We start from the raw sequence: 56,601 nt of genomic DNA, 5'->3' as shown, positions 1-56,601 counted from the left end.
GCGGTACTGCGGCGCGTGCGGCGCCCGGGCCGTGGCCGGTGGCGGCGGGCACATGCGGACCTGTAGCGGTGGGGAGTGCGGGCGGCTGTGGTTCCCCCGGATCGAGCCGGCCGTGATCGTGCTGGTCGAGGCGCCCGGCCGGACCGGGCGGTGCCTGCTGGCCCGGCACGCGGGCGCGGCCGAGGGCAGCTATTCGACGCTGGCCGGCTTTGTCGAGGTCGGCGAGAGCCTGGAGGACGCGGTCCGCCGGGAGCTGGCCGAGGAGGCGGGCGTCACCGTCACCGACGTGGTCTACCAGGGGTCGCAGGCGTGGCCGTTTCCCGCCGGGCTGATGGCGGGTTTCCGGGCTGTCGCCGTGTCCGAGGAGGTCCGGGTCGACGGGGTGGAGTTGCTGGCGGCGCGCTGGTTCAGCCGGGCGGAGCTGCGGGCGCGGGTCGCGGCAGGGCGGCCGCTGGGCCGGGTGGACTCGATCGATCACCGGCTACTGGGCGACTGGCTCGCGGAGGGCTGAACACCATCACCAGCGCGGTTCCCGCGGCGGTGGCGAGCGCGCACCACATGATGCCCTGGAACGTGCGGGGCGCGACGGTGGTGGTGAGCACGGCCAGGACGGCCGCGGCGACCCAGAGCGGCGCGGACGGCCAGCGCGCGCCCGCCGCGATCTTCGCGTTGACGGCCGCGAAGATCAGTGCGTAGAGCGCGCCGGTGGCGGCGAAGAACGGGGCGTACCTCCCCAGGGACGTGTAGTCCTCGCCGCCCACCAGCCGGAACGCGAACCCGCCGGCCAGGGCCGAGGCGGCGACGAGCACGACGCCGCAGCCGGCGACGATGGCGAGCACGACGGTACGGACCCGGTTGTCTCCCACGGCGAGCCGGGGCAGCGCCAGCACCACGATCACCTGGGGGGCCCAGAGCGCGCCCTTGGTGAGCACGGTTCCGACCGCGTACGCCCCGGAGTCGGCGGGCGAGAGCAGCTGGCGGGCGAAGATCAGGTCGGCGTACGACACCGCGAGCATCGCCAGCGCGGCGGTGCCGGCGCTCGCCACCTGCCGGATCCGCATGGTGGCGGCGACGTCGTTCCCGGCGGGCCGGTCGGGGCGGGCGATCCAGGCCAGCGCCGGCAGCACGAGCCAGGCGGTGAGCATGCCGGCGAGCAGGGTGACCACGACGTCGGCGCCGAGGACCAGCGCGACGATCATGCCGCCGTACCGCCCGAGCGCCACCACCCCCATCGCCCAGGCGAGACGGACGAAGCGTTGCTCACCCTGCAGTTCGCCGAGCCACCGGGCGGCCAGGACGACAGCGACAGTGGTGCCGGCGACCAGCGCCACGACGGTCGACGACAGCCGCAGACCGGTGATCATCAGCGGCGCGGCCACGACGACGGCGCCGCCGGCGACCGCCGTGGTGACGAGGCTGACCCGGTGCGTCGGCGCGCCGGGGTGGCGGGCCCGGTGCACAGCGACCGCCATCTGCAGCCCCACGCCGGCGACGCCGGCGATCGCGACGAGGGCCAGCGTCGTGGCGAGGACGCTCAGCTCCTCGACCGGCAGGTACCGGGCACCGAGCATGGGCAGCAGGTAGGCGAGCCCGTTCGTCGCCATCGCGGCGACCGCGACGGCCGCGCCGGCGGTTCCCAGGCGGCTCGCGCCGGGCCCTGCCGTGGTCTCTGTCATCGCGCCTCATGTCGGTGTCGCCGGTGGAACGGGTTCGCCTCGAACCTCGCGTCGTCGTCGCGGCTGGCTCGTCGACGTCGTGAGGCAAGCTACCGTCCGTACTCGCCCTGTGCCTAGAGTGCTGTCCGGAGCCCCGGGTGCGACGTCGGGCCCGCTTCCGTCCAGGTTCATGGGGGTCCGTGTGCGTCGAGCGTCACCGAGCTTCGGTCCGGCGCCGTCGCGGGCCGCCGTCGCGCTGCGCCGCTGGTGGCCGGAGACGGCGCTCGGTGTCGGCGTGGTCGTCGCGATCCTCGGCCCGGTGCTGCGCCGTGGCTTCGTCCTCCGGTACGACCTGGTGTTCGTGCCGGACCCGCCGTTCGGCGCGGTGGTCTGGGGCAGCGGCTCCGAACTGCCGCGTGCGGTACCGAGCGAGCTGCTCGCGGTCGGGCTGTCGCAGGTCGTCCCGGCAGACGTGGCCCAGAAGGTGCTCCTGGCCGGCTGTCTCGTCCTGGCCGCGGTGGGCGCCGCGCGGCTGGCGCCCGTCGGTCATCCGCTGGCGCGGGTCGCCGCCGGGCTCGCGTACGTCTGGAACCCCTGGGTGTACGGGCGGCTGCACCTCGGGCAGTGGGCGGTGGTGGCGGGGTTCGCGGCGTTGCCCTGGGCGTTCGCCTGGGTGCTGGGGGTGCTCCGGCCGCCGCCCGAGGGCACCGGCCCGGGGCGGCGTTCCGCAGTGGCCGGAGGGGCCGCGGTGGTGCTGGGCGGCCCGGCGATGGTGCTGGCGGCGGTGTTCGCCTGTGCCCCGGCGCTGGCTCTGGCGCGCCGGTGGCGGGCGTTTGTGGCGGGGGCGGCGACGTTGGCCGGCCTGACCGCTCCGTGGTGGCTCGCGCTGCTGAGCCGGGGCGGCGCCGTCGACGTCGACGAGCGGGGGGTGGCCGCGTTCGCGGTCCGCGCGGACACGCCACTCGGCGTGCTCGGCAGCGTCGCGACTCTCGGCGGCGTGTGGAGCCGGAACGCCGTGCCGGTCGGCCGGGACCAGTGGGCGGTCGCCCTGATCGCGCTGGCGCTGGCCGGCGCGGCGCTGTGGGGGTACGTGCTTACCCGTCGCCGCTGGCCGTCGGCGGCCTGGTGGGGTCTGCTCGCCGGCGCGGTCCTGGGCACTGTGGTCGCGGTGGCGCCGGCGTGGCCGCTGGGCGCGCAGTGGATGGTCGCGCTGGTCGAGCACGTTCCGCTGGCCGGCGCGGTCCGGGACGGCACCCGGCTGCTCGCTCCGCTGGCACTGGTGCAGGCGGTGGGTCTCGGGATGCTCGTGGAGTCGCTCGTGACGACCGGCGCCCGGGCGCTGGCCCCGCTGCTGGTGGTCGCTCCGGTGCTGCTCATGCCCGGTCTGGCGTGGGGTCTCGGTGGTCAGTTCGACACGGTGCGGTACCCGGCGGAGTGGGCGGCGGTGCGCGCCGAGGTGAACCGGGATCCGGCCGGGGGCAGCCTGGTGTCGCTGCCCTGGTCCTCGTTCCGGGCCTATCCGTGGGCGGGGAACGTGCCGGTGCTCGATCCGGCCTCGCGGGCGTTCCGCCGGCCGGTGGTCGGGGACCAGGACGTGCTTGTCGGCCAGGACCGGATCCGTGGGGAGAGCCGGGAGGCGGACCGGGTGGCGGCGGCGTTGGCGGCGCCGGGTGATCCGGGACCGGCGCTGCGCCGGCTCGGGGTGCGGTATGTGCTCGTGCAGACGGACCAACCGGACGCCGCACAGGTGGAGGGCCGGTTCGTGAGCGCCGAGCTGGTCCGGCGGGACGGGGCATTGACGCTGTTGCGTCTGCCGGATTCCGATTTCTCCGGCTCGTCCGGTCGCATCGGCATAATGCCGGTCCTGGGGTATTCGGTACTGGGGGCCACCCTGATGATCGCCCTTTCGCACCGGGTCAAGCGGCAGTGACGCATGTTACTCTTCGGTACCTTTTTCCGAAGGGATCATCGATGAAGGCATCCTTCAATCCCCTCCTCACCGCGGTAGTCGCCGCGGCGGTGGGTGCCGTGCTGGGAATCCTGGCCGTCTCGATCGGGGCGTCCACCCTCGGCAACAGCAACAGCAAGCCAGCGAGCGTGGAGCAGCCCATCATCGTGTACGGCGAGCGCTGACGGTGCGGCATGGAGGTCCCCCCTCCTGACGTCTCGTCAGAACTGGTCGTACTCGACGTCGTGGTGCCCGCGTACAACGAGGCGCTCCGGCTGCCCGACACCCTGGTCCTGCTCCGGGCGGCGCTGGCCGAACTCGGAGTGCCCTGCCGGGTCACCGTGGTGGACAACGCCAGCGACGACGGGACGAGTGCCGTGGTGGTGAACGCGCCGCCCGGCCCGGTTCCGGTCCGCCTGCTCTGGTGCGGCGAACCGGGCAAGGGCTTCGCGGTGCGTCGGGGTGTGCTGGCCAGCGACGCCCGTTACGTAGGCTTCTGTGACGCCGATCTGGCCACCGCGCCGGCCGCTCTCGCCCAGGTGCTCAATCTCCTGTACGACGGCGCGGACGCGGTGGTCGGGTCGCGGGCCCACCCCGAGTCGGTCGTCGAGGAGCGGCACAGCGTGCTGCGACGCTGGGGCGCGGTGGCGTTCCGGGGCGCGGTCCGGCAGGTGGTGCGCGGCGTCAGCGAGACGCAGTGCGGGTTCAAGTTCTTCCGCAACGACGTCGCCCGGCGGGTCTTCGCGCCCCTGCGGTGCGGTGGATTCGCGTTCGACGTCGAGGTGCTGGGCCGCGCCGAGCGGGCGGGCGCCCGCCTGGTGGAGATTCCGGTCAGCTGGGTGGACGTACCCGGCTCCCGCTTCTCACCGGTCCGGCACGGCTGGCAGAGCTTCGTGGACGTCGCGAAGATCAACTGGTGGCTCCGTGGCGCCGACGTCGCCCCGGTGATGCCACTCGTCACGCTTCCGGTCACGCCGGACGTCACCGGCGGCACGGCCGCCGTTGGAATGCGGCCGTGAGTGTCGGAACACCCTCTACCGACGCGGCACCCACCACCGACGCCACCGTGGTGGGCCGCCGGGTCGTGGTGCTCAACTGGAAGGACCCCTGGCATCCTGACGCCGGGGGCGCCGAGGTGTACGCCTGGCAGGTCGCCCGCGACCTGGTGACCGCCGGCGCGGAGGTCACCTTCGTCACCGCGCGCCCGAACGGGCAGCCCGGCGACGAGGTCCGCGAGGGCATCCGGATCGTCCGTACCGGCGGCCGGTGGACCATCTACCCCCGGGTGCTGGGCTGGCTGGCGCGCCACCGCCGGCAGTTCGACGCGGTGGTGGACTGCCAGAACGGCATCCCGTTCTTCAGTCCGGCGGTCCTGCCGGCGGCCGTGCCGGTGATCTGCGTGATCCACCACGTGCACGACCGGCAGTTCCGGTTGTACTTCGGCCCGGTCGTGGGTCGCTTCGGCGCCTGGCTGGAGGGACCGGTCGCCCGGCGCGTCTACCGCCGCGCGGTGACGCTCGCGGTCTCCCCCTCGACGGCGGTGGCGATCCGGGAGCGGCTGCGCTGGACCGGCCCGGTGGTCGTGGCGCCCAACGGCGCCGACGCGTCCCGGCCGGCCGCCGCGGGCGTGACCCGCGCCGACCGGCCACGTGTCGTCTGCGTCGGCCGGGTGACCCGGCACAAGCGGGTGGACCTGGTGGTCGACGCCGTGGCCCGGCTCCGGGCGGAACGGCCCGACCTGCGTCTGGACATCGTCGGCGGTGGGCCGGACGTGGCGAGCGTCCGCCGGCTGGTCGACGAGCGTGGACTGAACGACATGGTCACCGTGCACGGCCACCTGCCCGCCGCCGAGCGGGACGCGCTGCTGGCCGCGGCCTGGCTGCACGTCTCCGCCTCGTGGGGTGAGGGCTGGGGTCTCGTGGTGGTGGAGGCGGCCGCCGCCGGGCTGCCCACTGTCGCCTTCGACGTGGACGGGCTGCGCGACGCGGTCCGGCCGGGCCGTACCGGATGGTTGGTCGACGAGGGTGAGGATCCGGCGCAGAACCTGGCCGCCGGCCTCGACCGCGCGCTGGACTCCCTGGCGACGCCCGGAGAGCCGGAACGGATGGCCGCGGAGTGCCGGCGGTGGAGCGACTCGTTCCGCTGGACCGACACCGGCCGGCGGGTGCGTGCGGTCCTCGGGGATCTGCTGACGCCGCGCCCGCTGCCCTGGGCCGCCGGGAACACGTCGGTGGTGGTCCGGACCGACCAGCCGGAACGCCTTCTGGCCCGGGTGGCACCGCTCCTGCCGCGTACCCGGCACGTCGCGATCGACGGGCAGAACCTGCTGCTCCTGGTGCCGGCCGCCGAGCCGGCCGCCGTCCGGCAGGCGCTGCTGCAGGCGGGGGCCGCAGCCGACGACATCGACGAGCGGAACGCCGGAGCGGACGAACTGCTCACCGGCGTTCCGGTACGGCAGTGCTGACCGCCTGGTCGACCGCTCGCCGTACCCCCGGAATTCCGAGCGCCACGGTGTCCCTGGCGGTGTGGCGCCTGCGCGAGCTACTGGTCTGTCTCGCGCTGATCGGTCTCTGCGTCACCCAGGAGCCCGGGCTCATCGTGCCCGAGACGAAGCTGGACATGGCCCTGGACCCGGGCGGTTTCCTCGCCCGCGCGGCTCACCTGTGGACCGGGGGCTGGCAGTTCGGCACGCTCCAGAACCAGGCCGTCGGCTACTTCTTCCCGATGGGCCCGTTCTTCCTGCTCGGTGAGGCGGTGGGCCTGCCGGCCTGGCTGGTCCAGCGGCTCTGGATGGCGACCCTGCTCTGCGTCGCCCTCACCGGCGTGGTGCGCCTGGCGCGCGCCCTCGACCTCGGCGGTCCGGGATCGCGTCTGGTGGCCGGCGCGATCTTCGCGCTGTCCCCCCGGGCGCTGTCCCTGGTCGGCACGGTCTCGCTGGAACTGCTGCCGTACTGCGTCGCCCCCTGGGTCCTGCTGCCACTGGTCAAGGGGGCCGCGGGCGGTTCGTTGCGGCGGGCCGCGGCGCTCAGCGGGCTCGCTGTGGTCTGCATGGGCGGCGCGAACGGCGCGGCCGTCGCGTGCGCCGTGCTGCCCGCGTTCCTGTACGTGGTGACCCGTGCGCCCGGTCGGCGGCGGATCCGCCTGCTGGCGTGGTGGACGGTGGCGATGGTGGCGGCCACCTTCTGGTGGCTGGTGCCGCTGCTGTTGCTGCAGCGCTACGGGTTCCCGTTCCTCCCGTACACCGAGAGCGCGGCGGTCACGACCAGCGTGACGTCGCTCCCGTCGGCGGTACGCGGCAGCACCCACTGGGTGGGTTACCTGGCCGTCGACGGCGTGCCGTGGTGGCGCGCGGGATGGGCGCTGGTCACCACCCCGTGGATGATCGTGCTCACCGCCCTGATCGCCTGCGTCGGCCTGGCCGGGCTCGCCCGTCGGGACCTGCCGGAGCGGCGGTTCCTGCTCGTCGGCGCGCTGGTCGGCCTGCTGGCCCTGACCGCGGGGAACCTGTCGACCGGGGGCGCCGCGTTCGCGTCGCCGATGCGTGAACTGCTCGACGGTCCGCTCGCCGCCCTCCGCAACCTGCACAAGTTCGACGTCGTGATCCGCCTGCCGCTGGCGCTGGCCGCCGCGCACATGCTGGACACGGTCGGCCGGATCGCGCTCATCCGCCGCTTCACGCGCCCCACGAACATGGCGCCCCGGCGGGTGGCGCTGGGCGCGACCGCCGTCGCGCTCGTGGCGGTGACCAGCGGCGCCGGGATGGCGGGACTCGCTCCGGGCGGCGGCTTCCACGCGCTGCCCGAGCACTGGCGGCAGGCGACCGGGTGGCTCGACCGGCACGCCGGGCCGGGCACCACCCTGCTGGTTCCCGGCTCCAACTTCGCCGAGTACAACTGGGGACGTCCGCTGGACGAGCCGGTGCAGCCGCTGCTGGACTCGCCGTGGGCGGTGCGGGCGCTGGTGCCGGGCGGATCGGCTGGTAACTCGCGGCTGCTCTCCGCCATCGACGAGCGGCTCGCCTCGGGCACCGCCTCGCCCGGACTGGCCGACGTGCTCAGCCGGCTCGGCGTGCGCTACCTGCTCGTCCGCAACGACCTCCGCCAGCCGGTCGGCGGCATCGCCTGGCCGGTCCTGGTGCACCGCACGCTTGACAGCGCACCGGGCCTGTTCCGGGTCGCCGCGTTCGGCCCGGCGTCCGGGGTGAAGCCCGACCTGAACGGGGCGTGGGACTACGGCCTGCACGAGCCGTACCCGGCGGTGGAGATCTACGAGGTGGACCGGCCGACGCCCCGGGCCACGCTGACCGACGCCGCGCTGCCGCTCAACCTGGTCGGCGCGCCGGAGACGTTGCTGGACCTCAGCGACGCCGGTGTGCTGGGCAACCGGCCGGTGATCCTCGACGGCGATCCCCCGCTGGTCAGCGACGGCGGCACCGTGCTCGCCGACAGCCTCCGGGACCGGGAGGTCGACTTCGGTCTGGTCCGGGGCAACACCTCGCGGACCCTGACCGAGCAGGACCCGACCCAGTTGGAGCGCCTGGAGCACGACATCCTCGACCCGGCGTGGCGGTCGTCGATCACCTCCTCGGCGTACGCCGGGGTGGCCGACGTCCGGGCGTCGTCCAGCGCGGCGGACGTCACCGGTCCGGCCGGGCTGCGCGACCCGTCGGCCACACCCTTCGCCGCCGTCGACGGCGACATCGGCACCGCGTGGTTGTCCGACGGCGCGCGCAAACCAGTGGGCCAGTGGGTCGAGCTGCGCTTCGCCGACCCGATCGAGGCCGACTCGGTGGAGGTGCAGGTGATGGGCGACGAGGTGATCGGCGCGCCGGTCACCTCGGTACGGGTCAGCACCGAGGGCGGTTCCCAGGTGCACCCGGTGACCGGCGCGGGCCGGTCGACGGCGCGGTTGCCGCTGCCCGCCGGCCGGAGCAGTTGGCTGCGGGTGACAGTCGAGAGTGTCGCGGACGCCGACGTTCCGGGCCGCCGGGCGGGTATCCGGGAGCTGAGTGTCGCCGGGGTGACGCCCGAGCGCTACCTGCGACTGCCGGAGGTGCCCGCCGACGCCGTCGCGCCCGAGGTGGTCGCGCTGGCCCGCAAGGCCACCGATCGATCCGCCTGCGCGGTCGCCGGTGACCACTACCTGTGCGCTCCCGACCTGATCCGGCAGGGCGAGGAGACCGGGCTGGTGCCCCGGCGCTTCGACCTGCCGGCCGCGATCCCCACCCAGCTGACCGGCCTGGCCCGGGCCACGCCCGCCACCGCGCTCGCGGCGTACGACGAGATGACGGGCGGCGAGACGTTCACGACGTCGAGTTCGTGGTTCGCCGACCCGGTCGCCTCGTCGAGGTCGCTGGGGGACGGGGACGACGGCACGGCCTGGTGGGCGGATCCGAGCGATCCGCAACCGACAGTGAAGATGCGCTGGGCCACCGCGCGCAAGGTGAGCTGGGTGCGGCTGCGGTTCGCGGAGAGCCTCGTCGCGGCGCCGCCCAGGACGGTCCGGATCACCGGTGACGACGGCATCCGGGAGGTGACTGTCGACCTGGACGGTGTCGCCCGCTTCCCGGCTCTGCGTACCCGTGGGCTCACCGTTGCAGTGACCTCTACCGTGCCGAGGGTCAGCCGGTCGACGGCGCTGTTCGAGCCGCAGTCGCTGCCGGTCGGTCTCAGCGGCGTGGACGTGCAGGGCGTGCCCGAACTGAACCAGCCGCGCGGCCTCGACCGTGAGGTGACGCTCCCGTGCGGCGCGGGGCCCACCATCGTGGTCAACGGGGTGAAGGTGCCGACGACGGCCACCGGGACGCTGCGCGACCTGCGCGACCTGCGGCCCCTGCGCTACCGCGCCTGCGCTCCCGCTACGTCGTCGGGCCGGGCCGCGAAGGCGGGCGCGGAGCAGGTCACGCTGCGGGCGGGCGGCAACGAGGTCTCCGCCCCGGCGGACCGGTTCGTCGTGGACAGCGTGATCTTCAGCGGTACGCCGGCCGAACGGCCCGTCGTCGCCGCGTCGCCGCGCCGGGCGTTGAGCGTGGTCGACTGGGACGACCAGCGCCGGTCGATCGAGATCGGTGCGGGTGGCGGCAGCTACCTGATGGTTCCGGAGAACGCCAACGCCGGCTGGCGGGCGACGCTCGACGGGCAGGAGCTGATCGCGGCCCGCCTGGACGGGTGGAAGCAGGGATGGTTCGTGCCGGCCGGTCCCGCGGGCCGCGTCGAGCTGGTCTTCACGCCCGGCGAGCACTACCGGATCGTCCTGTTCGTCGCCGGGGGCCTGTTGGTGCTGCTGATGGTCGGGGCGCTGATTCCCGCGCGCCGCCATCGACCCGCGTACCCGGTGGTGCCGACGATGATGCCGACCGCGCCGCTGCTCGCGGTGGCGGTGCCGGCGCTGCTCGGGGGCCTGGTCGGGCTCGGCTGCGCCGCCGCGGTGGTGGCGCTGCACCGGCGCCGCACGCCCGGCCCGGCATGGATCTGGGTGCCGGCCGCGCTGGGGCTCACCGTCTACGGGACCGAGCGTCTGTGGCTGCCCCGGGTCGGCGCGGAACGGGTGGCGGAGCTACTGGTCCTGTTGCCGACCGGGCTGCTCCTCGTGGCGGTCGCCGCTCTCGTGTTGCGGTTCCGTCGGGTCCGCGGCCGGTACGAGGCGAGTTCCGAGGCCGGCCGGGCCGGCGCCCTGAAGCGCTGGCGCCGGCGTCGCGGCCCGGAGCGGGAGGCCGGGCTCGACGGCCACGGGCCGGCGGCGGCCACCGAGCCGCCGCAGCCGTCGCGCGGGCCGCTCGATGAGGTAGTAGCTGGCCGTCGCGACCGGGACGGTGAGGGCCAGGGTGACGGCGAGGAGAACCCAGAACGAGCTGTTCATCCGGGTGAATCCGAGCAGGCGGAAGCAGACCTCGAGCGCGAGGAGGTGCCAGAGGAAGATGCCGTAGGAGATCCGGCCGAGGAACATGACCGCCCGGTGGCTGAGGAGAGCGCGGGGCACCCCGCCGGACCCCGGCCCGACGAGGGGGGCGATCAGGCACCAGGCGACGAGCAGGAACAGCAGGTGCTCGGTGACCGACTCGACCGGCTTGGCGGGTTCGACCCCGCGCGGGCCGGCGATGGGCGTGCTCGCGATCCAGAGCAGCGCGCCGGCGATGAGCCAGGACGTTCCCGGGGCGAAGGTGAACACGCGCAGGCCGCGCGGCGTGGCGGACCACAGGTCCTCGTCGCCCCGCCCAGACCCGTCACCGGTCAGCCCGGTGAGGAACGGGGTCGAGGTCGTGCCGACGGGCCACGAGGCGAGCACGGCCAGCATGATGCCGATGCCGAACCAGTCGAGAAAGGCGGGCAGCCAGAGCACCGCGAGTCCCGGTAGAGGCGAGTCGGGACCGTGTGCGTACGCATTCCAGATGAGGCCGGCAAGGACGAGTACGGCACCGAACGCCAGTTGGCGCCGGGCTCGCCCGAGCGGGGTGCGGCCGCCCATTCGGCGGCCGAGCACCGCTATCAGTGGCAGCGCAAGGTAGAAAGTCGCCTCCGTAGCCAGGCTCCAGGTCTGCTCCATGCCGACCGGGAGTCGCAATGGCTCGTAAATCTGTGCCAGAAGAAAGGGGATCGCCCAGTCCCAGACGGACTTCAGATAGTCGATGTTGAGCCAAGTCAGTGCGACGATCGCCATTGCCCAGTACCCGGGCAGAATGCGCAGCGCGCGGTGCCAGAGGTATCGCCGAACGGATGGTCCTGACTGTCCGTTAATGGCAGCGAGCGCGAATGGCCGATAGAGGAGGAAACCGGACAACGCAAAGAAGATCGCCACCCCGACATCCAGCCTGGCCAGCACAGCTGCGAGGTGGGCGAAGGAGTTGGTCAGTCCGCTGAGAAAGGAGACATGGTGGACGACCACGCCGATCACCGCCACCGCCCGCAGCCCTTCCAATGCGGGCAACCAACCGTCCGAACGGCCGGTATTAGTTGCGGACAGGATCGCCTGTCCGTTGCTCGAGTCCGGTCTGACGGGTCGGCTCACAGTTCCCTCGACATCCATTTGATCTCGCAGCCCGGTGGCTGCTGCACCCCCGGAGTCAGTACGTCGCGAGAGGTCGCATCGGACCATATCCGAAATCGGCCTCGTCATGTACTGTCAGCCGACTAGTCGAGTCTTTACAAGGGGAGGAGTTTCATGCGACCCACGTCGGGTGCCATCTTGGTGGCGGCAGGCGCGTTCCTGATCGTCGGGGCCGTGGCGACGCCGCTGGCCGTCGCGCCCGCTCTGGTCAAGGTGCCCCTTGACCAGAGTTCGGTAACGGTTTCAGAGGCGAAGAACGCGACCGTTCTTGATTTCAGCACGCTGGCCGAGCGCAGCGGCGTCAACCTGACCGCCCACCGCGCGGTGCGCGGCGACGTCGAGGCCGGCAACGCCGACCGGACGGTCTTCAACGTCGGTGTCCGGGTGATCGACGACGCGGGCAAGGAGATCACGGTCAGCACGGACCGGGTCGCCCTCGACCGGCGTACGGCGGAGTCGGTCGCCTGCTGTGCCGAGGCGGTCAACGGCGCGCCCTTCAAGCACGAGGGGCTCACCTACACCTTCCCGTTCGGTACGGAGAAGAAGACGTACCAGTACTTCGACAACACCGCTCGGAAGGCGTACCCCGCCGAGTACGTGGGCACCGAGAAGCTGCAGGGGCTGACCGTCTACAAGTTCGAGATGACGGCCGAACCGATCAAGATCAGCGAGATCGACGTGCCGGGCAACCTGGTCGGATCGGCCCAGCCCACGGTGACGGCCGGTCGCTTCTACGCCAACACCCGCACCCTCTGGGTGGAGCCGGACAGCGGCGTCATCGTCAAGGGGCAGGAGAAGCAGCTCCAGACCCTGCGTGACGAGACCGGCGCGGACAAGATCAAGATCATCGACGCCACGCTCGTCTTCACCGAGGACACCCAGAAGCAGCAGGCCAAGGCGGCCAAGGACGCGCGTGGGCAGATCAACCTGCTGACCACCGTGCTGCCGATCGTCCTCGGCGTCGTGGGTCTGCTCCTGCTCCTGCTCGGCCTGTTCATCATCGTCCGCGCGGCTCGCCGCCGGCCCGACGCGACGCCGGTGGACGCCGGCGACGGACCGGTGGACGACGTGCCGTCGCAGCGTTCGGCGGAGCCGGTCGACGACGACCCGACCGTGCCCGCCGGCGGACGCCACGCCGCGGACCGCGCGGAGTCCTGAGCGCCAACCCTCGCACCACCACACGAGCAGGCCGGCCGACCCACCAGGGTCGGCCGGCCTGCTCGTGTGCGCGGCAGGTGGCAGGTCAGAGGCGTCGCACCGCGTACCGGGTGCAGATCCAGTCCTCGGTGTACGGCAGGTCGGGCCGCTGCCCGACGATCTCCCCGCCGTTGGCGGCCACCAGCCGGGTCATGTCGGCGTCCGGCACCGCTGTCATCTTCATCGGCGCGGGGTAGTTGAGCAGCCGGCGCTGCGCCCAGCTGATCAGGCGGAACGGCGCGAGCTTCCAGATGACGCCTTTGGCCGTACGGGCCGGCTCGGTCGGCAGGCCCACGACGGCGACCCCGCCGGGGCGCAGGACGCGCAGGAACTCGGCGAGGTAGCTGTCGATCGCCGGGCGCGGCAGGTGCTGCAACACGAGCGCGCTGTAGACCAGGTCGAAGTGCCCGTCGGGGAACTGGCTCAGGTCCGGCGCGTCGTTGAGGACGAAGCGGATGTTCCCGGCGCTGCGGTCCAGGCGCCGGGCGGTCTCCAGCATCGACGGGGCGATGTCGACGGCGACGACCTCGCCGGCGTGCGGCGCGAGCGCCTGCGACAGCCGACCGGCCCCGCATCCGAAGTCCAGCGCGCGGTCCCATCGCGTGGGCAGGCCGAGCCGGCCCAGCCATCCGGTCGTCTCCTCGACGTCGGCGCGGCCGGTGGCCAGGAACTCCTCGACGTCCCACTGCCCGCCGCGCTTACCGGGCTGGACGAGGACGGCCCACAGCGGATCTTCGGCGCCCAGCTTGGTCCAGTCGCGCCGTACGTCGTCGAGATTCACGCCGAAACCCTAGGACATCCGGGGGTGCGGCTGGATCGATCCGGTCATCTGCCGGCTCGGATGTTCGGCCGACGACACTGCCCCGAACGGCCCATCGCGCTCGACGCACTGTACATTTGTTACTTGATTGTAATCCCTCGATGTGCCGTCACTGTGGGTTGATCGGGCGCTCGATGACGGTGTCTTTGCGCACTTTGATGCCCTTTTCCTGCTCCGGAGCGTCAACGCCTGGTGATGGCGAGCAAGCTTCGTGGCGCACTCGTGTTACCGCCGGGTACACGAGGGGGTTGTGAGCTGCGCCGCATCGGGTGCACGATCAGGCTCGATCGTTACCCGTCGGTAACAGAGGGCGGGGCCCGGCGCGGGCCACCGGTACGACAACCGGCCGCCGCGCACATTCGCTCGAGGAGGAACCCGTGCAGAATCGGCTCGACAACCAGGGTCGTACCCGGTGGAAGCGGTTCGCCGCCATGATCGTGCCCACCACGGCCGCCGCCGGTGCCATCCTGTTCGGCATGTCGACCGGCGCCATCGCCTCCGACATCACCGTGTCCGGGCAGACCTTCAAGATCGGCGCGGACCGCCTGGAGGGCGAGGGCTTCAAGCAGTACGGCGGCATCGTCCGCGAGAAGGGTGAGGACGGCAAGGCCGGCGCGACGCGCCCGGTCGCGATGGCCGAGATCAGCAGCGCCGACCTGTACAACCTCTGCCAGTCCGTCCGCGCCGACCTGCCCGGCCTGCCGGTGGTGCTCACCATCAACGCCGGCGAGGGCAAGGACCCGGCCCGCGCCAAGGACCTGGTGATCGCGATGGACTCGCTCGAAGGCAACGCGACGTTCACCAACATCCAGATCGGCCGCGACGCCAGCGACCTGAACCCGACGGCCCAGCGCGGCTCGTTCGGCCAGAACTCCGACCGGGTCACCATCCGCGACCTGAAGCAGGTGTCCCGCTACACCACGTCCTCGACGTTCAACCTGGTCGGGCTGCGGCTCAAGGTCAACGTGGGTGACGACGCCAAGGGCAAGGAGTGCTTCTGAGCTGAGCACGGCCCGCGGTGGCCGACCACCGCGGGCCCGCCCCACCGTCCCCGCCCCCGCTCCGCCAGGAGGAGTACGTGACAACCGTCGAACCGTCCCACGCCCGGCTCGGCACCGCGGCCCGGACGTGGCGGACCTTCCGCCGCTGGCAGCGGAGCCGGCCGTTCTGGGGCGGCCTGTTCATCATCCTGGCCGGGGTGGAGATGCTCGCCTCCACCCGGCTGACCCTCAACGGCCTGAGCTTCAGCAGCGGCGCCACCGGCCTGCTCTCGCTGCTGATCCCGGCCATCCTCGGGACCTGCGGCGTGCTGCTCTGGCTCAGTCCGGCGCAGCGGCTGTTCTACTCGATCGTCGCGGCGGTCACGACCGTCTACTCGCTGATCGGGCTCAACCTCGGCGGCTTCTTCCTCGGCCTGCTGCTGGGCATCGTGGGCAGCGCGCTCGCCTTCGCCTGGGTGCCGGCCCGGCCGGCGGAGCTGGCGGCTGACGAGCGCGACACCGAGGCGGACGACGAGCGCGACACCAGGGTGGACCAGCGGGACGCCGACCTGCTCGACATCGACGGCCCGGTCGGCGTCGAGCAGGTCGGCGTCGACCAGTCGTTCACCGGCCGGCCGGCCGCCCCGGAACCCGCTGACGAGCAGCCGGCCGGGGAACTGCCGACCGTCGAGGTGCCGGCCGGCGTACGGCCGGCCGTCGAGCAGCCGACTGCCGAGCGGCCGGGCGGGGAGCGGCCGGTCCCTCGGCAGTCGGTGAACGGGCAGGCGGCCGGATCCGACGGCGGCCCGCCCGAGTGGGCGGGCCGTTCGGCGGACCCGCGTGCCTTCGGCATCGTCCTGCTGGTGCTCGGCCTGGCCACCGCCGGCCTGGCCGTGCAGCCGCGCGCGGTACAGGCCGCACCGAGCAGGCCCGCCGCCAGCGCCTGCCCGACGAAGCCCGCCACGCCGTCGAAGGCGCCCTCCGCGACGCCCACCCCGACGCCGAGCGCGAGCCCGACGCGGGAGGGCAACATCATCACCGATTTCTTCGAGGGGATCGGTGACCTGTTCAAGGGCGGCAGCAAGAAGAGCGAGACGCCCTCGCCCACACCTACCGCGAGCGGATCGGCGGCCCCGACGAGCAAGCCGACCACCCGTCCCGGCTCGACCGACTGCCCGACACCGGGCAAGCCGGGCAAGGAGGAACCGGCGAAGCCCGGCAAGGTGGAGCCCGGCAAGCCGCTGCCGCGTATCGCCGCCGACCCGGGCCTGCCGAAGGTGGCCAAGCAGCCGTCGAAGCTCACCGGCTCCAAGGTGACCATGACCGGGCTGCGGTTCGAGGGGATCACCGACCTGCGGACCGAGCAGGGCGCGCTCAAGGTGCTGAAGTTCAGCATGAAGGAAGCCGTGACCGACGACTTCCTGCTGGTCGCCGACGGCCCCAGCGGTCGCACCCAGCGGTACGCGACCGACCGTCTCACCGTCCGCGACGACGTCGCGTTCTACTGCACCCGGTTCGTCGGCAAGCTCGCCGGCATCAAGCTGACGCTGACGCCGGACCTGCCGTTCCCGGACGGCCTGCCGGTCACGCTGCCCATCCCGGTGACGTTCACCGACCCGGTCATCGACCTGGCGTACGTCACCAGCAACACGCTCACCGGCCGGCCGACGCTGAAGGTGACGCTCGGCGCCTGACCGGACGGGTGCCGGCGGTACGCGCCGCCGGCACCCGGAAGCCGGCTCAGAGCCGGGCCAGCGCCTTGCGCAGCGGGTCCAGCCCCAGCGAGCCCAGGTCGAGCGCCTGGCGGTGGAACTCCTTGAGGTCGAAGTCGGCGCCCTTGCGGGCCTTCGCGTCCTCCCGGGCCTGCAACCAGATCCGCTCGCCCACCTTGTACGACGGGGCCTGCCCGGGCCAGCCCAGGTAGCGGTTCAGCTCGAAACGCAGGTTCTCGTCCGGCACCCGGCAGTGCGCCCGCATGAACTCCCAGCCCAGCTCCGGCGTCCACCGCTCGCCCGGGTGGAAGCCGAACGGGTTGTCCTTCGGGATCTCCAGCTCCAGGTGCATGCCGATGTCCACGATGACCCGGGCCGCGCGCAGCGCCTGCCCGTCGAGCATGCCGAGCCGGTCACCGGGGTCGCCGAGGTAGCCCAGCTCGTCCATCAGCCGCTCGGAGTAGAGCGCCCAGCCCTCGCCGTGCCCGGAGACCCAGCACAACAGCCGCTGCCAGCGGTTGAGCAGGTCGGCCCGGACGGCGGTCTGCGCGACCTGCAGGTGGTGACCCGGCACGCCCTCGTGGTAGACGGTGGTCACCTCCCGCCAGGTGGAGAAGTCGGTGATGCCCTGCGGCACCGCCCACCACATCCGCCCCGGCCGGGAGAAGTCCTCGCTCGGGCCGGTGTAGTAGATGGCACCGTCGCTCGTCGGCGCGAGGCAGCACTCGATCCGGCGTACCTGCTCGGGGATGTCGAAGTGGGTGCCGTTCAGGTCGCTGACCGCCTGGTCGGCGAGCGCCTGCATCCAGTCCCGGAACGCCTCCTTGCCGCGTACCGTCCGCGCCGGGTCGGCGTCGAGCGCGCGTACCGCGTCGTCGATCGAGGCGCCGGGCCCGGCGATGCGCGCGGACACCGTCCGCATGTCGGCCTCCAGCCGGGCCAGCTCCGCGAAACCCCAGGCGTACGTCTCGTCCAGGTCGACCTTCGCGCCGAGGAAGTACTGCGAGGCCAGTTCGTAGCGCTCCCGCCCGGCGGCCTGCTTCTCCCGCCCGGCCGGCGCCAGCTCGTTGCGCAGAAACTGCCCGAACTCGGCGGTGGCGGCGGTGGCGGCGGCCGCGCCCTTGCGCAGCTCCGCGCCGAGCGCGCCGTCGGCGTCGAGCCGCTCGACCATGCCGTGGAAGAAGTTGTCGCCCTCCGGGTCGACCCAGACGTCGCACTGCTTGGCCACCTCGACGAGCTGCACCTGCGAGCTGACCCGTCCCGCGGCGGCGGCCTCGCGCAGCGTGCGCTTGTAGCCGTCGAGCGCCGACGCGAAGCGGTTGAGCCGGGCCGCCACGTTGGCCTTAGCCTCCTCGCCGTCGGTCGGCATGAGGTCGAAGACCATCCGGATCTCGTGCAGCCCGCTGGAGATGACGTTGACCTCGCTGCCGGTCTCGCCGGCCTCGTACCGGGCCAGCTCCAGGCCGAGGCGCTCCTGCATGGCCTCCTTGGCGGTCCGCTCGGCCTCGGTCTCCGGCTCGGTCACGTCGAGTTCGCCGAGCGTGCGCCGGGCCAGGTCGGCGCGGGCCGCGTAGCCGTCGGGCGACAGGTCGTCGAGCTGGTCGTCGTAGCCGGCGATGCCGACGTAGGTGGCCCCGGTCGGGCTCAGCGGAGCCCACTCGGCCACGTACCGGTTGGCGAGGTCATCGATTCGTCCCACGAGGGGACCCTACGTGACCCCGCAGCCGAATTCCGCACGACATCGTCGTACCCGTGGGGCAGAGTGTCAGGGGTGACAGTCGATTTCACTCCTGACCGCGCGCCGCTGCGGAGCTGGCTGCCGGGGTTCGTCGCGCTTGCCGCCATCTGGGGTTCGAGTTTTCTGTTCATCAAGGTCGGCGTGGCCGAGCTGCACCCCGTGCACCTCACTCTCTACCGGGTGGCCACCGGCGCGGTCACGCTGCTGGTGGTGCTCGCCGTGCTGCGCGACCGGCTGCCCCGCGACCTTCGCGTCTGGGGGCACATGCTCGTGGTGGCCGCGTTCGGCGTCGCGGTGCCGTTCACGCTGTTCGGCTACGGCGAGCAGCGGGTCGAGTCGATGCTCGCCGGCATCTGGAACGCCACCACGCCGCTGATCGTGCTGCCGCTGGCGGTGCTGGTGTTCCGCACCGAGCGGCTGACCGTGCGGCGGGCGGTCGGGCTGGGGCTGGGCTTCGTCGGGGTGCTCGTGGTGCTCGGCGTCTGGGAGGGCGTCGGTGGCGCCCACTTCGTCGGCCAGCTCATGTGCTTCGGCGCGGCTGCCTGCTACGGGCTCGCCATTCCGTACCAGAAGAAGTTCGTCGCGGGCAGCGCGTACTCCGGGCTGTCGCTGTCGGCGGCCCAGCTGCTGGTGGCGACCGCGCAGCTCGCGCTGGTCGCGCCGTTCGTCGGGACGCCGCCGTCCCCGGCCGGGCTCTCGCCGCGCGTGATCGCGAGCGTGCTGGCGCTCGGCGCGCTCGGCACCGGGCTCGCCTTTGTCATCAACATGCGCAACATCCGGCTGGCCGGGGCGAGCACGGCGTCCACAGTGACGTACCTGGTTCCGGTGTTCGCGGTGCTCGTCGGCGCGGTCGTGCTGGGTGAGCGGATGACCTGGCACCAGCCGGTGGGTGCGCTCGTGGTGCTGGCCGGCGTGGCGGTCGCGCAGGGCCTGTTCGGGCGGCGCCGCACGCGCCCGGACGTGGTGGTGCCGGCCCGCACTGTCGAACCGGCCGCCCAGGGCTGACCCTCAGCTACGGCCGGCCGTCCACTTCACCAGGCGGTCGGCCGTCCAGGTGTTCACCACCCGGTTCGCCGGCACCCCGCACAGCGCGGCCCGCTCGCAGCCGAACCGCTGCCAGTCGAGCTGGCCGGGGGCGTGCGCGTCGGTGTCGATGGCGAACCGGCACCCGGCCTCCAGCGCGAGCCGGATCAGCCGCTTCGGCGGGTCCTGCCGTTCCGGCCGGGAGTTGATCTCGACGGCTACGTCGTGCTCGGCGCACGCCGCGAAGACGGCGTCCGCGTCGAACTCGCTCTCCTTGCGGGTACGCGCTCGGTGCCCCTTGTCGCCCGGCCCGGTCACGCCGGCGGGCCGGGAGGAGACCATCCGGCCGGTGCAGTGCCCGAGGATGTCCAGGTGCGGGTTGGCGATCGCGGTCAGCATCCGGCGGGTCATCTTCGCCCGGTCGTCGTTCAGCCCGCTGTGCACCGACCCGACCACCACGTCCAGGCGGGCCAGCAGGTCCTCGTCCTGGTCCAGCGAGCCGTCGGCGAGGATGTCGACCTCGATGCCGGTGAGCAGGCGGAAGCCCTTCGGCAGCGCCTCGTTGACGGCGGCGACGTGGTCGAGCTGCTTGCGCAGCCGCTCCGCGGTCAGGCCCCGGGCCACCTTCAGCCGTGGCGAGTGGTCGGTGAGCACCAGGTACTCGTGGCCCAGCTCGACCGCCGCGAGCGCCATCTCCTCGATCGGCGAGCCGCCGTCGGACCAGTCCGAGTGGGTGTGGCAGTCGCCGCGCAGCGCGTCCCGCAGCTTCGCCGCCGCCTCGTCCAGGTCGGTGCCCTCGGTCGCCAGGAGCCGGCGCAGGTAGACCGGCTCCTCCCCGGCCAGCGACTCGGCCACGCAGCGGGCGGTGACGTCACCGACGCCGGACAGCTCGGTCAGCTTGCCAGTGCGGGCCCGCTCGGCCACCTCGGCGGCGGGCAGCGCGCCGAGCGTCTTCGCGGCCGACCGGAACGCCCGGACCCGGTAGGTGGCCTCGTTGGCCCGTTCCAGCAGGAACGCGATCCGGCGCAGGTCGGCGATGGGATCCCGGGCACTCATGCCCTGGAACCTACGCGCATCCGCCGCCCGCCGCGCGACCCCGCACCGTCAGCCGCCCGTCGTGGACCGGCCCGGCGACGCCGGGCAGCCGTGCTTGCGCTGCCAGGCGGTGACCTCGGCGACCGGCGAGCGGTTGCCGTCCTTGCGCCACGAGTTCAGGTAGGGCGCCGGCCAGACCACGCCCCGGCGGATCCACCAGTCGTCCTTTCCCGTGCACTTCGGGGAGAGTCCGAAGTGCAGGTGACAGACGTTGTTGGCGTTGCCGGTACGGCCCACCTTGCCGAGCTGCTGCCCGGCCCGGACCCGTACGCCCGGGTCGATGCCGGCCGCGACCGCGCTCAGGTGCGAGCCGTAGTAGCGCACCCCGTCGTCACCGAGCAGCGAGACGGAGAGCCCGCCGTTGTTCGGCCCCTGCGGCCCGCGCTTGTCGAACCGGTCGACCCGGCTCACCTCCAGCACCACGCCGTCGGTGACCGCCACCACCGGCTCGCCGCAGTCGGCGAACACGTCGGTGCCCGGGTAGCCGCCGTGCGTCGGGTGGTAGTCGACGTTGCCGGCGCGGACGGGGAAGACCCGCTTCACGTCCGTGCGGGCCGGCGACGGCGGGGAGGCGGTCGGCGGTGCCGGGCTCGCCGGGTCGGCAGGCTGCGCGCCCGTCGCGATCGGGCTCGGTTCCTGCCACCTGTCGGCGCGCCCGGTGGAGGCGCCACACCCCCCGGCGGCGAGCGCCGCGACGAGCAGCAGGACCGGGTACGCCGGCCGCGGCCGGCGTCCGATCGATGGCGAGCGCATCCGGTCATCCTGACAGACCACTACCGTAGGGACGAACGCCGCGACCGCGTCACACCTGCCGGTCACTGTGCGTGACGCCGACGTGGATCGTTCGGGGAAGGGGGCGGTGGTGACGTACGGGTGGCAGGGCGGACCCGAGGGGACCGGTCCGGGGGCGTTCCCGCCTCCGCCGCGTACCCCCTCGGGACTCTTCCCGTCCAACGCGCCGATCCGGCCCAGCTACCGCGAGCCGTACCCGATCACCGGCTCCGGGGTCGCGGTCGGCGCGCTCGTCGCGTTCGCCTGGTTGCTGCTGTTCGGGCTGCTCGGCCGCAACATCGCGGGTTACGCCTGGTGGACTCTGCTGGCCGGCGCCCTGGCCTGGGCGGCGGCTGCGGTGCTGGTCCGCCACGGTGACCGGGGGGTCGCCACCGGGGTCGCGATCGTCACCGCCGGTGGTTGGAGCATCGCCGCCGCGCTGGTCGCGATGCGGTGGGCGCAGACCGGCGACTGGCCGCTCTGGTGACCATGGGTGCCGGTTTCGCTGCGTAGCGAAGGCCACCTTGACGTTCGCGCGGTGACGGTCCACGCTCGGCGGTATGGCCTGGACCACACCGCCGCGGCTCGACCCCGAGCGGAGCCGCCGTCGCCTGCAACTCCTTGCCGAGTTGGCCGGTGCCCGCGCGGTGCAGCAGCGCCAGCGACCACAGCGCGCGCGTACCGAGCGGCTGCGCCAACTCATCGCCACCCGTCGGCGCGTCGTCGGCTGACCGGCTTTCTCTTCAGAACGGCCGGCCCTTACGGGGCGTTGACCGGTCGCCCGCCGACCCGACCGGTTAACGTGCATCGCGTGACCTGTCGGCGTGCTGCCGAGGCCAATTTGGGGGGACCGTGTCGTACTTCGCTGCTGCCGTGGCGCGCGTCGACGGCGGCTGGACCGCGGGCGAGGTGAGCCTGCGGGGCGTCACCGACATCGAGGAGGTGGCGGACCGGCTGCGCGACGTCGAGCCGGACGCCGACCTGTCGCTGCTGTTCGTCGAGGCCGACGACACGTACCTGGTCGTCCTGCGCCTGGACGAGGGGGAGGACCTGCGGGTCTTCGGCTCCGACTCGGCGTTCGCGGAGGAGTCCCGCCTGGGCGCGCTGCTGGTCGGCGACCTGAAGACGTCGGTCACCGGGCTGGAGGAGGTCGACGAGCCGCGCGCCTCCAGCGGCGACGACGACAACGAGCAGCCCGCTGTGGACCCGGAGGCCGACCCGGTCGGCGACGCCGACCTGCTGGCCGACCTGGGCATCCCGGCGCAGAAGCTGCTCGCGCTCTGCGCACACGAGGGTTCCATGCCGGCCGACGTCACCGCCGAGATCTGCCAGGTGCTCGGCTGCGTGGACGAGGTCGAGGAGCTGCGTGAGGTCTGAGCCCGGGGAGTCCCGGACGCCCGGCGCCGCCGAACCCGCCGACGCGACCGATCCGGCGCTGGAGACCGTACGCCCGGGGCAGCCCACCCCCGGCCGGACCGCGCGCGTCGGTCCCGGCGCCAACGAGGCGCTCGCCGAACCGGGCGCGGTCGGCCGCCGGCAGCGGCACGAGCTGTGGATGCGCCGGGCCCTGGAGGTCGCGGTGACCGGCCCGGACGAGGCGACCCCCGACGCCGACGACGTGCCGGTCGGCGCGGTGCTCTACGGCCCCGACGGCGCCGAACTGGCGATCGGGCGCAACGAGCGGGAGCTGACCGGCGACCCGACCGCGCACGCCGAGGTGCTGGCGCTGCGCCGGGCCGCGCAGCGGCTGGGCCGCTGGCGGCTGGACGACTGCACGCTCGTCGTGACGCTGGAACCGTGCACCATGTGCGCCGGGGCGATCGCGCTGGCCCGCGTCTCGACAGTGGTGTTCGGCGCGTGGGAACCCAAGACCGGCGCGGTCGGGTCGCTCTGGGACGTGCTGCGCGACCGCCGCGTCACGCACCGCCCCGAGGTGTACGGCGGCGTGCTGGAACGCGAGAGCGCGGCGTTGCTGCGCGCGTTCTTTCGCTGAGGTGTGCTCGGCTCAGGCGCTCGTCGGCGCCGGGCGCAGCAGCGTCGCGGCGACCCCCTGGGCGACCTCGGTCCACGCGGTCGGGCGCAACGTCGCCGGGTCGAGCCGGACGATCGACCGGGTGCCGGTGGCGTGCACGGTGGCGCCGTCGGTCGAGCGGAACTCGAAGGCGTACCGGGCGCTGCTGGTGCCGAAGTGCTCCAGCCAGAAGTGCACAGCCACAGTGCCGACGCCGGTGACCGGCGCGCGGTAGCTGATGGTGAACTCGCGGACCGCGTGGAACACGTCCGGCGCGGCGTGCACGTCGCCGCGGAAGGCGACGCCGCGCTCGGCCCAGTACGGCGTGAGCGCGCGTTCCAGCAGCACCGCGTAGCGGGCGTTGTGCAGCAGGCCCATGGCGTCGAGGTCGTCGAAGTGCACCGGCACGTGCGCGACGTGCCCGAACTCGGCGGCCTGCCGCTCGACTGTGGTGTGGCTCATGACTGGCCTTCCGGTAGCAGGGTCGGATCCGGGCAGAGCGCCCGCAGCCGGGTCAGCAGGCCCTGGCGGGCGTGCCGGTAGGTGGCGTCCGGGTCGAGCAGCCGGGACCGCATCACCGCGCTGATCCCCAGCGCGTCGATCTCGTATGCGAGCAGTGGCACGTCCAGGTCGGCGGGGAGTTCGCCGAGGTCCACCGCCTCCTGGACGAGGCGTTCCAGCAGCGCGGTCCAGCGGGCGAACGCCTCGGCGAGCCGGTCGCGGACCGGGCCGGGGCGGGCGTTGTACTCGAACTCGGTGTTGGCGAAGAAGCAGCCGCCGGGCAGCACCCGGGCGGCGTAGAAGTCGATCCGGGCCTCGTGCAGCGCGCGCAGCCGGCGTACGCCCCGGGGCGCCTCCAGGGCGGGCGCGACGATCATTTCCTGCCACTGCGCGACGGCCCGGTCGACGGTGGCGAGTTGCAGCGCCTCCTTGGAGCGCCAGTGCGCGAAGAGGCCGGACTTGCTCACCTCCAGCCGGTCGGCGAGCTGGGCCAGGGAGAGGCCGTGCAGGCCGACCTCGGTGGCCAGCGCCACGGCGGTGTCCAGCACCGCGGTGCGGGTGCGGTCGCCACGGGCGACGCGGCCGTCGGAGGTCATGCGGGCAGCGTATCGGGAAACAAGCACGACCGGTCGTATTTATTTTTGTGACCCGGGTAACGCGCGACCGCCCCGCCACCTTGCGGCGGCGGGGCGGTCCAGAGTCGATCAGGTCAGGCGATGATGGTGTCCAGCGCGATCTCGACCATCTGGCCGAACGTCTGCTCACGCTCCTGCGACGTGGTCTTCTCGCCGGTCTTGATGTGGTCGCTGACGGTCAGGATCGTCAGCGCGCGGGCCTTGAAGCGCGCCGCGATCGTGTAGAGCGCCGCCGACTCCATCTCCACCGCCAGCACGCCGTAGTCGGCGAGCGTGTCGTACAGGTCCGGCCGGTCCGTGTAGAAGGCGTCCGCCGCCAGGATCGGCCCCACCCGCATGCTGATGCCGCGCCGCTCGGCCACCTCGACCGAGGTACGCAGCAACCCGAAGTCGGCCACCGGGGCGTAGTCGATCAGCCCGTCGAAGCGCATCCGGTTCATGTTCGAGTCGGTGGACGAGCCGATCGCCGCCACCACGTCCCGCAGCTGCAGATCCTCGGTCAGCGCGCCGCAGGAGCCGACCCGGATCAGCGACTTCACGCCGTACTCGTTTACCAGCTCGTGGGCGTAGATCGAAGCGGACGGCATGCCCATGCCGGAGCCCTGGACGGACACGTCAACGCCGTTCCACTTGCCGGTGAAGCCCAGCATGCCGCGCACCGTCGTGTAGCAGCGGGCCCCCTCCAGGTAGGTCTCCGCGATCCACTTGGCCCGCAGCGGGTCGCCCGGCATCAGGACCCGCTCGGCGATCTCTCCCGGCTCAGCGCCGATGTGCGTACTCATGGCAAAGATCCTGCCAGGCCGGGCCGAGGGATACCGGTTCGGCGTCCAAGCCGGCGGTCCTGTACCCTCGTCGGCGGTGGCGTGTCCGAGTGGCCTAAGGAGCACGCCTCGAAAGCGTGTGAGGGTTTACGCCCTCCGCGGGTTCAAATCCCGCCGCCACCGCTCGTGAACAGCGAGAACGCCCGGTCGATCCGTGAGGATCGACCGGGCGTTCCGCTTGTGGTCTCAGTTTCGGTCTCGGTTGCTGCTCAAGAGGTCGATTTCGGGTCCTCTGTCGGGCTGTCCCACAGCAGCCCTCCGACGCGCTGGGCGATGTCCCGACGCACCTGGGCGGTGAGGTGTTGGTACCGGGCCGCCATCGCTGAGTTGGACCAGCCCATGATGCCCATCACCGCCCGCTCGGCCACGCCGAGGAACCCACCCGGAACAGAGGGGTCAAAGTTCAGCCGGCGTTGACAGTCACACCGCCGCGCCGTAGGGCAAGTCACCGCCGGCCGTGGTGGGGATGCGGCGCGGAGGATGCGGGGCCGCCCCTCCGACCTCAAGGGCGCTTCGCGTCGCTACGCGACGGCCCTGCGGGCCGCCCTTGACCCCGGAGCCTCTGCGACCCCTCGGGCCGGCGTTGCCGGCAGGCCAGGGGCCTGCCCGGGTAGCACGCGCAGCATCCCCACCCCGGCCTCGCCGCGAGCCGAACCGCCGCTGTCGAGGAATGGGTCGTCAAGGCCCGCTTGACGCAAATAGCAGAATCGGTGATCGTGAACGTGGTGGCCGACTTGTTGGCTTACTTCCGCTCGGCACGCACCGCCTCGTGCAGTGCCTGGGCGATGGCCCGGTCAGCTTCCGCCGTGCGTGCTGGTGCGGGGTCGACGGCGGGCGGGATGGTGGGGACTGCATGGATGGCGCCAAGAAGCTCATGGTCACACCGCCCAGGGCAACCAACTTTCGACCCATACCGCTAGCGTCTGACGCGATAGCCTGCGGCTTGCAGAAATTGGAGTGCATGGGTTGCCATCACGAGATGACCGGTTCGCCGATTTGCTCGACCGGGCCGATGAGCCCGCGGACGGGGGCTTCGTTGCTCATCGGCGGCGGCATGGGGGGACACCAGTGACTGTGACGCAGGCGATCGTCGAGGAGCAGGTCGTGAAGTCGCGGCACCGTGTCAAGACGTACGGTGAGGTCTTTACGCCGCGTCACATGGTCGACCGGATGCTCGATTTGGTTCGCGAGGAGTTGGAGACCGGCCCCGACTTCGTCGACAAGACCTTCCTTGAGCCTGCGGCCGGTGACGGCAACTTCCTGGTCGCGATCCTGCAACGCAAGCTCCGTGCGGTCGAGAAGACCCACGCACCCGAGGAGTGGCCGGAGGCGTCCTTGTTCGCCCTCGCCTCGATCTACGGCATCGAGCTGCTGGAGGACAACCACCGGGACGCCAAAGAGGCCATGCTCACCGAGTTCTTGCACTTCCACGAACAACACGGTGTCCCATGTGACCCGGATACGAGCCTGCGGAAGGCCGCGGCCTTCCTCATCGACACAAACATCGTTCGTGGCGACACTCTGACCGGCCTGGATTGGCGAGGCAAGGAGATCCAGTTCTCCTGGTGGAACCGGATCACCGGGGCCGCCGAGATGGTTCAGCGTGAGCCGTTCACGCTCGCCTCGCTGCGCGACGACGACGCCTTCGACTTCACCGTCTATGACAGGTACTGGGCATGCAGGATCGACAAGGTCCATGAGGAAGTGAGGGCCGATGCCTAGTCCGAAGATCAGGACGTTCCGTGAGATCACCCCGCTCATCTACTCCTGGTCGACCCCGGACATCCCCAAGTACGCGGGATGGGAGAAGATCGGGTACACCGAGCAGGAGAGCGCAGACGCGCGCATCGCGCAGCAGGCATCCCAGCTGTCCGTCGAGAAGAAGAAGAACTGGTCGCGGCGGGCCCTGTTCACGTCCGAGGCCGGTGGGCGCTTCACGGACAAGGACTTCCACGCCTACCTGCACCAGCAGGGCGTGGAGCGCGAGACCATGCCAAAGCGGACCGAGTGGCATCACTTCGGGATCGCCGCGAAGACGTCGCTGGAGTACTTCAACGACTTCGCCGGCCAGGACTTCGCCCACCTCCAGCTCGGCGGCGAGGAGGACGACTACGTCCTGCGCCCCGAGCAGCAAGCGGCCGTCGACCAGGCCGTGGTCGCCTTCAAAGCCGGGAAGACCGAGGTGCTGTGGAACGCCAAGCCGCGGTTCGGCAAGACGCTGACGACATATGACCTGATGCGGACCCTGGACGTTCGGCGAGTCTTGATCGTCACCAACCGCCCGGCGATCGCGAACTCCTGGTTCGACGACTTCACGCGCTTCATCGGCCACCAGACCACGTACCGGTTCGTCTCGGAGTCGCCCTCACTGGCCGACCGTTCGCCCATGACTCGCGAGCAGTGGCGTGCTTTTTTGCACAGCTGTCAGGACGAGGACCCGCGCATCGTGGAGTTCCTCTCGCTGCAGGACCTCAAGGGGTCGCAGTACTTCGGCGGCTCGTACGACAAGCTGAAGCACATCGCCCAGTCCGACTGGGACCTGCTGGTGATCGACGAGGCCCACGAGGGCATCGACACCACCAAGACCGACGTCGCGTTCGACCACATCAAGCGCAGACGGACGCTGCACTTGTCTGGCACACCGTTCAAGGCAATGGCTCGCGGCAAGTTCGACCAGCACCAGATCTTCAACTGGTCATACGAGGATGAGCAGGCCGCCCGCCAGCAATGGGCGGAGGAGGGCCAGGAGAACCCATATGCGGCGCTGCCGACGCTCAACCTGCTGACCTACCAGATCTCGCGGATGATCATCGACCGTCTGGCCGAGGGCGTCGCCATCGACGAGGACGAGGCGAACATCGACTACACGTTCGACCTCAACGAGTTCTTCGCGACCAAGGACAATGGGTTCTTCGAGCACGAGGCCGAGATCATCAAGTTCCTCAACTGCCTGACGACCAACGAGAAGTACCCGTTCTCCACGCCTGAGCTGCGAGACGAGATCCGCCACTCCTTCTGGCTGCTCAACCGCGTCGCCTCTGCCAAGGCACTGCAGAAGCTGCTCAAGACGCACAACGTCTTCAAGGACTACACGATCATCTTGGCCGCCGGCGACGGACGCTCCCACGACGACACCGACCCCGTCGCGGCCGGCAAGTCTCTGGACAAGGTGCGCACGGCCATTGCGGAGGCCGAGAAGTCGGACGGCAAGACCATCACCCTGTCGGTGGGACAGCTGACCACGGGCGTCACGGTGCCCGAATGGACCGCGGTCATCATGCTGTCCGACCTGTCCTCCCCGGCCCAGTACATGCAGGCGGCGTTCCGGGCGCAGAACCCCTGCACCTTCGAGCGTGCCGGGCGCGTGTTCCAGAAGCAGAACGCGTACATCTTCGACTTCGCGCCCGAGCGCACGCTGACGATTTTCGACGCCTTCGCCAACAACCTGCACCCGAACCCCTCCGGGGACCAGGGCGTGCGGCAGGAGAACATCCGCCGGCTGCTGAACTTCTTCCCGGTCCTGGGCGAGGATGCCGAGGGCCGGATGATCGAGCTCGACGCCTCCCAGGTACTGACCTTCCCGCAGGTGTTCAAGGCCCGCGAGGTCGTGCGCCGAGGGTTCCTGTCGAACCTGCTGTTCGCGAATGTCGCCGGGATCTTCCGGTACACCGAGCACATCAAGGAGATCCTTGACAAGCTCCCGGCCGCAAAGCAGGGCAAGGCCAGGATGGCGGATCCCATTGAGATCCCGCAACCGCCGTCCGTCACCGACCCGGACGGCAACGTGCAGATCGACGTCGAGACCGTCATCAACCCGAAGGTCGCCGAGCTCGGCAAGCCCGTCTACCGCATCGAGAACATCCCAACCGTCGAGCCCGATGCCCCTGCACACACGGCCGCTAGGCAGATCGCGAAGGCGGTGACCGAGCAGAGCCGCGCCAAGCGCGAGGAGCTGATGGAGGCCTACGGGCTCACGACCAAGCAGGTCGAGCGCGACGAGAAGCGCACCGAGCAGGCCGTGAAGGACCAGGTCGAGCGCGCCTACACCGAGCACAACATCGCCAGCAAGCATCTGGAAGACGAGCTGAAGAACGCGGCCACCGAGGCCGAGGCCCAGGTCGTCGAGGCCAAGAGAGCCGAGCAGGACAAGGCGTTCAAGACGAACATCCTCGCCATCGTCGAGGAGACGATGGACTCGATCGTGCCCGAGGTGGTGACGCGCGAGGAGACCAAGAAGGAGCAGAAGCGCGCGAACCAGACGATGGACGACACCCGCTCCCGCCTGCGAGGATTCGCCCGCACGATTCCCATGTTCCTCATGGCATACGGGGACCGTGGCATTCGCCTGTCGAACTTCGACGACTACACGCCCGACGACGTGTTCAAGGAAATCACAGGGATCACCGAAGCCGAGTTCCGCCTCCTGCGCGACGGCCAAGAGGTCACCGATGAGAACGGCACTGTCACGAAGATCCCAGGCCTATTCGACGAAGCGGTCTTCGACCAGTCCGTCCAGGAGTTCCTGGACAAGAAGGAGGCCCTGGCCGATTACTTCGACGACGCGCAGACCGAGAACATCTTCGCCTACATCCCGCAGCAGAAGACATCTCTGGTCTTCACCCCACAGTCCGTGGTCAAGCTGATGGTCGACGCCCTCGAAGCCGAGAACCCAGGCATTTTCACCGACCCAACCAAGACCTTCGCGGATCTGTTCTCCACCGCCGGACTGTTCCTGATGGAACTGGTGCGCCGCCTCGACACTGGCCTTACCGGTGTGTTCCCTGACCAGGACGTCAGGCTGCGGCACATCCTGACCTCACAGGTCTTCGAGATGAGCCACAACGAGATCCTGCACCGCATCACCATCGAGGCTGTCTCGGGCGGCGTCCCGCAACGCAAAGCCTGGATCGAGGACTCCGGCCACTTCAGCGTCGGCAACCTCGCCCGAATGACCTCGGAGGAGCGCCAGAACATGGTTGACCGCATGCTGACGGAAGGACGCTGACCGTGAGCAAGAAGTTCGACGTCGTCATCGGGAACCCTCCCTACCAGGAAGAGGCCCAGGGCGAGGGAACCCGCGACACCCCGGTCTACCACCGGTTCATGGACGCGGCCTACGACGTAGGAACGAAGGTCGTCCTAATCACCCCGGCCCGCTTCCTGTTCAACGCAGGTTTCACGCCCAAGGCCTGGAACGAGAAGATGCTCGCCGACCCGCATCTTACGGTGCCGATCTACGTCCGAGACAGTTCGGAGCTCTTTCCAGGCACCAAGATTCGCGCAGGGATCGCCGTGACGTACCGAGACGCGGAGCGTGCAGGCACTCCGATCGAGACGTTCACGGCGTACAACGAACTCAACTCGATCCTGCACAAAGTGCGAGAGTCAGGGACGGCATTCATCGAGACTTTGGGCATCACTAGCTCACGCTCATACCGCTACACGGACAAGTTGTACAAGGACCACCCGGAGGCACTCAAGCTGCGCCCGGAGGGCAACACCGCCCTGGTCAATACGAACGCGTTTGAGCAATTCTCCTTCCTCTTCTACGACAGCCGGCCCGCCGACGATCATGAGTACGTTCAGGTCCTCGGCGTGATTAAGAACAAGCGTTGCCGCCGATGGATTCGTCGCGATTACATCACGGGCCCGGAGAGCTTCAACAAGTACAAGGTCGCGCTCCCAGCCGCGAATGAGAGCAACAAGCTTGGCTGGATGGCGGCCCCAGAGGTCGTCGAACCTGGCGTTGCCGTAACCCAGACGTTCCTGACCATCGGCGCGTTCGACACAGACGTCGAGGCGCGGGCCTGCCTCTCTTACCTCAAGACGAAGTTCGCTCGGGCCATGCTCTATATCTTGAAGGTGACCCAGCACAATCCTCGCGCTACCTGGCGGTTCGTCCCGGCGCAGGACTTTACGACCGCATCTGGCATCGACTGGACCAGGACTATCCCCGAGATCGACGCCCAGCTCTGCGCCAAGTACAGCCTTGACCGCAACGAGATCGCCTTCGTTGAGGAACAGGTCACGTCGATGGGCTGACACTCGGCCGCCTGTGCTAATCGCGGCTCGACTACTACGCGAACTGCGCCGCTGCTCGGCGCACGGGAGTCGCGCCGCTGCACCGCGGCGAAGGTTTGCAAGTACGTCCCTCTGCAGGACTTCACCACCTCCTCGGACCGGGAACCGACCCGTAAGCGGAGATCGACGGCTCGGTCCCCGAAGGCGGGGCCACGGAGAGACCCAAGTCACCGGCCTGGTGCCTTGGGCCTCTCCGGGCGCGAGCGGGATCAGCGGCGGGCGGCTAGCCGCGGCAGAGCCCTGTTCCGCAGCGGTGCCGCTGCGAGCCCAACGCGTCCCTCGATTCGGCGCACGTCCGCGACCGAGGTGTCGTCGGTGAGCGGGATGATGTAAACGGTTGACCAGTCGAGCGTCTTCGGCTGGTTGCGCAGGTGCTGGAGGAAGCGGGACCGCACGCCGATCGTGGTGGACCCCACGTACAGGACCTGTCCGGACCAGGCGCACACCACGTAGACGGCGTTACGGGCACGGGCCGCGGCCGGAATGCCACTGCCAAATGGGATCGGCCCCAACGGTCCGCCCGGGCGGAGCTTGTCCCCGGCATAGGCGGCGAGGGACGCGAGGCGCAGCCGGGTCATCGCACGACCTCCAAGTCCTCGCTGTCCTCGTCCTCCCACCCCTCGACGGCCTGGTCGAGGTTCGCGTCGTACTCGCTCTCCCAGCCGTCACCACCACGTGCAGCGGACCTGGCACCGCGGTTGCGCCGCTCCCAAATCCGGCCCCAGAACTCCAGGTCCGAGGTCGCGGCGTCTAGGACGTTCTTCCACTCTCGCACGTGGTTCCGGTCGACACCGACCGTCTCGACATGGTCATTGCCGTCGAGCGCCTTGACCGAGCGGATCGCCGCCATGGCGTCCTCGACGGCCCGCACGGCGGCACCGAGCTGTGCAGCCGCGTCTCGCAGCGCGTCGTCTGGAGTGTCGGTGCTGGTCGGCCGCTGCGGCGAGCCCGGCTTCGGGAAGGTCGAGCGCAGGTAGACGTCGTTGAGAGTCTGGTCCTGCGCGCGGTCCTCGGTGCGCCGAATGCTGCCGTCTTCATTGACCGCCCGCAGGGTTGAGCGGCCCTCGTGATGGTCGACGATCGCCCGGTGCAGCTGCCGGATTCCAAGCCTCGACGTGAGCATGGTGTCGATAACCTCGCCGGGCCTACGCCGGTCGTCGGCGTTGGGATTGCCCTGTGTGCCGCGGTCCGCCCATAGCGACAGCGTGGCGATGAGCGGATAGGCGGAGCGGGCTGCGAGCTCAAGACGGGCCGGTCCCGGGTCGCCGGCGGGGTCTTGGTCTAGCTCGTCGAGGGCGTCAGCGAGGACGGCGTCGGCCTCGCGGTGCGTGGGCTTGAAGTAGTTGTCTCGTACGGCGACGAACCCGTGCTGCATGTAGCGGCGGACCCGGTCCGGCTTGGCGCCTTCGCCTGCTACGGCCCGGACCATCAGGGCAACGGCGAGATTGACCCGAACGTTCTTCGTAATGCGCTTGCGCGTCGACTGGCGGGTGACGGCATCGCGGATCGCGTCGCGCACGTCCTGGTCGTCGCTGGTGAACAGGGCGATGATCTCGGCAGCCCGGATGTCCTGGTCAACGGGCAGGTGGGCTGCCTTCGCCTGGGCGCGGCTGATCGAACCGGCGAACCATTTGCGCCGAAGCGGAGTCAGGATGCCGCGGTCCTCCATGACCGCCAGCGCCTCGTCGGCGAGGGATTCTAGCTCCGGGCCGTCGCCCCACGCCTTTGGCGCGTCGACGTGGCGCAACGCCACAAGCGACTTTACTGCCGACGAGAACTTGTCCGGTCCCCCGCTGAGGGGCTGGTAGCCGACGAGGATGAGCGCCGGCAGGGTTTCGCAGCGCAGCGCCTCGGACTGCTTGCCGGTGGGGCCCTGCTCGAAGGCGGTGTTGAGGTCTTTGATCCGGCCACGCATCACCGTGTCCGATGCGGCCGTCATAACGGCCTCGACGCTGTTGCCGACTCCGAGGATGTCGTGGGCGGCCGTGGTGCGTGAGGAACCCTCGGCGGTGGTAACAGCCCAGAGCGCGGGGCTGCCGTCCTCGGTGTGGGCGTATTGGGTTGCGACGAGCCACACTTCAGTGAGCACCCCCTGGTTGCGGATGGAGTACCGCCAGTCGTTGGCCTCCAATACGGCGCGAGCCGCCAGGGCCGACGCCCAGCGCATGTGCTCGGCCGACTCGACCTCGACCTTCAGATGAGGGGTGATGCCGTCGCTGGTCGGGTCGCCGACCGGCGCGAAACGGGACTCTTCATCCGTGCCCGGCTCGACAGCGATGGGGTGCCGTCGGGCGGTACCGATCCGGGGGTTGCGGATGTCGGGCAGGGTGCGGCGGGCCCATACCCGAGCCCGCACGGCGGACAGCGTGCCGCCGGTGATGGCCAGCTGCGTGGGGGTCTCGATCGCGCGACGCAGCTCGGCCGGATCGACGACCGCTTCCGCGATACACGCTGCGGCATCCGGGTCGAGGTTGAAGATCTCGACCAGCTTGTCGGCTGCCTTGCGGCGGGCGGCGATCGGCGCGAGTTCCGGGAGTTTACTGACGGGTCGGGGCGGGACGTGGTCGTGGACGGCGACTAGTTCTTCGGTGGTCGTGGTCATCTCGATGCCTCCTGGCACGTTTCGGGCACGCGGAAGGAGGTCAAGACGATGAATGTGCTGGTCGTCTCGTCCGCTCCCGGAGTGCCACAGCTGGTGTGGATTCCGTGCCCGGGAGGTCGGACGACCGAGGCCGTCGAGCGCGTCCCCTCCAACCTGTCGGAGCGAGCTCCGATGTGGTCTTTGGCGGCAACGTGGCACTCGGCACGGTCTGCAGCGTGAGGAAGCGAGCCTCCACTTTGCCTTCCGGGGGACCAGGTCCCTCGGCGACCATGCTCCGCTTCACGCGTCGCAGGCGTCGGCAGTCTACCACTCCGCAGCGACGCCGGTGGGTAAATGCCGCGAGTCGACTGACCTCTGCTGGTCTCAGTTGTGGTCTCCTTCATCAACGTACGAGGCCGTCCGTCGGAGGCCGGATCAGCTTTCCCGCCCTGCTCATGGCCCCGGTCGGTTGAGGCTGAACGTCGTGTCGCAGACCTCGAAAGCGTGTGAGGGTTTACGCCCTCCGCGGGTTCAAATCCCGCCGCCACCGCCATATCGATCAAGCGCCCGGGTTGTCCCGGGCGCTTCGTCGTCAGCAGGGGCCGTAGCCCTCGTCGAAGAGGCGGCGGGCCCAGTCCGCGTACCCGGCGATGATCTCGCGGACGGTGACGCCGTCGTGCAGGAACAGGTACGCGCGGTCGCCGTCGCGGGCGAGCAGCCCGGCGAAGCGGTGACTGCCGGGCGGCGCCGGCAGGTCGGTGGCGCCGGGGTACGCGGCGCGGACCTCGCCGATCGGCGTGCCGGCGCTGATGCCCTCGGGTGTGCTCATCGGGTCGTCCAGCCAGAGCAGGACGAGCCGGTCGTCGACGAAGATCGGGCTGACCGCCCCGTGTCCGACGAGTGCGGGCCCGCAGGCCTCCTCGTCGGCGCGCAGCACGCCGCGGCGGGTCAGGTCCGCCTCGGTGGCGCCGAACTCCGCGTCGCGCAGGCCCTCCAGGCTGACCACCTGGGCGGCGCCGACTGGCCGGGCCGGCCACTGTGGATGAACGCCGCTGCCCGCCACTGATGCGGCAGCAAGCAGTACGGCAATAAAGCCGAATTGTCGTAATTTCATGCAATCCCCCAGTCACCAACGGGACCGGGGCGATGAGGTTGCTGGTGCTGGCCGGATTGGCGAAGTTCCCACTCTTCGGCCAGCTCGTCCCAGTAGTCGGCGGACAGCCCGCGCCGACCGTGCGTCAGCCAGCCGTCGGTGTCGCGCTCCAGGTGCAGGCCCAGCTCGGCGAACGGGTCGATCCACGCGCCCGGCTCCGCGCCCAGCCTGGCCAGCGCCGTGTTGATCGGCCACTCGGTACGCGGCCGGTCCAGCGCGGCGTCGTACCGCGGCCCCCAGCTCACCTCGCCGCCGAGCCACACCACCGCCGACTGGTGGCCCAGCCCGCCCGCGAACTCCGCCTCCAGGTACGCGACCGGGCCGCTGGTCGACCAGCGGGCCAGCACCTCCGCCAGCGGCGGCGAGAGCACCAGCCGGAACGGGCGCTCGGCGCGCGGCTCGTCGGTGGCGAAGTCCGGCAGCCCGCCGGTCAGTTCCTGCACCAGTTGCGGGGTCACCGGCAGCAGCGCGAAGTCCTGGCGGAGCGCGGCGAGCACCGCGTGGTCCAGGTCGGCGGTCTGCTCGCGAAGCAGCTCGACGTCGGCGACCACGGCGCTGAGCTGGTAACTCATCCGGTCCTCTCGGCGTCCACAGGCTGTGGATGGAACATGTGTACGACGATCTCAGGTGGCTCCGTTGGTCAGATACCTCGGGCGTCCGTCGCTCAGCGCGGCCACCGCGTGACGCAGCCGATGCCAAACGTACGGGCGAAGCAGCGCCTGCGCATCATCGAGCGCAACGAATCGTGCGTCAGCCAGTTCGCCGTCAGCCGGTTTCAACGGCTCGGCGGGAGGCAGTGCACCGCCGTCGAAGATGAACATCAGGCTGTCGTCCCACGGGCCGTGCGGTGCGACCCAGTCCACCACCAGCAACGGTCCGACGCGTAGTTCGAGACCCAACTCCTCGCGCATCTCCCGCTCGGCGGCCAGGTGCGGCGGCTCGTTCGCCTCCGCCATGCCGCCCGGCAGGTCCCAGTCCGGCTTGTAGCGCGGATCTACCAGCAGGACGTCGCCGTCACCGTTGCGCAGCAGTACGTCGGCTCCCACCCGCTTCCGGGGCTGCCGCGCGTTGCCCTCGGCGAGGTGGGCCTGCCAGGCTGCCGGATCTCGCTCGTACAGGGGACGCTCGTCGGCCATACCGACGATTGTCGGCCGTCCTCACGCCGTCGGCAGCGGCCTCGGCGTTCGCGTACGAGAATCGCCTGGTCGATCTCGGCGGAGGTGGTCGGATCGGGGTGGAGGCGTTCGTAGCCGGGGTGACGGCGGCCGACGATAGTAAAAGAGGAACCGATGGCGCAGTACCTGATCTCCGTACTCGACGACACCACCGGCTCGGCCACCGAGGCGGAGATGGCCGCGATCGGTGAGTTCAACGAGCGGTTGCGCGCCGACGGCCACTGGGTCTTCGCCGGTGGCCTCGCGGCGCCCGAGACCGCCACGGTGGTGGACGCGCGGGACGGGAGCCCGCTGCTCACCGACGGGCCCTACCTGGAGACGAAGGAGTACGTCGGCGGGTTCTGGATCATCGAGGCCCCGGACTTCGACGTGGCGCTCCCGCTCGCCGCGCTGGCGTCGCAGCGGTGCAACAGGCGGGTCGAGCTGCGGCCGTTCCTGGGCGCGTGACAGACGTCGGCGAGGTGCTGACCCGGGTCCACCGCGAGGAGTGGGCCCGGGTGGTCGCCACGCTCGCCCGGCGCATCGGCGATCTCGACGTGGCCGAGGAGATGACCGCCGAGGCGTTCGCCGCCGCCGTCGAACGGTGGACGGCCGACGGCGTACCGCCGAACCCGGGCGCGTGGCTCACCACCACCGCGTACCGCCGGGCCGTCGACCGGATCCGGCGCGAGAGCCGGCGGGAGGACAAGCACCGGGAGGCGCTGATGCTGACCGACGTGCCGGAACCGCTCGGTGTCATCGACGACGACCGGCTCCGCCTGATCTTCACCTGCTGCCATCCGGCGCTGGCCATGGAAGCGCGGGTGGCGCTGACGCTGCGCCTGGTCGGCGGACTCACAGTGCCGGAGATCGCCCGGGCGTACCTGGTTCAGGAAGCCGCCATGAGCCGGCGGATCACCAGGGCCAAGACGAAGATCAAGGCGGCCGGGATCCCGTACCGGGTGCCGTCCCGCGAGGACCTGCCGACCCGCGTCACCGGCGTGCTCGCCGTTCTCTATCTGGTTTTCAACGAGGGCTACCTCGCCTCCGACCCCGACAAGGAGGCGGTGCGCGCCGACCTGACCGGCGAGGCGATCCGGCTCACCCGGCTGGTCCGTACGCTGCTGCCCGACGACCACGAGGTCACCGGTCTCCTGGCTCTGATGCTGCTGACCGAGGCCCGCCGGCCCGCCCGGGTCTCCGCGACCGGCGAACTCGTCGTCCTCGCCGAGCAGGACCGCAGCGCCTGGGACCGCGGCCTCATCGCCGAGGGCCACGCCTTGGTCCGCGCGTGCATCGCCGCCGCACGGCCGCCGGGCCGCTACCAGATCCTCGCCGCGATAAACGCCGTACACACCGACGCCCGCGACGCGCGGGACACCGACTGGTCGCAGGTCGCCGCGCTCTACGACCATTTGGTACGCGTCGACCCGTCGCCGATCGTGCGACTCAACCGGGCCGTGGCGGTCGCCGAACTGGACGGGCCGCAGGTGGCGCTCGCCGAGGTGGACGGGTTGCCGCTGGAGGGATATCACGCGTACCACGCGACGCGGGCCGAGCTGCTGCGGCGGATCGGGCGGGGTGGGGAGGCGCGGGAGGCGTACGAGCGGGCGATCGAGTTGGCGGGGAACAGCGCGGAGACGGCGTACTTGAAGCGGCGGCGGGACCAGTTGGGCACCGGGTGAGGAGTGCCATGGAACGCCGAAGGGGCGCCGCAAGCGGTGCCCCTTCGTGTCTGTCTCTTGCCCACTCAGCTGAGGGTGACCCGCTCGCCCTCGAAGTCAGCGACGATCTCCACGTTGCCGCCGAGGGCCCTGATGTAACGCACAACAGTGCCGACCTCGGCCTTCGGCAACTCGCCGTTCTCGATCGCCGCGACGCGAGGCTGCGACACCTTCATGCGGTCAGCGACCTGCTGCTGGGTCAGGCCCCTGCGCTCGCGCATCTCGCGCAGGCGCGCGGCGCGGACCTCGCCGCGCATCCGCTCCTTGTGCTGCTCGACGGTGGTCTCGTTCAGGTCGGCGCGGGAGCGAACGTCCCGCCAGCTACGTGCCATCAGCGTTGTCCCTTCAGCTCTCGCAGGTGCTCGGTGAACTTCTGGTCCGCTTCGAGGATGCTGGTCTCGTACCAGCCTTTCCAGTTGCCGGCCTTGTCACCCGCGACCAGGAGGATGGCCTCCCGCTGGGGGTCGAAGGCGAACAGGATCCTGATCTCCGTATCCCCCGCCGAGCCCGGCCGGAGCTCCTTCATGTTCTTGTAGTCGGAGCCCTTCACATGGTCAACGAGGGGCCGCCCGAGGGCCGGGCCTTCCTCGGCGAGCAGGTCAATGGCGGCGGCCACCTGGCCTGCGGAATCCGGGTCATCCTTACTGAAGTGAAGGTCTGATACTACGTAGCGTCAGGAGTGCGACAAAAGATCAGCCTGTGTCTGCGCGCGAGTGACGGGGAGAGCTGATCTCTGCGATTCATGACAGCCGCCAGCGATCTGGCCGAGCGGCCGGCCGCGAGCAACCAGGCGGGCCGGACCATGGCAAGTGAGACGAGGGCGAGCGTAGAGACGACTCAGGGCCGGTCCCGTGGGGGCCGGCCCTGTCGTTTTTCCTGCTCAAGCGAGCGGAGGATACGAGATTCGAACTCGTGAGGGTGTAAACCCAACACGCTTTCCAAGTCTGTCGTCTCGCGTTCGCCTGGGGCTGCGGCCGTCTCAGGCGGCAGGCTTAGCCCGTAACGGGAGCCTGCCGGACGGCCGCGTACGTAGACGAACGAGACGATGATTGAGACTACGGACGGGTTAGTCGACCGGCCGGCAGTAGGCGGGCGCTAGCACAGGTTTGGTGGTGGCGGGAACCTGTGACCGGAGTCACATCGGTTCAGTGAGCGCAAAAAAGTTGGAGATCAGATAGTCTCCTCGGCATGGATGAGCAGGAAGAAGTGCTGGCGGATTTAGAGGCCGCCGGTGTTCTTGCCGGGTTGCAGTGGGCGCGTCGCTCGGCGTACCAGAGGACCTGGCGCGACTACGAGCCCGAGACGGGTCACGACCAGACAACGGTCGGCACTGTCGCTCACAAGCTTTTGTGCGACCGACTCGATCGCGTCTTCTCCTGCGGCAAGTACTTCGTTGAATCACCAGAGCAAGCGGATGCTGGCCTTGACATCGTTGCGGCAGGTATCAGCGACGCTGAGTTCCGGTCCAGGCCCAAAATTCCACCGGGCACCGTGGTGCAAGCGGACCTGAACGGCTCTCCAGGTTGGAGGCTCGGGCGCTGGCGCTGGCTACTCGCCTCGACTAAGGCCGGCGAGGTCAAGTATATGAGATGGAAGAGCCCGACCAAGCGGAAGGCCGCGTCGCAGCCGTATCCGGGCCAGCTCCCGCTAGAAATTCCGTCTGGCCTGGAAGAGATATTCCAGATCATGATGACTGTTGATGCAATTAATAGCGACGACTCCACCACTTTGGTTGTGGCACACGGTATTGATCTGGACTTCGGCATGCCCGAGTTCTACCTAGGCCGGCCGAAGATCAGGCAGCGCCGCCGCACTGCTTGGCACTGGTGCGCGGATATCCTGGAGGATGACGGTGGTTCGGGCCAAGGCCCCCGTAATGGAGGCAGAGGAATTCCGGACTCGCGTACGCCCGATCGGATCGCCGACATTGGCGTACCGGATGTGCCCGTTCGTCTGCGTAACAAGAACATCCAAGAAAATTCAGCACAGAACGAGGGATAATGACTTCCCCCAAGCCTCCCGCCCTCGAACTACTCGACGTTGCCCGCCTATTTAGCGGCAGGCGTCTGACTATTGCCCGCCAGATTTCTGGACTGAGGAAGAACGGACTTGCCGAACTGATCGGAAAGACGCCTACCGCCGTTTCTTCTTACGAGAACGGCACAAAGCGTCCGGCCCCTGCTACTGTGGCCCAACTATGCCTAGCGCTTGGTGTGGAGCCAGCCTTCTTTCTGGCCGGAGATGGGGATAGAGGCAGTTTGCCTGCACCACATTTTAGGTCGTTGCGATCTACGCCGCAGATCACGCGAGATCAAGCGTACGCGTATGGGCTGCTTGTGAACGATATCGCGACGGTGTTTGGTCGGCACGTTGAATTCCCGGACTGCGACGTGCCTGAGATCCCTGTTGCTTTAGATTGCATGGATCTAAGTCAGCCGGAGGCGGCGGCTCGCCGCCTCCGGCTGCTTTGGCGGATACCACCCGGCCCTATTGGGCATTTGGTGCGCCTAGTGGAAAACCACGGCATTCTCGTGGTTTTTTCCACCCCGCAAGCAGCATCCGTCGATGCCTTCTCGTTCAGCGAGCCGGCTCGTCCCATAGTGCTGCTGAATCCCGTTAAGGACGACTACTACCGTCAGAGGTACGACGTAGCTCACGAACTTGGTCACCTAGTCATGCATGCTGAGGCGGAACCAGGCGATCGGATCGTGGAGGATCAGGCGAACCGGTTCGCCGCAGAGTTCCTTATGCCAGCGGAGGAAATAGTTCAGGTACTGCCACGCAAAGCTGACTGGCGAAGCCTGATGGTTCTAAAGGACGAGTGGCGGGTGAGCATGCAGGCGCTTCTCTATCGGGCACGTCAACTCGGTGTCATGAGTGCCTCTACGTATGAGAACGCCATGACCACGCTATCCGCCCGAGGGTGGCGACGCCGGGAGCCTGGCCCAATGCCGGCTGTTGAGAGTCCTTCGGCTCTCCCTAAAGGTAGGGAACTGCTGACCGAAGGTGGCTATACCCCCGTAGCTTTGGCTCGGGAGTGCCGGGTGCCATTGCCGATATTTGAAGCGGCGACATCTCGCATTCCCGTACGGAACGTTGCCTCAGGTGAAGTGCCTAGTGCCTCCCGGCGAAAGAGTGCTGACACCGGCGCTATTTCGGAAGATGCAATTCCCTTGTTCAGCGTATAGCGCCTAGTTCAATAGGGAGAGGGTGGAGAGCTGCGGCTCTCCACCCTCTCCCTATTGGGCCGGTCAGGGCAGTAGTGCCCGTCTACAGCACTCTGCCTGCTAGCAGATCTTCCGGGATGTCTGCCTTCGTTATGACCTGCTTGGGGCCGATGAAGCGTCGAGCAACCAGCAGGCCCGCGTCATGGGCCGCAGTGCCGGCATGGCTGGCGGACGCGTCGGCGATTAGCCACGGAGTTAAGCCACGCTCGAATGCGTCAACCGCGCCCTTCAGCACGCAACTCTCAGTCGCGATCCCGCAAAAATAGAGTTCCTTCCAGCCTCGCCGTTCGACCAGCCGCGCACCTTCAGGAGTGAAGGGGCTGTAAATCTTCTTGTCAAGGGTTGCCCCTCGCTCGGCATATGGCAGCAGTTCGGGCACGATGTCGGTATCGGGAGATGATTGGAGTCTCCGCCATCCGAAGAAGCGCTCGAACGGGCTGCCAGGGTAGTTCAGGTACCGGGTAAAAAGCGTGTCGCCGCCGGCTGCCTGCCAGCGGCGTACCAGGTCGACGACGACAGGCACGATGTGCGCTGACTGCTCTCGTACGAAGCCGTTTTGCATGTCGGTTACGACAAGTACAGGGCGACCGGATGTCATTGGCTCAACCTCGATCCGTATCACGGAGGGTTTCGATGGCTTGGTCTAGTGCTGGCATTAGGTCACACGTTCGCAGGATTGCTCGGCGCATCGCCTGATGCTGTCCGGTCTCCCGTAGGCGGGAAACAGCAAGCCGGGAGCGCACTCCCCGAAGGTAGCGCCATCCATGTTCCGGCGGCACCTGTGGGTCTCGCCCCTGTTCTATCTGGCGGCCGATCGCGTCGCTATATGCCCACATGGATTGAATCGCAAGCTCGCACGAGATTATCTCGGACTCGGTTAGGGAGCGCTCGGCAGAGATCGGGTGGTACACGACTCCGGACCATGAGGCGTAGCCCGCAGAGATTCCCGGTACGCCGAATGATTCGATGCCTGCGTGATCGTACGATTCGGCTAGCAACAACTGCTCGACCAGTTCGGCATGCGCCAAGTGTTCGTCGTCCATCGGCCGATCGCGGTGCAACAACACCTTCGGCGTCGACATGATGCGGAGCGCGGTTCCTAGTAGCTCTGCCGGCCATGCAGGCTCAACAACCCAATGAGCACCGAGAACGTACACCGCAGACTCATCCGCAACCGGCGCGGTGGGCGCGAGGTAATCGATAGCCCATTTGATGTTGTCGCCATAGGAGGCGACCCGCCACGCGGCTAGTGCCGCGATCGTGGACAACTGCACAGGTTCGACAAGGTGGAAGACCACCGACCCGCACGGCCAGACGTAGAGGGTGCAGTCGCCTTCCGGGTGCTCGACTGGTGCCGAGTAGCAGGTGTGCCACTGTCTCACGGCCGGCGTGCAGCCTGCGCTCTCCCGCAACCGGGCGGCCCCCTCAGCGCCGACGAACGCCGTCACGAACTTGTGAGACCGTGCCGTGAAATGCGGCCGGTCCTCGGCGTTGCCGGTCAGTTCGCCGAACAGGTCGTGGGGCTTTGCGTCGTACGCCAGGCAGTAGAGCTGCCGGTAGATCGGGTCGGTGACCGCTACGCGCCCGGTCTCGTGTCGGTACATCGCCTTTTCGATGGCCTCGACTGTGGGTGTCTCGCGGATGCCGCGCTGTTGGCCGACGCGGTGCAGCTCTCGCGCAGCGCGCTTGCGCGACTCCCAGCCGGCCGCCTTCCTGCGGTTGACCAACACGAGATTGGGCTTGTACTGCCGTGGGACCTCAGTGGACATAGGGCGTGTCCTTCGTGTCCGTGCGTAGGACCTGCCTGGATCGCTGCTCGGCGGGCAGTCTCATTGGCAGGCGAGCAAGGTGCCGCCGCAGACGGGAGCCGAGGACAGGAGGCACCAGATGATCCGACCTAGCCGGTGGTGCCTTTACGCGGCCTCTCGGCCTGCCACTTCCGGATCGTCTCGGGCTGCCACGCCGGGGACCGGCCGAACATCCGGTCAGGCGCGGGAGCCTGCCCGCGTGAGACGTAAGAAGCCCAGGTTGCGCGACTGATCGGGGCACCTACCGAGGCGAGGTAGGTGCGTACGTGGTCTGTCGTCCACCAGTCGGCGGGCAGGTCGGCGTCAGTCATCAGTACAAGCCTACGCGGTACAGGTGCTTGCGCGAATACAACGTGGCGTTGTAGCGTCACGAATACAACGCCACGCTGTATCTCGTCAGTTGGGGTCCGGGGAAGGCAGTGCGTAACAGCACTGCGCGCCTACGTCCCGCTGTGCGGTCGTTCATTGAGAACTTCAGAGCAGAAGCGCCGCGTTTGATCTGGCTTGCGGTATTCCCGCCTTGAGTCACACGGTGGCCGACCTCGGTAGATCCCGAGCGAGCGGGCCGAGCGGGTCGGGTCTTGGCGCGCGGAACGTCTTCTGCCTCTCTGCATATGCCCCGGGGTGGGGTGTCGCGCCGTTCTGGTGCGCGGCCTTCCCGGGTTTTCCGTCCTTGATCCCGCTTGTGGAGGTGAGCCGTCATGACCGTGAGCGTCTTCGCTGCCGTTCGAGTGACTACCAAGAGCAGCGCCGTGTGGCGTACCTGCAACCGGTGCGACCGGCTCGCCCCGCTGGCACCCGATGAGCGTCACTGCCGGTCCTGTCCGCCGGCTGTGCGTTCTCGCCGTTCCGGAAGGAACCGATCGAAGTGATCACCAATCTCCCCACCACCACCGCCGCCGCCGAGCCGACCGCTGGCGACCTGGCCGCGATCGACGCGGAGTGGCCGCTGATCGCGGCCGAGCTGGACCTGCTCGACGCCGAGATCACCCTGATCTACGCCGAGGACCACGGCGGCCCGACCGCGCTGGACTGGCGTCGGTTGCGCCGGGCCGAGGCCCGCGTCACCCGCGCCGCCACCGACACCGCGACCCGCACCGACCCGCGCCGCGCGGCCTGATGGCCCGCATCCGCGCCGCCTACTTCGACCCGGACGGAGCAAGGTTCGGCATCCCTACCTACTGGTGGAAGGGTGCCCCGCCCGGCTACGCCACCCGCCGCCAACTGACCGCCGCCGGCCTACGCCCCGGCGGTCAACCCGTCGCCGCTCAGATCCTCTGGCAAGGGATCGGCGGCACCCGCACCGCCTACCTCTACCGCCTCGACCTCGCCGCGCCCAAGCGCACCGCGACCCCCGCGCAGCGCGCCGCGATCGGCAAGGCGCTCACGGCCCGCCGGACCTGCCGTACCTGCCACACGGTGCGGCCGTACTTCATCCCGCGCTCGCTGGGCGAATGCCTCGCGTGCGCCTTCCCCCAGGAGGACGCAGCATGACCGCCCCCACCATCAACGGCACCCGCTACCCCCAACCCATCGAAGACCTGCTTCCGGCGGCCCGCGCGCTGGACCTGCCGGACGGGGAGGCGTTCCCGTCGCGCAACCGGCTCATGCGGGAGTTCCGCATCGGCGCACCGAAGGCCGGCGAACTGCTGACCCTGCTCAAGACCGAGCCCGCCGCGCCGCCGGCCGACGCCACCGACCCGGGCACCCCGGACCCGGCACCCGCGCCGGTCGCACCCGAGGCCGCCCCGCCGGTCGAGCCGGACCCGACGCCCGCCCCGGAGATCACGCCGCCCGAGCCGGTCGAGCAGGTCGCGCCGGTCAGTCGCCCGGACACGCCCGCCCCGCCCACGCCGGTCCGGTCGGCGGTGGTGTGGCCGGTGGTGCTGCTGGCCCTGCCCGCGTTCGTCGCCATCTGGTCCGGGTGGGTCGGCCTCGGCGGACTCACCGGATTCGGCATCGTGCACCCGCTCCCGGGCATCTGGGACAGCTTCTCCATCAACAGCGCGATCACCCTCCCGATCGGCGTGGAGACCTACGGCGCGTACGCCCTCTACGTGTGGCTGTCCGGCCGGGTGCCCGAGCGGGCACGCCGGTTCGCCAAGTGGTCCGCCCTCGGCTCCCTCGCCATCGGCGCACTCGGTCAGGTCGCCTACCACCTGCTCGAAGCGGCCGGGGTCACGTCGGCCCCGTGGTGGATCACTACCGCCGTGGCGTGCCTGCCGGTGGCGGTGCTCGGCATGGGCGCCGCGCTCGCGCACCTGGTGCGTACGCACGACTAGTTCCGCCCGGCGGCACGGCCCCTGGCCTGGAAACCGATGCCGTGCCGCCGGCCCTCCCATCCGGCACCTAGACCTTCAGGAGAGATCACTGATGTTGTCACCCTTGCGAGCGCTGCGGAAAGCAGCGACCCGCTTGCGGCCCCGCCGCCCGATCTGGCTCGGCACGCCGCTGCGCGCCACCATCGCTCCCGCCGCGAGCGGCGGATACATCCTGCTCATCGACTACAACCAGGGCACCGAGTGGGTCGACCTGCCGATCCGCATGCAGGAGTACGACCGGCCCGATGAGCGAGAGTTCACCGCCGTTGCCGCCGCCCTCGCCGAGCGCCGTCTGATCCGCACCACCCCGTGGGGGATCGACGCCTACGGCCGTCTGTGCGCCCCGATCGCTGTCATCCGCACCGGGAAGGAGTCCCGATGAGCGCCCCGAACAACGAGCCCGGCGACCGTTTCGACTGGCAGGCCGCCGAGAACGACCTCACCAGCCCGTCCGGGGAGGGTGCCGAGGTGGTCGACCTGGACGACGCCCGCGCCCGCCGGGTGCCCCGCCCCCGACCGCCGGCCGAGGCGGACGACACGGAGCAGGACGACGCCGAGACGGTCGACGACGGGCCGGAACGCGTCGGCGGGTTGGTGGACGCGGCTGAGGACATTCCGCCGGAGGTGTTGGCCCGGCAGCGGGAGCGCCGGCCGATCCTGGCCGAGTGGGCGCGCTCGTGGCGCGGTATGCGCGCCGCCGTGCGGCACCAATCGAAGGATGCCGGCTACGTGACCGCCTACCACGTGGTGCGGCTGCCGAAGTACGCGGCGAAAACCGCTGTGTGGGCACCGGTCGGGCTGTTCCGCGGCCTCGGTCGGGCGGTGCACTGGGCCAGTGCCGAAGAGGGCAACTGGCACCTGCGGCAGGCCGCCGCGTCGCGTGGTGAGGCCGACGTGTGGCTCAAGCTCGACGCCCGCCGGCAGCGCCAATCGGTGTGGCGGTGGTGGGTGCTCGCCTTCGGTGCCGGCGCGACTGTCGCCGGGGCGATCGTGCTCACCGTGGGTCCGCCGTGGTGGCGATGGGTCGCTCTCGCGGCGGTGGTGCCGCTGCTGGCCACGCTCGGGCGACCGGCGGACAAGCCGCTCACCGACCGGGTCACCGAGGGCACCCGCTACCGCAAGCTGACCGCCGAGCTGGTCCGCCGGGCGTTGACCTCGTTGCAGATGGCCGCGATCAACTCAGCGGTTGCCAAGGACCCCAAGGCCATTTCGTTCCCGGTGGACATTCACCGCGACGGCCCCGGGCACCTGGCCGTGGTCGACCTGCCGTACGGGGTGGAGGCCGCCGAGGTGGTCGCCCGGCGCGGCCGGTTGGCGTCGGCGATGCGGCTGCCCCTCGACCAGGTATGGCCCGAACCGGCACCCGGTCACACGGGCCGGCTGGCGTTGTGGGTCGGGTACGAGCCGGCGTCGCAGATGAAGCAACCCGCGTGGCCGCTGCTGTCCGAGTCAGCGAAGGTGGACGTGTTCAAGGCGTTCCCGTTCGCCACCACGCCCCGCCTCGACACGGTGGCGGTGGACCTGATGTTCCGCAACTACCTCTTCGGCGGCCAGCCCGGCAGCGGCAAGACATTCGCGCTACGCGATCTGATCCTCGCCGCCGCGTTGGACGCCCGCACCGAAATCCGAGGCTACGAACTCAAGGGCGTTGGCGACTTCGCGGTGCTTGAGCCGGTGATGGCGGAGTACGGCAACGGCTTCGATGACGACACCCTCGCCCGCTGCTTCGCCTTCATCGAGTGGCTGTACGAAGAGTGCCGCCGCCGCTCCAAGCGCATCGAGCACTACGCCCGGTTGGGCAAGGCTCCCGAGAACAAGGTGACCCCGGAACTGGCGTCGCTCAAGGGATCGGGCCTTCACCCGCTGGTGGCGTGGTTCGATGAGCTGCAAGAGCTGATGACCAGCAAGTACGGCAAGGAAGCCGGAGAGATCCTGGAGAAGGTCATCAAGCTCGGCCGGGCGTTGGGTGTGATCATCCTGATCGGGACGCAGATCCCGGACAAGGACAGCTTGCCGACCGGCATCACCCGCAACGTCAACTCCCGGTTCTGCCTGTCCGTGGCCGACCAGACCGCTAACGACATGATCCTTGGGACGTCGGCGTACAAGAATGGCTACCGGGCGACCGTGTTTCAGCCGGTGGCCGAGGCCGGGTGGGGCATCCTGCGCGGCTTCGGTGCGAAGGCGTCGGCGGTTCGGTCGTTCTACGTCGACACCACCGCCGCCGCCCGCATCGTCGCCCGCGCCGTCGCGCTGCGCACCACGGCCGGGACACTGCCGAAGCTGGACGAGCAAACCCGCGACGTCGCCCCGGTCGCCGACGTCCTCGGCGACCTCGCCCGCGTCTGGCCGGGCGATGAGAAGGCGGTGTGGAACGAGACGCTGTGTGCGCTGCTGGTCGAGCTGCGACCCGACGTCTACGGCGGGTGGGAGGCCGCGCAGCTCACCACCGCGCTCAAGCCCCACCCGCTCGTGAAGGTCGCCGACGTGGGCCGGCGCATCGACGGCAAGGCCACCACCCGACGCGGCATCAAGCACCCCGACGTGCTCGCCGCGATTGCGGAGCGTGACCGCAAGCGGTCCGCCAGCTAACCGCCTCTGGGGGTGCTAGCGCTAGCGGCCCGTCCTGCTAGCGCTAGCACCCTCGCTAGCACCCGATCCGAATCATGAGCTGCGACCTAGCAGATAGCAGCTCACGGCCCCGTGCACCCAAAAACCGGCCCGGGAGGCACCTGTGAACCCCCACCTGACCGCCGCTATCACCCTCGCCGCGATCCCCGCCCTGATCACGCTCGGTTACGCCGGGCTGTGTTGGGTCAAGCCCGTCAAGACCTGCCAGCGGTGCGCCGGCACCGGCCGCATCACCACCCGCGTGCTCCACCGCCCGCGTGCCTGCCGGCGCTGCGACCGAGGCCACCGACTGCGCACCGGACGACGCGTCTACAACCACTTTCACCGCCTACGCGCCGAGGCCAACCGATGAACCGCCGCGCCCGCGCCGGGCACACCGATTGGTGCGGCAAAGACCACCGCTGCGGCCTCGGCGAGCACCGCTCGGAAGAGATCGTGGTCGACATTCCCGGCCGCTCCCGTGCCGTCCTGGTCAGGGTCCGCACCGCCGCCGGCCGCGAACACGCCGAGGTCCGCGTGAGGGTTGCGCTCGCGCCGGGCGAGGTGGCGGCGCGGCGGCAGTTGGTCGGGTTGCTCGGTGACCTGCGCCAGGCCGTGACCCGCGCCGCCATTGCGGGCCGTCCCCGACCGAGGCGGGCCGCCTGATGTCTGCTGCACGCCACGATGGGCCGTCGCCGCGTGACGCCCGGTTGTCCGGGTTGGAGGTGTGGCTCACCGGCACGCCGGCCGAGCTGGACGCCGCGACCGCCGCGCTGGTCGACGCCGGGCACCTCACGCAGCACGGCACCCGCCGGCCGCTGACCGGTGCCGACGCGGGCCGCTACCGGCTCTATCTACGCCTCAGCGTCGCCGCCGCCCGGCAGCGGCCCACCGGCACCCCGGACGCCTCCGGTGGCGCGCTGATCGACCTCACGGCCGCCCGCGCTGCTCGCCGTCCGGCCTGACCCGATTCCCCCGAACCTTTGGGAGATGCCCCATGCCTGACCTGTTGACCGCCGCGCTCGCGCACGCTGCGCGCGGCTGGCACGTCTTTCCCCTGCGTCCCGACGACCGGCCCGACAACCCGGATGCGGCCAAGCGGCCCGCGTTCCCGAACCGTTGCACCGCCGAGCGCTGCCCTCGTACCGACCCGCGCTGCCGCGTCGCCGGCCGTCACGTCGGCTGGGAGGAACGAGCCACCACCGACCCCGGCCGGATCCGCCGGGCGTGGTCGACCCGCCCCTACGGCATCGGCATAGCGTGTGGCCCGTCCGGGCTGGTCGTGGTCGACCTGGACGTGCCCAAGCACGCCGACGACACGCCGCCGCCGCAGTGGGCCGGGGCGGGTGACGGCCTGGACGTGTTCGCCACCCTCGCCGCCGGGCACGGCGGTATCGACGCCACGTACACCGTGACCACGGCCAGCGGCGGCAGTCACCTCTACTACCGCCACCCCGCCGGCCCGGAGCTGCGCAACACGACCGGCGACCGGGGCGGGCTGGGCTGGAAGGTCGACACTCGCGCCCACGGCGGCTACGTGGTGGGCGCCGCAAGCACCGCCGCCGGCCACCCGTACGCGGTGGCGTTGGACTGCGACCCCGCGCCACTGCCCGCGTGGGTGGCTGGGCTGCTCGCCCCCGCCCCGCGACCCGCGCACCGCCCGGCCCCGGTGGCGCTGCCGGCCGATCGGCGCGGCGCGTACCTCGCGGCAGCGATCCGCCGGCAGGTCGGCCACCTCACCGCCGCCCCGGAGGGGCAGCGCAATCACGCCCTGTTCGCCTCAGCCGTGGCGCTCGGGCAGCTCGTGGCGGGAGGTGCGCTCACCGCCGCCGACGTGAGCGCCGTGTTGGAACCGGCCGCGTTGTCGCTCGGCCTGCCGGCTGGGGAGGTCGCGCGCACGATCGCGTCGGGGCTGCGGACCGGGGCGCGCAACCCGCGCACCCTTGCCGGGGTGGGGAGGGCTGCGGCATGACGACCCGGTTGCAGATCGGCTCTGGCCCCGAAACGATCCGCGTGCTCAAAGCGGCGCTGGTCGACGGGTTGCTCCCCGACACTTACGTGTCCGCCGGTTCCCTGGTGCACATGGAGGCCGTTTCCGGTGGGCTGGCCACCGCCGCCGATGAGGACTCGCCGCTGCCGGTGTCGGCCAGCATGGTCAACCCTGCCGGGCTGGCCGGGCTGCTTGCCGAGCACGCCTACGTGTACCGGCTCAAGACCCGCAAGAGCGACACCGGCGACCCCGAAATGTACGAAGACGAGGTGACCCCACCCCGGGACATCCTGTCCTCGGTGCTGGCCGGGAAGACGTGGCCGGGCGTGCCGCCGCTGCGCGGGATCATCGGTGCCCCGGTTCTGCGCCGGGACGGCACCCTGCTCCAACAGCCCGGCTACGACCCTGCGACCGGCCTCTACCTGGCATCCAAGGTGGCGCTTCCTCCGGTGCCGGACGAACCGACCCCGGAGCAGGTCGATGAGGCGCGCACGTTCCTGCTCGGCCGGTTCCTGCGGGACTTCCCGTGGGCGTCCGCGGCTGACCGGGCGAACTACGTGGCGCTGCTGGCCACGCCGATCCTGCGGCACTTCACCCGCTCCCTGACGCCGTTCGCGCTGATCGACGCGACCATGCCGTCATCGGGTAAGACGATCCTCACGGCCGGGCCGGGGATGCTCTACGGCCAACGGGTCATGACCTGGGCCTACTCGGATGAGGAACTGCGCAAGTCCATCACGGCGGTGCTGGCCGAGCAGGTCGGTGTGGTGATCTGGGACAACCTGGCCGAGGGCACCGTCATCGACTCGGCCGTGCTCGCCCAGCTCGTCACCTCCGGCGTGTGGTCCGACCGGCAGCTAGGGGCGTCGCGCAACGTCGCCACCGTCAACGACCGGCTGTGGATGGCCACCGGCAACAACCTCCAGGTCGGCGGGGACATGGCTTCCCGCACGGTGCGGGTGCGCCTCGACCCGGACATGCCCCGCCCCGAGCTGCGCGACCAACGCGGGTTCGGCATTCCGCACCTTGACCAGTGGATCACCGACCCAGCCAACCAACTCACCGTCCTGTGGCACCTGCTCGTGCTGGTGCTCGACTGGACAAGGCGCGGCGCACCCCGAGTGAGCGGGTTGTCGATGCGGCAGTTCACCCCGTGGGCGCAAGCCCTCGGCGGGTTCCTGGCACATCACGGCATCGACGGGTTCCTGACCAACGCGGCCGATATTCGTGAGATCGATGAAGACGAAACGCGCTGGCGCGCGTTCCTCACTTGCTGGCACGACCGCCACGGCGGCCGTGCGATGACCGCCGCCGAACTGCGGCAAGACGGCGAGCCCATGCACCTCGGCAGCGACGTCAACGACCCGTGGGATGGGCAGTTCATCACCACCCACAACGGCCGGCTACCCAACCCGCTGCAACTCGGCCGGCTCCTGACCGGGCAGGCCGGGCGGTGGCGCGGTGAGCACGTCGTGCGTGCCGGCCGCAACGACCGAGGTGACCGGTCCGTGTTCTGGGTGGAGCGGCACGAGGGGTAAACCCGCTGAACCATCTCCGCATCTCCGCAACGCCGCACCGACCCCTCACCACCTGGGGAAACACTCTGCGGAGATCAGACCAAAGAGGTTCATCGATCTCCGCATCTCCGCAACCAACTGCGGAGATCCCGGCTCTTTGCGGAGATGACCCTCACCACCCCGCTCTATCTCCGCAAGCATTCGCCCAGCTCACGGCCATGTTTGCGGAGATGCGGAGATGCGGAGATGGTTCAGCCCCTCCCGCAACGAGCGCCGACCACCGCGACCGGCCCGCGCAGACCGGCCCGCTGAGAGCCCCTGAGCCGAACCGGCCCATGCCATCACCCCGGCCGGCTCGAAATCTTGGCCCTACGGCGATCTCAGCCGCCCGCCCTAGCGGCCGTCATCGATCCGCCTGCCGCACCTAGCAACTGACCCTCGCCCGACGAGAACGCCCACCACCGGCGCTCTCAACACGACGGAACAACGGGGAGAAGCCGTGCCCACGCCAGAAACTCGCGTCGTCCTGACCATCGAAGAAGCCGCCCAACGACTCGGGATCGGCCGCACCACCATGTACGCCCTCATCAAAGCCGGCCAGATCCGCACCGTCACCATCGGCCGTCTCCGGAGGGTGCCGACGTTCTGCCTCGACGAGTACGTGCGGAACCTGCTCGCCGAGCCGAACCACCTCGACCGCGCCGCCTGACGAAAGGAGACAGCCAATGGGACGTAAGCCGAATGGCGCATCGAGCATTTACAAGGGCGGTGACGGCTATTGGCACGGCCGCGTGACGGTCGGCGTGAAGGACAACGGGAAGCCGGACCGGCGGCACGTCCAGGCGAAGACCGAGGCCGAGGTGATCCGCAAGGTTCGCGCCCTCGAACGGGAGCGGGACAACGGCACTGTACGGAAGCCGGGGCAGCGCTGGACGGTCGAGAAGTGGCTCATGCACTGGGTCGAGAACATCGCCGGCCCGGTGGTTCGTACGAACACCCTCGACGGCTACCGGGTGGCCGTCCGTCGGCACTTGATCCCGGGCGTGGGCGCCCACCGCCTCGACCGCTTGGAGCCGGAGCACCTGGAGAAGCTATATGCCCGCATGTTGGCCAACGGCAGCGCTGCCGGAACTGCCCACCAGGCGCACCGGACGATCCGCACCGCGCTCGGCGAGGCAGTGCGCCGGGGGCACCTTGCGCGGAATCCCGCTGCGCTGGCCAAGCCACCTCGCCTCCCGGATTCCGAGGTGCAGCCGTACTCCATTCCCGAGGTGCAGGCGATCCTTCACGCGGCGGCATCGCGGCGGAACAGCGCCCGGTGGGCGGTAGCGCTCGCCCTCGGGCTGCGCCAGGGTGAAGCGCTCGGCCTGAAATGGCCGGACGTGGATCTCAACAACGGAGCGCTGACCGTGCGCCGCGCGCTTCTCCGGCCGAAATGGCGGCACGGCTGTGACGGGAAATGCGAGCAGAAGTTGCCCGGTCAGTGTCCCGACCGGGTGAACGAGCGGCCGGTAGCGGCAGACACCAAATCCCGCGCCGGCCGCCGTTCCATCGGCCTGCCGGATGCCCTGATCGGCCTACTCCGACAGCACCGGGAGGAACAAGACGCCGAGCGCGAAACTGCCGCCCAGCTCTGGCGCGATGAGGGCTGGGTGTTCGCCTCACCGACCGGCGGGGCGATCCATCAGGCGACGGACTACGACGAGTGGAAACGGCTGCTCAAGCTCGCCGGAGTGCGGGACGGCCGGCTACATGACGCGCGGCACACCGCCGCCACTGCGCTACTAGTCCTCGGCGTCTCCGGCCGCGCGGTAATGGGCATTATGGGCTGGTCCAACTCGGCAATGGCCGTCCGTTACCAGCACATGACCGATCAGGTGCGCCGGGACATCGCGCAGCAGCTCGGCGGACTTCTCTGGGGCGACCCGCCGTGCGGGCCGGGGGAGAGTAGCGACGAACCGCCGCCCGGCCGTCCGGAACAAGGCAAGTGAGACTACAACTGAGACGGCAGCGACCGTAGAGACGACTCAGGGCCGGTCCCCGTGGGGGCCGGCCCTGTCGTTTGTCCTGCTCAAGCGAGCGGAGGATACGAGATTCGAACTCGTGAGGGTGTTAACCCAACACGCTTTCCAAGCGTGCGCCCTAGGCCTCTAGGCGAATCCTCCGCGAGCCAGGATACAGGTCTCCCGACGGCGGGCCACCCCACCCTCCCGGAAGATCCACAACCCTTCGGGTAGGCTTGGCGTCACCTCCCGTGCGGCGGTACCTCGTGAACCTCCCCAGGGCCGGAAGGCAGCAAGGATAAGCGAGCTCTGCCGGGTGCACGGGAGGCCTTTCTGTCTCCCGGGCCGGGTAACGTCGCTGCGGGTCGGGTCACGGGGTGGTGGGTGGTCACCCGGGGCCGACCGGCGCAGAATGGCTCGGTCGAGAGGAGGCGGGGCGGGTGGCACTGGCCCTTTACCGCAAGTACCGGCCGCGGACGTTCGCCGAGATCATCGGCCAGGATCACGTCACCGAGCCGTTGTCGCAGGCGCTGCGCAGCGGCCGGCTGAACCACGCGTACCTCTTCTCCGGCCCCCGGGGCTGCGGCAAGACCTCCAGCGCCCGGATCCTGGCCCGCTCGCTCAACTGTGAGCAGGGCCCCACGCCCGAGCCGTGCGGGCAGTGCGAGTCCTGCCGTTCGCTCGCGACCGACGGTGCCGGCTCGATCGACGTGATCGAGATCGACGCGGCCAGCCACGGTGGTGTCGACGACGCCCGTGAGCTGCGGGAGAAGGCGTTCTTCGCGCCGGCCCGCAGCCGCTTCAAGATCTACGTCATCGACGAGGCGCACATGGTCTCGTCGGCCGGCTTCAACGCGTTGCTGAAGCTGGTCGAGGAGCCCCCGGAGTACGTCAAGTTCATCTTCGCCACCACCGAACCGGAGAAGGTCCTCGGCACGATCAAGTCGCGGACCCACCACTACCCGTTCCGGCTGATCCCGCCGAAGGTGCTCCGTCCCTACCTTGAGCAGCTCTGCGAGGCCGAGGGCGTCACTGTCGATCCGGCTGTATTCCCGCTGGTGGTCCGCGCCGGTGGCGGCAGCGCCCGGGACAGCCTCTCCGTACTCGACCAGCTCATCGCCGGCGCCGGCCCGGAGGGTGTCGGCTACGCCCGGGCCGCCGCGTTGCTCGGCGTCACCGACTCGGCGCTGATCGACGAGATGTGCGACGCGCTCGCCGCCGGTGACGGCGCCGCCGCGTACGCGACTGTCGACCGGGTCGCCGAGGCCGGCCACGACCCGCGCCGCTTCGCCTCCGACCTGCTGGAACGCCTCCGCGACCTGATCGTGCTCCAGCAGGTGCCGGATGCCGCCGCCAAGGGCCTCATCGACGGCCCGGCCGACCAGATCGAGCGGATGGCCGCCCAGGCGCAGCGCCTCGGCCCGGCCACGCTGTCCCGCTGCGCGGACATCGTGCACAACGGCCTGGTCGAGATGCGCGGCACCACGGCGCCCCGGCTGCTGCTGGAGCTGATCTGCGCCCGGATGCTGCTGCCCGGCGCGGACGACTCGTCCGGCGGCCTGCTCCAGCGCCTGGAGCGGATGGAACGCCGGCTGACGCTGGGCGGCGTCGAGCCGTCGCCGTCCGCGCATCCCACCCAGACCCCTGAGGTACGCCCGGCGGCTTCCGCCCCGGGCGCGGCTGCCGCCGCGGTCCACCCGGACACCGCCGGCACGCCGGCGGCTCCCGGTGCCCCGACCGGTGCCGCCGCCGCACGTGCCGCCGCAGCCGCCGCTGCCGGTTCCCGCAGCGCCGCGCCCGGTTCCCGCCCGGGCTCTGCCGTCGGGGCTACCGGCTCCCGTCCCGCCCCGGCCGGTGCGGCTGCCGACGCCGGCCCGGCCGCTGCCGATTCCGGCTCGTCGACGACCGAGGCGACAGCGGCTGCCGGAACTCACCCCGGCACGGACGCCGGGTTCTCCGCGTCGGCCTCCGAGCGGTCAACTGCCGGCCCGACGACTTCCGGTCAGGCCGCCGCCCGCCGCCCGGTGCCGCCGTCTGCGGTGATGCCCGACCCCGCCACGCCCGAGCCGCCCCGCCCCGGCGCGGCGAATCCGGGGGCGCTCGACGCGGTGGCGGTGCGCCGGGTCTGGCCCGAGGTAGTAGGCAAGGTGAACCGGAGCAACAAGCGGATCGCCGCGCTGATGCGGGACGCGGTGGTGCGCGACTTGGACGGCGACACGCTCGTACTGACCGTGAAGTCGACGGTGCTGGCGAAGATGATGGCCGACCACGCGGCCGTGCTGACCGACGCGCTCTACGAGGAGTTCGGCGGTCGCTGGCAGATCCGCTGCGAGGTGGCGGGCGAGCGCGGCGCCGCATCGCTCGGCGGCCCGTCCCGCCCGTCCGGCGCGGCACGAGCGCAGACCGACAGCACGCCCGACCGCGCACCGTCCGACAGCGTCCCGGGTCGCCCGGCGTCCGCTCCGACGGCTCCGGGGTCGTCCGACACCTCACCCGGTCGCCCGGCCCCCGGAGTGGCGGCCAACGCTCAGGCGCGCTCCGCTTCCGGCAGCTCGGGCGACTTCTCCCACTCGACCACACCCGACGGGAGCCGTCCTGGCTCGACGGACGCCGGACCGGGCCGTCCTGACTCCGGCGCTGCCGGTCGTCCGGCATCCGCCGGTCTCGGCGACGCCCCGGGACAGCCGGTGTCCGGCTCGACCGGTGCCACGGGCAACCGAACCCTCGGCAGTCAGGGCGCGGCCGGGCAGGCCGACGAGGACGACTGGCCGGAGCCGGTGCGGCCCGGTGGCGCGGCGACCGCTGCCGCCTCGGCCGCGAGCACCGGCGACGCGGAGGACTGGCCGGCGGCGGCACGTCCGGGCGGGGGCACGGCGACCGCTACCGCCCCTGTCGCCGTACCCAAGCCTGCCGCACCCCCGACGGCGCCGGCCGGTGGCGCGAGGCCGGGGGGCGGTGGGCCGAAGAACAGCGCGATCGCGGCGGCGCGTGCCGCAGCGGCGGCGGCTGCTGCGGGCGGCGGTCCCGGCAAGGGGTCGCGCGCGGCGCAGCCGGCGCGGAAGACGGCCGACGCCGAATGGGCGGGCGAGCCGCCCTACGACCCGGACTTCGACGGCCCGGTGCGGGGTGGGCGGGCGCCCGCCGCGGCGCCGGCCTACGAGGGGTTCGACCCGGGCGACGAGCCGCTCGACGACGTGATCGACGAGCGGACGGCCCGGCAGTCGAGCGAGGAGCAGGCGGTTCAGCTGCTGCGTGAGACGTTCGGGGCCGAGAAGATCGACGAGGTGGACGCGCGCTGAGCGCGCGCCGACCGCGAAGGAGCCGCGCCGTGGCCCGACTAGGCTGGGCGCGGCCGAGCAGACGAGTGGAAGAAGGAGCGGTCCGTGCGCCCAGGTGGACAGCCGAACATGCAGCAGATGCTGAAGCAGGCGCAGAAGATGCAGCAGCAGATCGCCAAGGCCCAGGCCGAGCTGGCCGAGGCG

At 70.4% G+C, this 56,601-nt stretch carries 50 protein-coding genes, 2 tRNA genes, 1 other RNA gene and 3 pseudogenes (2 of these 56 running past the window's edge); 36 read left to right on the top strand and 20 right to left on the bottom strand.

Annotation, left to right across the window (positions count from 1 at the left end; all coding sequences use genetic code 11):
- Positions 1-511: the 3' portion of an NAD(+) diphosphatase gene (nudC, locus tag KBX43_RS15790; RefSeq protein WP_043327813.1), read on the top strand. Its footprint begins 389 nt before the window's first position; the window shows 511 of its 900 coding nt (coding positions 390-900); the start codon falls outside the window, past its left edge; its stop codon occupies positions 509-511.
- Here the strand turns inward: nudC and KBX43_RS15785 are convergent.
- Positions 408-1,676: a polysaccharide biosynthesis protein gene (locus tag KBX43_RS15785; protein ID WP_210885113.1), complete on the bottom strand. Its 1,269-nt coding sequence runs from the start codon at positions 1,674-1,676 to the stop codon at positions 408-410. The two genes, nudC and KBX43_RS15785, sit on opposite strands and share 104 nt — an antisense overlap.
- A 169-nt stretch (positions 1,677-1,845) precedes the next feature.
- Here KBX43_RS15785 and KBX43_RS15780 point away from each other — a divergent pair, with 169 nt between their 5' ends.
- The 5 genes and pseudogenes from KBX43_RS15780 to KBX43_RS32245 all read left to right on the top strand — a co-directional run.
- On the top strand, positions 1,846-3,585 hold the full coding sequence (locus KBX43_RS15780) for a hypothetical protein (protein ID WP_210885111.1): 1,740 nt from the start codon (positions 1,846-1,848) through the stop codon (positions 3,583-3,585).
- Positions 3,586-3,626: 41 nt separating this feature from the next.
- Positions 3,627-3,788 (top strand): hypothetical protein, encoded by a 162-nt coding sequence (locus tag KBX43_RS15775; RefSeq protein WP_157539048.1) that lies wholly within the window; start codon positions 3,627-3,629, stop codon positions 3,786-3,788.
- Positions 3,789-3,797: 9 nt separating this feature from the next.
- On the top strand, positions 3,798-4,622 hold the full coding sequence (locus tag KBX43_RS15770; RefSeq protein ID WP_064446837.1) for a glycosyltransferase: 825 nt from the start codon (positions 3,798-3,800) through the stop codon (positions 4,620-4,622).
- A complete protein-coding gene (locus tag KBX43_RS15765; protein ID WP_210885109.1) occupies positions 4,619-6,067 on the top strand; it encodes a glycosyltransferase family 4 protein in 1,449 nt (482 codons plus the stop codon). Before KBX43_RS15770 ends, KBX43_RS15765 begins: the two co-directional genes overlap by 4 nt.
- Positions 6,061-8,121 (top strand): annotated as a pseudogene (locus KBX43_RS32245) (DUF3367 domain-containing protein); the annotation flags it as partial. The gene KBX43_RS15765 and the pseudogene KBX43_RS32245, both read left to right, overlap by 7 nt.
- Positions 8,122-10,158: 2,037 nt before the next feature.
- Here the strand turns inward: KBX43_RS32245 and KBX43_RS32240 are convergent.
- Positions 10,159-11,625, bottom strand: coding sequence for an acyltransferase (locus KBX43_RS32240; protein ID WP_356982556.1), 1,467 nt, complete (start codon positions 11,623-11,625; stop codon positions 10,159-10,161).
- A gap of 135 nt (positions 11,626-11,760) precedes the next feature.
- On the opposite strand from KBX43_RS32240, the gene KBX43_RS15755 reads away from it, so the two are divergent.
- Positions 11,761-12,804 carry a DUF3068 domain-containing protein gene (locus KBX43_RS15755; RefSeq protein ID WP_083297040.1) on the top strand — a complete coding sequence of 348 codons (1,044 nt, stop codon included), beginning with the start codon at positions 11,761-11,763 and terminating at the stop codon, positions 12,802-12,804.
- Between the two features lie 85 nt (positions 12,805-12,889).
- On the opposite strand, the gene KBX43_RS15750 is transcribed toward KBX43_RS15755, so the two are convergent.
- A complete protein-coding gene (locus KBX43_RS15750) occupies positions 12,890-13,624 on the bottom strand; it encodes a class I SAM-dependent methyltransferase (protein ID WP_051611329.1) in 735 nt (244 codons plus the stop codon).
- A gap of 416 nt (positions 13,625-14,040) precedes the next feature.
- Between KBX43_RS15750 and KBX43_RS15745 the strand changes: the two genes are divergently transcribed.
- Together KBX43_RS15745 and KBX43_RS15740 are read left to right on the top strand one after the other, a co-directional pair.
- Positions 14,041-14,664: a DUF6230 family protein gene (locus KBX43_RS15745; RefSeq protein WP_043327818.1), complete on the top strand. Its 624-nt coding sequence runs from the start codon at positions 14,041-14,043 to the stop codon at positions 14,662-14,664.
- A gap of 77 nt (positions 14,665-14,741) precedes the next feature.
- Positions 14,742-16,337, top strand: a complete 1,596-nt coding sequence (locus KBX43_RS15740) for a DUF6114 domain-containing protein (protein ID WP_210885105.1) — start codon at positions 14,742-14,744, stop codon at positions 16,335-16,337.
- 46 nt (positions 16,338-16,383) lie between these two features.
- On the opposite strand, the gene KBX43_RS15735 is transcribed toward KBX43_RS15740, so the two are convergent.
- A complete protein-coding gene (locus KBX43_RS15735; RefSeq protein WP_043327819.1) occupies positions 16,384-18,054 on the bottom strand; it encodes a DUF885 domain-containing protein in 1,671 nt (556 codons plus the stop codon).
- Positions 18,055-18,126: 72 nt separating this feature from the next.
- Between KBX43_RS15735 and KBX43_RS15730 the strand changes: the two genes are divergently transcribed.
- Complete coding sequence (locus tag KBX43_RS15730) at positions 18,127-19,098, top strand: DMT family transporter (protein WP_043327820.1); 972 nt, start codon at positions 18,127-18,129, stop codon at positions 19,096-19,098.
- 3 nt (positions 19,099-19,101) lie between these two features.
- Here the strand turns inward: KBX43_RS15730 and KBX43_RS15725 are convergent, their stop codons facing one another.
- Positions 19,102-20,172, bottom strand: coding sequence for a PHP domain-containing protein (locus tag KBX43_RS15725; protein ID WP_069088841.1), 1,071 nt, complete (start codon positions 20,170-20,172; stop codon positions 19,102-19,104).
- A gap of 48 nt (positions 20,173-20,220) precedes the next feature.
- Positions 20,221-20,964, bottom strand: coding sequence for a M23 family metallopeptidase (locus KBX43_RS15720; protein WP_187693937.1), 744 nt, complete (start codon positions 20,962-20,964; stop codon positions 20,221-20,223).
- A 109-nt stretch (positions 20,965-21,073) separates the two neighbouring features.
- Between KBX43_RS15720 and KBX43_RS15715 the strand changes: the two genes are divergently transcribed.
- The 4 genes from KBX43_RS15715 to KBX43_RS15700 all read left to right on the top strand — a co-directional run bounded on the left by KBX43_RS15715 (position 21,074) and on the right by KBX43_RS15700 (position 22,975).
- Positions 21,074-21,469 (top strand): hypothetical protein, encoded by a 396-nt coding sequence (locus KBX43_RS15715; RefSeq protein WP_176722829.1) that lies wholly within the window; start codon positions 21,074-21,076, stop codon positions 21,467-21,469.
- 73 nt (positions 21,470-21,542) lie between these two features.
- Positions 21,543-21,713: a hypothetical protein gene (locus KBX43_RS15710; RefSeq protein WP_166457820.1), complete on the top strand. Its 171-nt coding sequence runs from the start codon at positions 21,543-21,545 to the stop codon at positions 21,711-21,713.
- Positions 21,714-21,834: 121 nt separating this feature from the next.
- Positions 21,835-22,359, top strand: coding sequence for a tRNA adenosine deaminase-associated protein (locus KBX43_RS15705; protein ID WP_043327823.1), 525 nt, complete (start codon positions 21,835-21,837; stop codon positions 22,357-22,359).
- 178 nt (positions 22,360-22,537) lie between these two features.
- On the top strand, positions 22,538-22,975 hold the full coding sequence (locus tag KBX43_RS15700; RefSeq protein WP_197494900.1) for a nucleoside deaminase: 438 nt from the start codon (positions 22,538-22,540) through the stop codon (positions 22,973-22,975).
- A 12-nt stretch (positions 22,976-22,987) separates the two neighbouring features.
- Here the strand turns inward: KBX43_RS15700 and KBX43_RS15695 are convergent, their stop codons facing one another.
- The 3 genes from KBX43_RS15695 to deoD all read right to left on the bottom strand — a co-directional run bounded on the left by KBX43_RS15695 (position 22,988) and on the right by deoD (position 24,911).
- On the bottom strand, positions 22,988-23,455 hold the full coding sequence (locus tag KBX43_RS15695) for a thioesterase family protein (RefSeq protein ID WP_043327825.1): 468 nt from the start codon (positions 23,453-23,455) through the stop codon (positions 22,988-22,990).
- Positions 23,452-24,090, bottom strand: coding sequence for a TetR/AcrR family transcriptional regulator (locus tag KBX43_RS15690; RefSeq protein WP_030502134.1), 639 nt, complete (start codon positions 24,088-24,090; stop codon positions 23,452-23,454). Before KBX43_RS15690 ends, KBX43_RS15695 begins: the two co-directional genes overlap by 4 nt.
- Before the next feature lie 113 nt (positions 24,091-24,203).
- Entirely contained in the window at positions 24,204-24,911 is a 708-nt protein-coding gene (gene deoD, locus KBX43_RS15685) for a purine-nucleoside phosphorylase (RefSeq protein WP_043327826.1), read from the bottom strand.
- 75 nt (positions 24,912-24,986) lie between these two features.
- Between deoD and KBX43_RS15680 the strand changes: the two genes are divergently transcribed.
- A tRNA-Ser gene (locus KBX43_RS15680) sits at positions 24,987-25,073 on the top strand.
- 86 nt (positions 25,074-25,159) lie between these two features.
- Here the strand turns inward: KBX43_RS15680 and KBX43_RS15675 are convergent.
- A pseudogene (locus KBX43_RS15675) lies at positions 25,160-25,324 on the bottom strand (site-specific integrase); the annotation flags it as partial.
- A 700-nt stretch (positions 25,325-26,024) separates the two neighbouring features.
- Here KBX43_RS15675 and KBX43_RS15670 point away from each other — a divergent pair.
- From KBX43_RS15670 to KBX43_RS15660, 3 genes are read left to right on the top strand one after another with little or no spacing between them, the layout of a single operon-like run.
- The gene (locus KBX43_RS15670; protein ID WP_210885103.1) at positions 26,025-26,672 is read left to right on the top strand and encodes a hypothetical protein; all 648 of its coding nucleotides are present in this window, start codon (positions 26,025-26,027) and stop codon (positions 26,670-26,672) included.
- Positions 26,665-29,955, top strand: coding sequence for a DEAD/DEAH box helicase (locus tag KBX43_RS15665; RefSeq protein WP_210885102.1), 3,291 nt, complete (start codon positions 26,665-26,667; stop codon positions 29,953-29,955). Before KBX43_RS15670 ends, KBX43_RS15665 begins: the two co-directional genes overlap by 8 nt.
- 2 nt (positions 29,956-29,957) lie before the next feature.
- Positions 29,958-30,992 carry an Eco57I restriction-modification methylase domain-containing protein gene (locus KBX43_RS15660; protein WP_210885100.1) on the top strand — a complete coding sequence of 345 codons (1,035 nt, stop codon included), beginning with the start codon at positions 29,958-29,960 and terminating at the stop codon, positions 30,990-30,992.
- Positions 30,993-31,240: 248 nt separating this feature from the next.
- Here the strand turns inward: KBX43_RS15660 and KBX43_RS15655 are convergent, their stop codons facing one another.
- From KBX43_RS15655 to KBX43_RS15635, 5 genes are all read right to left on the bottom strand, one after another.
- Positions 31,241-31,609, bottom strand: coding sequence for a GIY-YIG nuclease family protein (locus tag KBX43_RS15655; protein ID WP_210885098.1), 369 nt, complete (start codon positions 31,607-31,609; stop codon positions 31,241-31,243).
- Entirely contained in the window at positions 31,606-33,633 is a 2,028-nt protein-coding gene (locus tag KBX43_RS15650) for a hypothetical protein (protein ID WP_210885096.1), read from the bottom strand. The genes KBX43_RS15655 and KBX43_RS15650 overlap by 4 nt, the downstream gene beginning before the upstream one ends.
- Positions 33,634-34,204: 571 nt before the next feature.
- Entirely contained in the window at positions 34,205-34,726 is a 522-nt protein-coding gene (locus KBX43_RS15645) for a hypothetical protein (protein ID WP_043327830.1), read from the bottom strand.
- A complete protein-coding gene (locus KBX43_RS15640; RefSeq protein WP_043327831.1) occupies positions 34,723-35,337 on the bottom strand; it encodes a hypothetical protein in 615 nt (204 codons plus the stop codon). The genes KBX43_RS15645 and KBX43_RS15640 overlap by 4 nt, the downstream gene beginning before the upstream one ends.
- Positions 35,338-35,388: 51 nt before the next feature.
- Entirely contained in the window at positions 35,389-35,901 is a 513-nt protein-coding gene (locus KBX43_RS15635) for an NUDIX hydrolase (protein ID WP_043327832.1), read from the bottom strand.
- A 153-nt stretch (positions 35,902-36,054) separates the two neighbouring features.
- On the opposite strand from KBX43_RS15635, the gene KBX43_RS15630 reads away from it, so the two are divergent.
- Positions 36,055-36,387, top strand: a complete 333-nt coding sequence (locus KBX43_RS15630) for a YciI family protein (RefSeq protein WP_043327833.1) — start codon at positions 36,055-36,057, stop codon at positions 36,385-36,387.
- Complete coding sequence (locus KBX43_RS15625) at positions 36,384-37,604, top strand: RNA polymerase sigma factor (RefSeq protein WP_043327834.1); 1,221 nt, start codon at positions 36,384-36,386, stop codon at positions 37,602-37,604. Before KBX43_RS15630 ends, KBX43_RS15625 begins: the two co-directional genes overlap by 4 nt.
- Before the next feature lie 65 nt (positions 37,605-37,669).
- Here the strand turns inward: KBX43_RS15625 and KBX43_RS15620 are convergent, their stop codons facing one another.
- Both KBX43_RS15620 and KBX43_RS15615 read right to left on the bottom strand, forming a co-directional pair.
- Positions 37,670-37,975 carry a helix-turn-helix domain-containing protein gene (locus KBX43_RS15620; protein WP_043327835.1) on the bottom strand — a complete coding sequence of 102 codons (306 nt, stop codon included), beginning with the start codon at positions 37,973-37,975 and terminating at the stop codon, positions 37,670-37,672.
- A pseudogene (locus tag KBX43_RS15615) lies at positions 37,975-38,280 on the bottom strand (type II toxin-antitoxin system RelE/ParE family toxin); the annotation flags it as partial. The pseudogene KBX43_RS15615 and the gene KBX43_RS15620, both read right to left, overlap by 1 nt.
- A 551-nt stretch (positions 38,281-38,831) precedes the next feature.
- On the opposite strand from KBX43_RS15615, the gene KBX43_RS15610 reads away from it, so the two are divergent.
- Positions 38,832-39,644, top strand: coding sequence for a hypothetical protein (locus tag KBX43_RS15610; protein ID WP_210885094.1), 813 nt, complete (start codon positions 38,832-38,834; stop codon positions 39,642-39,644).
- Positions 39,644-40,831, top strand: a complete 1,188-nt coding sequence (locus KBX43_RS32235; protein ID WP_210885087.1) for an XRE family transcriptional regulator — start codon at positions 39,644-39,646, stop codon at positions 40,829-40,831. The genes KBX43_RS15610 and KBX43_RS32235 overlap by 1 nt, the downstream gene beginning before the upstream one ends.
- Before the next feature lie 82 nt (positions 40,832-40,913).
- Here the strand turns inward: KBX43_RS32235 and KBX43_RS15600 are convergent, their stop codons facing one another.
- On the bottom strand, positions 40,914-41,468 hold the full coding sequence (locus KBX43_RS15600) for a cysteine hydrolase (protein WP_210885085.1): 555 nt from the start codon (positions 41,466-41,468) through the stop codon (positions 40,914-40,916).
- Between the two features lie 4 nt (positions 41,469-41,472).
- Positions 41,473-42,639 carry a hypothetical protein gene (locus tag KBX43_RS15595; RefSeq protein WP_210885083.1) on the bottom strand — a complete coding sequence of 389 codons (1,167 nt, stop codon included), beginning with the start codon at positions 42,637-42,639 and terminating at the stop codon, positions 41,473-41,475.
- 907 nt (positions 42,640-43,546) lie between these two features.
- Here KBX43_RS15595 and KBX43_RS15590 point away from each other — a divergent pair.
- The 11 genes from KBX43_RS15590 to KBX43_RS15540 all read left to right on the top strand — a co-directional run bounded on the left by KBX43_RS15590 (position 43,547) and on the right by KBX43_RS15540 (position 53,107).
- Positions 43,547-43,798, top strand: a complete 252-nt coding sequence (locus tag KBX43_RS15590) for a DUF6284 family protein (RefSeq protein WP_307851534.1) — start codon at positions 43,547-43,549, stop codon at positions 43,796-43,798.
- Entirely contained in the window at positions 43,798-44,172 is a 375-nt protein-coding gene (locus KBX43_RS15585) for an RRQRL motif-containing zinc-binding protein (RefSeq protein ID WP_210885081.1), read from the top strand. The genes KBX43_RS15590 and KBX43_RS15585 overlap by 1 nt, the downstream gene beginning before the upstream one ends.
- Complete coding sequence (locus tag KBX43_RS15580; protein ID WP_210885079.1) at positions 44,169-44,960, top strand: ABC transporter permease; 792 nt, start codon at positions 44,169-44,171, stop codon at positions 44,958-44,960. The genes KBX43_RS15585 and KBX43_RS15580 overlap by 4 nt, the downstream gene beginning before the upstream one ends.
- A gap of 133 nt (positions 44,961-45,093) precedes the next feature.
- Positions 45,094-45,381, top strand: a complete 288-nt coding sequence (locus tag KBX43_RS15575) for a hypothetical protein (RefSeq protein WP_247677438.1) — start codon at positions 45,094-45,096, stop codon at positions 45,379-45,381.
- Entirely contained in the window at positions 45,378-47,591 is a 2,214-nt protein-coding gene (locus KBX43_RS15570; RefSeq protein WP_210885075.1) for a cell division protein FtsK, read from the top strand. The genes KBX43_RS15575 and KBX43_RS15570 overlap by 4 nt, the downstream gene beginning before the upstream one ends.
- A 387-nt stretch (positions 47,592-47,978) precedes the next feature.
- Positions 47,979-48,275, top strand: coding sequence for a hypothetical protein (locus KBX43_RS15565; RefSeq protein ID WP_210885073.1), 297 nt, complete (start codon positions 47,979-47,981; stop codon positions 48,273-48,275).
- On the top strand, positions 48,275-48,574 hold the full coding sequence (locus KBX43_RS15560; RefSeq protein WP_210885071.1) for a hypothetical protein: 300 nt from the start codon (positions 48,275-48,277) through the stop codon (positions 48,572-48,574). Before KBX43_RS15565 ends, KBX43_RS15560 begins: the two co-directional genes overlap by 1 nt.
- Before the next feature lie 32 nt (positions 48,575-48,606).
- A complete protein-coding gene (locus tag KBX43_RS15555) occupies positions 48,607-49,581 on the top strand; it encodes a bifunctional DNA primase/polymerase (RefSeq protein ID WP_210885070.1) in 975 nt (324 codons plus the stop codon).
- Complete coding sequence (locus KBX43_RS15550; RefSeq protein ID WP_210885062.1) at positions 49,578-51,137, top strand: hypothetical protein; 1,560 nt, start codon at positions 49,578-49,580, stop codon at positions 51,135-51,137. The genes KBX43_RS15555 and KBX43_RS15550 overlap by 4 nt, the downstream gene beginning before the upstream one ends.
- A gap of 478 nt (positions 51,138-51,615) precedes the next feature.
- Positions 51,616-51,825, top strand: coding sequence for a helix-turn-helix domain-containing protein (locus KBX43_RS15545; protein ID WP_210885060.1), 210 nt, complete (start codon positions 51,616-51,618; stop codon positions 51,823-51,825).
- Positions 51,826-51,841: 16 nt separating this feature from the next.
- A complete protein-coding gene (locus tag KBX43_RS15540; protein ID WP_210885058.1) occupies positions 51,842-53,107 on the top strand; it encodes a site-specific integrase in 1,266 nt (421 codons plus the stop codon).
- Positions 53,108-53,196: 89 nt separating this feature from the next.
- Here KBX43_RS15540 and KBX43_RS15535 read toward each other — a convergent pair.
- A tRNA-Ser gene (locus KBX43_RS15535) sits at positions 53,197-53,281 on the bottom strand.
- Between the two features lie 81 nt (positions 53,282-53,362).
- Here KBX43_RS15535 and ffs point away from each other — a divergent pair.
- The 3 genes from ffs to KBX43_RS15520 all read left to right on the top strand — a co-directional run.
- Positions 53,363-53,452, top strand: an RNA gene (gene ffs, locus KBX43_RS15530) — signal recognition particle sRNA small type.
- 107 nt (positions 53,453-53,559) lie between these two features.
- Positions 53,560-56,418 (top strand): DNA polymerase III subunit gamma and tau, encoded by a 2,859-nt coding sequence (locus KBX43_RS15525; RefSeq protein ID WP_210885055.1) that lies wholly within the window; start codon positions 53,560-53,562, stop codon positions 56,416-56,418.
- Positions 56,419-56,526: 108 nt separating this feature from the next.
- On the top strand, positions 56,527-56,601 hold the start of the coding sequence (locus KBX43_RS15520; protein WP_030502117.1) for a YbaB/EbfC family nucleoid-associated protein. The gene runs 234 nt beyond the window's last position; the window shows 75 of its 309 coding nt (coding positions 1-75); it begins with the start codon at positions 56,527-56,529; its stop codon lies off the right edge, out of view.

Source organism: Micromonospora sp. C41, assembly GCF_018070485.1.
GTDB lineage: Bacteria > Actinomycetota > Actinomycetes > Mycobacteriales > Micromonosporaceae > Micromonospora > Micromonospora chalcea.
This window is presented reverse-complemented; position numbering and strand designations above follow the sequence as displayed.

Coding starts and splice junctions, on each gene's coding strand:
- KBX43_RS15650 (WP_210885096.1), bottom strand. CDS start 33,633: ATGACCACGACCACCGAAGAACTAGTCGCCGTCCACGACCACGTCCCG.
- deoD (WP_043327826.1), bottom strand. CDS start 24,911: ATGAGTACGCACATCGGCGCTGAGCCGGGAGAGATCGCCGAGCGGGTC.
- KBX43_RS15695 (WP_043327825.1), bottom strand. CDS start 23,455: ATGAGCCACACCACAGTCGAGCGGCAGGCCGCCGAGTTCGGGCACGTC.
- KBX43_RS32240 (WP_356982556.1), bottom strand. CDS start 11,625: ATGGATGTCGAGGGAACTGTGAGCCGACCCGTCAGACCGGACTCGAGC.
- KBX43_RS15645 (WP_043327830.1), bottom strand. CDS start 34,726: ATGAAATTACGACAATTCGGCTTTATTGCCGTACTGCTTGCTGCCGCA.
- KBX43_RS15600 (WP_210885085.1), bottom strand. CDS start 41,468: ATGACATCCGGTCGCCCTGTACTTGTCGTAACCGACATGCAAAACGGC.
- KBX43_RS15780 (WP_210885111.1), top strand. CDS start 1,846: ATGGGGGTCCGTGTGCGTCGAGCGTCACCGAGCTTCGGTCCGGCGCCG.
- KBX43_RS15630 (WP_043327833.1), top strand. CDS start 36,055: ATGGCGCAGTACCTGATCTCCGTACTCGACGACACCACCGGCTCGGCC.
- KBX43_RS15570 (WP_210885075.1), top strand. CDS start 45,378: ATGAGCGCCCCGAACAACGAGCCCGGCGACCGTTTCGACTGGCAGGCC.
- KBX43_RS15775 (WP_157539048.1), top strand. CDS start 3,627: ATGAAGGCATCCTTCAATCCCCTCCTCACCGCGGTAGTCGCCGCGGCG.
- KBX43_RS15720 (WP_187693937.1), bottom strand. CDS start 20,964: ATGCGCTCGCCATCGATCGGACGCCGGCCGCGGCCGGCGTACCCGGTC.
- KBX43_RS15710 (WP_166457820.1), top strand. CDS start 21,543: ATGGCCTGGACCACACCGCCGCGGCTCGACCCCGAGCGGAGCCGCCGT.
- KBX43_RS15690 (WP_030502134.1), bottom strand. CDS start 24,090: ATGACCTCCGACGGCCGCGTCGCCCGTGGCGACCGCACCCGCACCGCG.
- KBX43_RS15700 (WP_197494900.1), top strand. CDS start 22,538: ATGCGCCGGGCCCTGGAGGTCGCGGTGACCGGCCCGGACGAGGCGACC.
- KBX43_RS15610 (WP_210885094.1), top strand. CDS start 38,832: ATGGATGAGCAGGAAGAAGTGCTGGCGGATTTAGAGGCCGCCGGTGTT.
- KBX43_RS15755 (WP_083297040.1), top strand. CDS start 11,761: ATGCGACCCACGTCGGGTGCCATCTTGGTGGCGGCAGGCGCGTTCCTG.
- KBX43_RS15585 (WP_210885081.1), top strand. CDS start 43,798: ATGGCCCGCATCCGCGCCGCCTACTTCGACCCGGACGGAGCAAGGTTC.
- KBX43_RS15550 (WP_210885062.1), top strand. CDS start 49,578: ATGACGACCCGGTTGCAGATCGGCTCTGGCCCCGAAACGATCCGCGTG.
- KBX43_RS15725 (WP_069088841.1), bottom strand. CDS start 20,172: ATGAGTGCCCGGGATCCCATCGCCGACCTGCGCCGGATCGCGTTCCTG.
- KBX43_RS15655 (WP_210885098.1), bottom strand. CDS start 31,609: ATGACCCGGCTGCGCCTCGCGTCCCTCGCCGCCTATGCCGGGGACAAG.
- KBX43_RS15565 (WP_210885073.1), top strand. CDS start 47,979: ATGAACCGCCGCGCCCGCGCCGGGCACACCGATTGGTGCGGCAAAGAC.
- KBX43_RS15555 (WP_210885070.1), top strand. CDS start 48,607: ATGCCTGACCTGTTGACCGCCGCGCTCGCGCACGCTGCGCGCGGCTGG.
- KBX43_RS15665 (WP_210885102.1), top strand. CDS start 26,665: ATGCCTAGTCCGAAGATCAGGACGTTCCGTGAGATCACCCCGCTCATC.
- KBX43_RS32235 (WP_210885087.1), top strand. CDS start 39,644: ATGACTTCCCCCAAGCCTCCCGCCCTCGAACTACTCGACGTTGCCCGC.
- KBX43_RS15560 (WP_210885071.1), top strand. CDS start 48,275: ATGTCTGCTGCACGCCACGATGGGCCGTCGCCGCGTGACGCCCGGTTG.
- KBX43_RS15580 (WP_210885079.1), top strand. CDS start 44,169: ATGACCGCCCCCACCATCAACGGCACCCGCTACCCCCAACCCATCGAA.
- KBX43_RS15540 (WP_210885058.1), top strand. CDS start 51,842: ATGGGACGTAAGCCGAATGGCGCATCGAGCATTTACAAGGGCGGTGAC.
- KBX43_RS15620 (WP_043327835.1), bottom strand. CDS start 37,975: ATGGCACGTAGCTGGCGGGACGTTCGCTCCCGCGCCGACCTGAACGAG.
- KBX43_RS15640 (WP_043327831.1), bottom strand. CDS start 35,337: ATGAGTTACCAGCTCAGCGCCGTGGTCGCCGACGTCGAGCTGCTTCGC.
- KBX43_RS15595 (WP_210885083.1), bottom strand. CDS start 42,639: ATGTCCACTGAGGTCCCACGGCAGTACAAGCCCAATCTCGTGTTGGTC.
- KBX43_RS15770 (WP_064446837.1), top strand. CDS start 3,798: ATGGAGGTCCCCCCTCCTGACGTCTCGTCAGAACTGGTCGTACTCGAC.
- KBX43_RS15635 (WP_043327832.1), bottom strand. CDS start 35,901: ATGGCCGACGAGCGTCCCCTGTACGAGCGAGATCCGGCAGCCTGGCAG.
- KBX43_RS15785 (WP_210885113.1), bottom strand. CDS start 1,676: ATGACAGAGACCACGGCAGGGCCCGGCGCGAGCCGCCTGGGAACCGCC.